Genomic DNA, 55,548 nt, shown 5'->3' with positions numbered 1-55,548 from the left:
TGGGGACTCTACCGCTACGGTGTGCCGGCCCTGGCGGCGCACACCGCCCAGGCCCTGCCCGCCGACCTGCTGGATGAGGCCTCGGCCCAGGCGCTGCGCTCCCTGCCGTTCGAGCAGACCGAACTGCCCCTGGCCCAGCAGCAGCGCATTCGCACCGCCTTTGGCGAGCTGCTGCGGGCCAATGACCTGCCCCCCGGCGACTTCCGCTTGCACCTGCGCAGCGCCCCGGACATCGGGCCCAACGCCTTTGCCCTGCCCAGCGGCGACATCGTGCTGTTGGACCAGCTGGTGGCCCTGACCGAGCGGGACGACGAGTGGCTGGGGGTGCTGGCCCACGAGGTGGTGCACGTGCAGGGGCGCCATGGCTTGCGCGGGGCCTTGCAGGGTGCTTTCGGGGTGCTGATCATGACGGTGCTGACCGGGGATGCCAGCGCCGCCACCGGGGCGGTGATGGAGTTGCCCCGACTGCTGCTGGAGCGCGGTTACAGCCGGGACCTGGAGCTGGAGGCGGACGCCGAGGGGGCGGTGATGATGCGCCGGGCCGGGCGCGATCCCCTGGCCCTGGGCACCCTGCTGCAGAAGCTTGAGGGGGCCGACAATGGCCAGATGCCCGGTTGGCTGCGCACCCATCCGGTGAGCGACGAGCGGGTCCGGGCGCTGCGGGCCGAGCCCTAGCGGGGCTGGGCCTCCAGGTAGGCGAAGGGCTCGGTGTCGCTGGTCACCGGCAGCTGACGCTTGCCGGCGTAGTAACGTTGGGAGAACACCTGGAAGAAGGCGTCCAGCACCTGGGCGTTGCGCTGATCGCCGGCGATGGCCAGCACCTGGGCCGCCACCTCGGCGGTGGCCAGCTGATGTTCGTGGGCGGCGCTGCGCAGCTTGTAGCGGCTGAGCGCTTCCGGGGTGATGGAGAGCACCGGCAACCCCGTCAGCAGATCGCTTTGAAACATTCGCCGCGCCTGTTTCCAGGTGCCATCCAGCAGGATCAGCAGCGGCCGTTTGGCCGAACTCACCTCAATCGATTCCACCACCCGCTCCGGCTCGGCGTATTGGCCGGGAAACACCACCATCGGCTGGTAGGCCGGATCACTCAGCAGCGCCACCAGAGCCGGGTCCGGCTCGGTGCGGTCCCAGCAATAGGCCAGGGTGTCCGGCAGCGTCTCGGCGATGAGCCGCCCGGTATTGGTGGGCTTCATCGGCTCTTTGTGGTGCATCAGCAGGCAGAAGCGCAGCGGGCTCTGTCCGGGCCGCGCCCAGGCGCAGCAGCAGTGACTTTCGGCGATCTGGCAGCGGGGACAGCGGGGCACGGTGGCGCCCCGGGCCCGGAAGGGCCGCTGGGCCAGGGCCAGGCGCTGGTGTCGCAGGGTCAGGACGGCGTTGTGGTGTGTCATGTCGGCTCAATGAAAAAGGGCGGGATGACCCGCCCTTGTGCTTAAGGTGCCCCGTCAGTCCCGATGCAGGATGCTGTTCTGAATGGTAGCGGGGATGAGCGCCAGGGTGGTTTCGGCCAGGGCCGCCACCTTGGCCCGATCTGCGTCCTCCCCCAGGTAGCCCTGATCCTTGAGCCGGGTGGTGAGGGTGGTGAACACCTTCTTGTCGAAAAACTCCGGGGCGCTGATCCCGTGCAGCTTGGACAGCCGCTCGGCCAGGGCCTGGCTCTCCTTCTCCAGGGTGCCTCGCTCGATCTCCGGCTCCTGCTGCAGGCGCGACAGCACGATGGCGTAGCGTTGCAGGGTCTCCTGCACCTGGTTGGCCAGGTTGTGCAGTTCGGCCCGGCGGCTCTGGCGCGGCACCAGCCCCTCCTGGCAATCCTCCAGGATCTCCAGGCGGATGAACTCGTTGAGTAGGGCGTTGAGGTAGCTGTCCAGCTCCTCGCCCTCCAGACCCATAAAGAGCTCCGCTTCCAGCAGCGGGTAGAGCGCCTTGGTTTCGGCCAGCAGGGTGTCCCGCTCGATGCAGCCCTTGCGCAGCAACAGGCTGGCCATCAGGGCCGGCAGCACCAGCAGGTGCAGGGTGTTGTTGCGGTAGTAGGTCAGGCTGACGGCGTTGCCCTCATGGACGGAGATGATCTCCCCCATGGCGTCCTGGCTGACGTGGAACTTGTTGAGATCCAGCACCTGCTTGAGCACCGCCTCGCCGTCCCCCTCCGGCGCCGTGGCCAGCGGGGTGTAGGGCACCGCCCGCAGCAGATCCAGGTAGAGATCCAGCTGCTTTTCCAGTGCCTTGCGGGGCATGGCGTGCTGCTCGGTGGCCAGCAGGATGCTGGCGGTCAGGGTCATGGCGGAGGCGGCGGCCGCATCGTTGATGTGGGTCATCACCTGGTTGGCCAGCTTGTTCACCGTCGGGGTCATCCAGGTGTGCTTGAGATCCCCGTCGGCGGTGTCCTCTCGCCAGCTGGGAGCGTGCTCATTGAGGAAGTGGTGCAGGGTGATGGGGGCGCCGAAGTTGACGTAGCCCTGGCCGTAATCCCGAAGCTTGCGGATGGCGGAGAACACCTGCCAGGCGCTCTCTTTCTCCTTCTTCTTGCCCGCCAGCTCCTTGTGGTAGGTGGAGACCTCCATCACGTGGTCGTAGCCCAGGTAGACCGGCACCAGGGTGACCGGACGCTCCAGGCCCCGCAGCACGCTGTTGACCGTCATGGCGATCATGCCGGTCTTGGGCGGCAGCAGACGACCGGTGCGTGAGCGTCCCCCTTCGCAGAAGTACTCCACCGAGTAGCCGCGCTTGAACAGCTGGTCCAGGTACTCGCGGAACACCGCGGAGTAGAGCTTGTTGCCCTTGAAGGAGCGGCGGATGAAGAAGGCGCCGCCGCGGCGGAAGATGGGGCCGGCGGGCCAGAAGTTGAGGTTCACCCCGGCGGCGATGTGCGGGGGCACCATGCCCTGGCGGTAGATCACGTAGGAGAGCAGCAGGTAGTCCATGTGGCTGCGGTGGCAGGGCACAAAGACGATCTCGTGGCCGTCCTGGGACAGCTGCCGCACCTGCTCGGCGCCGCGCACGTTCAACCCGCTGTACAGCTTGTTCCACAGCCAGGAGAGGATGCGGTCCCCGATGCGGGTCAGGCTGTCGGAGTAGTCGGCGGCGATCTCCTCCAGGTACTCCCGGGCCCGCGCCCGGGCTTTCTGTTCGGAGATCTTCTTGCTCTTGGCCTCGTCGGCGATCGCCTCCTTGATGGCCGGGGAGGCCAGCAGGCTGTGGAACAGGGCCTGACGGTCCGGCAGGCGCGGGCCGGTGGCCACGGTGCGCTGACGACCGAAGTGCACCCGGGCAACCCGGGCCAGCTTGTTGGCGATGGTGCCGTCGGTGCCGTGTTGGTCCGCCATATGGCGCAGGGAGACGGCGCGGGAGAAGCGGATGAAGTTGTCCCGCCCCAGCATCGCCAGGATGACGGTCTTGCGCAGCCAGGTGGGGTTTTTCTTGTTCAGCAGGGTGGCGCTGACGCTCTCCTCCCCTTTGCCGGGGTTGCGGCCCCACAGCAGGCTGACCGGCACCACCTGGACATCGAGGTCTTCGTGCTCGCGGTGCATTGCCAGCAGGCGCTCGAAGCGGGCCTTGAAGTCGGTGGTGCGCCCCTGGCCGAACAGCAGTTGCGCCGGTTCCAGGGCGATGATACGGCTGACGTTTTCGCCCTTGATCACCAAAGGCTCGAAGGGGCTCGGCAGGCCCAGCTTCTGGCAGCACTCGTGCAGCGCCAGACGGTCGGAGAAAGACTCGTGGGGCAGGACGTACACCAGGGGGCGTTGGGGGTCGAGATCCAGTTCAGCGATGGGATCTTCCGGGACCGCCTTACTGGTGACCAGGGCCTTCTGGGCCCATCGGAGTGGCTGCTGCCACGCCGCAATAGTGTTGTGATTCACGCAGTGTGCTTCTTATTTTGGGCTGACGGAATTGGGGCAGAGTTTACACCGAAAGGCGACCCGGGGGCAGGGGCGACACAATCGAAGGTGAGAAAAGCTCCGCTCCAGGAGGCTGGTCGGATCTGCTGTAGGGTCGGGCCTTAGGGTGTGGCCCCCCGAAAGGGGTGACTCCTGCTGGCAGAACAACAACATATGTTTTGGTCTTCCCTGTTGAAATAATCATCATGCTGTATATACTCACAGTATCTACTGTATGAATAAACAGGGATTTCGGCCCAATCCCCAGGAGCGAGACCGCATGAAGCCACTCACCCCCCGCCAGAATCAGGTGTTCGATCTGGTGCGACAGCACATGCAGGACACCGGCATGCCGCCGACCCGGGCCGAGATCGCCCGCCAGTTGGGTTTCAAGAGCGCCAACGCCGCCGAAGAACACTTGAAGGCCCTGGCCCGCAAAGGCTTTATCGAGATTGTCCCCGGGACTTCCCGGGGGATCCGCCTGCTCTACAACGAGCCGGATCCGGAGCAGCTGGGCCTGCCGCTCATCGGTCGGGTGGCCGCCGGTGAGCCCATCCTGGCCCAGGAGCACGTCGAGTCCCACTACAAGATGGACGCCAGCCTGTTCAGCCCCGCCGCCGATTACCTGCTGCGGGTGCGGGGGGATTCGATGAAGGAGATCGGCATCCTCGACGGCGATCTGCTGGCGGTCCACCAGACCCGGGAGGCCCGCAACGGCCAGGTGATCGTCGCCCGGGTGGGGGAGGAGGAGGTCACGGTGAAGCGCTTCGAGCGCAAGGGCAATGTCGTCTATCTGCACGCCGAGAACAGCGACTATCAGCCCATCGTGGTGGATTTGGAACAGACGCCCCTGGCCATCGAAGGCTTGGCGGTGGGCGTGGTGCGCAACGGAGATTGGCAATAATGACCATGCAGCAGGGAACGCGACGTCGACACCCCGGCCTGTGGCAGCAAAGCGGGCTGGACTGGCAACAGGTGCAGCATCTCAGTCAGGGGGATGACGCCGGTCGTCACGCCCTGGCGACGCTGGCGCCCCAGCTGGCGGATCTCAGTCGAGCGCCCCGTTGGCTGCTGCTGATCAATCCCCCCGCCTTTGACTGGAAATCCGTCCTGGCCGACGCCGGGGTGGATCTCAACCGGGTGCTGCAGGTGCGCTGCGACGATGATGTCGCCGCCCAATGGGCGCTGGAACAGGCGGTCTCCGGCCACACCTGCGCCGTGGCCCTGGCCTGGGTGCCCCAGCTGGACAGCCGGGATCGCCGCCGTCTGGAGCTGGTCTCCCGCCGGGCTCACTGCCCCGCCTTTCTGTTCGAATCCGGCCAGTCCCACCCCCTGGAGCTGGCGAACCCGGTTCACTGAGCCTCGGGGGTCTAACACGCCCCTGACGGCCAAGTTGTGATCTTGATCAACCTTGCCTCAGCTTGTAGCTTAGGGTTCGTCGATACCGCCAAAATTCCAATAACGTGAGTAAAGACGGCCGTAAGGCAGCAGTTACGTAAGCAGTGAAGCGTATGCCCGAGCCCTTTTGGGGAGGGGAGCTGACATGGAGCCAAGTCGTGCTGTGAACGCTCTTCTCTGGACGTTGCGAAAGCAATAGTCAGAGGAGAACATCTGTGAAGTCCAAGCTGTTGGGTGGCTTGTCCGCCCTGGTGGCCGCGCCATCGATGGCTGAATCGATGAGCTGGAACATGAGTCCCGGCGTCACCGAGATCAGTCAGCAGGTCTACGGCCTGCACATGACCATTTTCTACATCTGTTGCGTGATTGCCGCTGTGGTGTTCGGGGTGATGATCTATGCCCTGATCCGGCACCGCAAATCCAAAGGCGCAGTCCCTGCGCATTTCCATGAAAGCACCAAGGTGGAGATCCTCTGGACGGTGATCCCGTTCCTGATCCTCATCGGCATGGCGGTGCCCGCCACCAGTACCCTGATCGCCATGGAGGATCCCTCCGATGCGGATCTCACCATCCAGGTCACCGGGTCCCAGTGGAAGTGGCACTACAAGTACTTCGACCATGAGGTCGAGTTCTACAGCCTGATGTCCACCCCGGCGGAGCAGATCGCCAACGCCGAGGCCAAGGGGGAGAACTACCTCCTGGAGGTGGACAAGCCGCTGGTGATCCCCGCCAACCGCAAGGTGCGTTTCCTGCTGACCTCCGACGACGTCATCCACTCCTGGTGGGTGCCGGCCTTCGCCGTGAAAAAGGACGCCAATCCCGGCTTCATCAACGAGGCCTGGACCAAGGTGGACAAACCCGGCACCTACCGGGGCCAGTGCGCCGAGCTGTGCGGCAAGGACCATGGCTTTATGCCGGTGGTGGTCGAAGTGCTGCCGGAGTCGGAGTTCGATGCCTGGCTGGCCGAGCAGGAGCAGGCCACCCTGGTTGCCGCCGAGGCGGAGCAGGCCTCCCTGGCGCAAACCCTGACCCTGGATGAGTCCATGGCCCTGGGCGAGCAGGTCTACACCGGCCGCTGTGCCGCCTGCCATCAGCCCAACGGCATGGGCCTGCAGGGGGTCTTCCCCGCCATCAGCGGCAGCCCCATCGCCGTCGGTGCCATCGGTGAACACATCGACATCGTGGTCAACGGCAAGGCGGGCACCGCCATGCAGGCCTTCGGCAGTCAGCTGACCCTCAAGGAGCTGGCCGCGGTGATCACCTTCCAGCGCAACGCGTGGGATAACCAGACCGGCGACGTGGTTCAGACCGCCGAGGTGGCCGAGGCCCTGGGCCAGTAGCAGGAGACAAGGGAATGAATACTGTCGTACATGAAAATCCAGTCGAAGAGCTGGATCGTCCCGGCGCGGTCGAGGAGCACCACGGGCATGATGAGCATCATGCCACCGGCCTCAAGCGCTGGCTGTTTACCACCAATCACAAAGACATCGGCTCGCTCTACCTCTGGTTCAGCTTCATCATGTTCCTGACCGGTGGGGCCATGGCCATGGTGATCCGCGCCGAGCTGTTCCAACCCGGGATGCAGCTGGTGGATCCCCACTTCTTTAATCAGATGACCACGGTGCACGGCCTGATCATGGTGTTCGGCGCCGTGATGCCGGCCTTTACCGGCCTGGCCAACTGGATGATCCCCATGATGATCGGGGCGCCCGACATGGCCTTGCCGCGGATGAACAACTGGAGCTTCTGGATCCTGCCGTTCGCCTTCGCCTTGCTGATTGGCAGCCTCTTTATGGAGGGGGGCGGCCCGGCCTTCGGCTGGACCTTCTACGCACCGCTGTCCACCACCTTCAGTGGCGACTCCACCGCGCTGTTCGTCTTCTCGGTGCACATCATGGGGATCAGCTCCATCATGGGCGCCATCAACGTCGTCGTCACCATCGTCAACCTGCGGGCCCCTGGGATGACCTGGATGAAGCTGCCGCTGTTCGTCTGGACCTGGCTCATCACCGCCTTTTTGCTGATTGCGGTGATGCCGGTGCTGGCGGGGGTGGTGACTATGGTGCTGACCGACAAGTACTTCGGCACCAGCTTCTTTGATGCCGCCGGGGGCGGGGATCCGGTGATGTTCCAGCACATCTTCTGGTTCTTCGGCCACCCCGAGGTGTACATCATGATCCTGCCGGCCTTCGGGGTGATCTCCGCCATCGTGCCGGCGTTCTCCCGCAAGAAGCTGTTTGGCTACGCCTCCATGGTGTACGCCACCGCCTCCATCGCCGGACTGTCGTTCATCGTCTGGGCCCACCACATGTTCACCACGGGGATGCCGGTGGCGGCGGAGCTGTTCTTCATGTACTGCACCATGCTGATCTCGGTGCCCACCGGGGTGAAGGTGTTCAACTGGGTGGCCACCATGTGGCGCGGCGCCATCAGTTTCGAAGCGCCTATGCTGTTCGCCCTGGCCTTTATCGTGCTGTTCACCATCGGGGGCCTCTCCGGCTTGATGCTGGCGATCACCCCGGTGGACTTCCAGTACCACGACACCTACTTCGTGGTGGCCCACTTCCACTACGTGCTGGTGACCGGGGCGGTGTTCTCCATCATGGCCGGAGCCTACTACTGGCTGCCCAAATGGACCGGCCACATGTACTCCGAGCGCCTGGCCCGCTGGCACTTCTGGACCTCCATCATCTCGGTGAACGTGCTGTTCTTCCCCATGCACTTCCTGGGGCTGGCGGGGATGCCGCGACGGATCCCGGACTACGCCCTGCAGTTCGCCGACATCAACCAGGTGGTCTCTATCGGTGGCTTCGCCTTCGGTTTGTCCCAGCTCATCTTCCTGGCGGTGGTGCTCAAGTGCATCCGCGGCGGGGAGAAGGCCAAGGCCAAGCCCTGGGAGGGGGCCGAGGGGCTGGAGTGGACGGTGCCCTCACCGGCGCCGCTGCACACCTTTGACACCCCGCCCCAGGTGAAGTGAGCAACGCCATGGCAAAACGTCCTAACAATGCGCGCCTCATCACCACCCTGGTAGCGGTGGTGGTGGGGATGTTCGGCTTCGGCTTTGCCCTGGTGCCGCTGTACGACGTGTTCTGCGAGATCACCGGCATCAACGGCAAGACTTCCGGCGAGGTGGCGGCCCAGAGCAGCCAGGTGGACCCGGACCGGGTGGTGACCGTGGAGTTCATCGCCCGGGTCCAGGGTGACATGCCCTGGGAGTTCAAGCCGGTGGTCAACCGCCTCAAGGTGCACCCCGGTGAGAGCCGCCAGGTGGCCTTCTACGCCAAGAACCTGTCCGGCGCCGACACCGTCGGTCAGGCCATCCCCTCGGTCAGCCCCGGTACCGGAGCGCTCTACTTCTCCAAGGTTGAGTGCTTCTGCTTTAACCAGCAGCCGCTGGCGGCGGGGGAGGACGCGGAGTTGGGATTGCTGTTCTATCTGGATCCGGCGCTGCCGCCGGAGATCCAAACCGTGACCCTGTCTTACACGCTCTACAACATCACCGACAAGGTCAGTGAGCGTGGGTAAGGAGACCAACATGAGTCAACACGAAAGATACTATGTGCCCGCCCAGAGCCCCTGGCCCATTGTCGGCGCCATCGGCCTGTTTCTGATCGCCCTGGGGGCGGCCAACTACGTTTCTGGCCTCTCCAAGGGCGGCGGCATCGGCGGCTACATCCTGCTGGCCGGCATCGCCGTCATCCTCTTTATGGTGGTGGGCTGGTTCCGCAACGTCATCGACGAGTCCATGGGCGGACTCTACTCGGCGCAGATGGATCGCTCTTTCCGCCAGGGGATGAGCTGGTTCATCTTCTCCGAGGTGATGTTCTTCGCCGCCTTCTTCGGCGCCCTGTTCTACGCCCGCATGGTGGCCATCCCCTGGCTGGGGGGCGCCAGCAACAACGCCATGACCAGCGAAGTGCTCTGGCCCGCCTTCGAGGCGGTGTGGCCGCTGGAGACCACGCCGGACGGCACCCAGACCCAGGCCATGGGTTGGGGCGGCCTGCCGCTCTACAACACCATCATCCTGGTGATCTCCTCGGTCACCCTGCACGTGGCGCACGTGGCGCTGGAGAACAACAAACGCCGCGTGCTCACCGCCTGGCTGGGGATCACCATCCTGCTGGGGGCGGCGTTTCTGTTTCTGCAGGTGGAGGAGTACGTCCACGCCTACACCGAGATGGGGCTGACCCTGGACTCGGGGATCTACGGCAACACCTTCTTCCTGCTGACCGGCTTCCACGGCATGCACGTGACCCTGGGCACCATCATGCTGATCGTGATGTTCTTCCGGGTGCTCAAGGGCCACTTCACCCCGGAGAGCCACTTCGGCTTCCAGGCCACCAGCTGGTACTGGCACTTCGTGGATGTGGTGTGGATCTGCCTGTTCGTCTTCGTCTACGTACTCTGAGGCGACAGGCTGAAAGAGCGGGTGCGCCCTGGCGCACCCGTTTTGCTCAGTAGGGGCGGGGATTGACCGGCAGCCAGCCGGCGGCCAGGGCGATCACCAGCAGAACCAGTACCAGGGCGGAGAGACCAACCCGGCGACCCAGATAGTGGGTCATGGAGGTCTCGCCCCCCCGGATCATGGCCAAGCCCGCTCGGGCCAGGCTGAACAGGATATAGAGCAGCAGCAGTACGATGAGTGTCTTGAACGCAGTAATCACAAAGGCTCCTTTTCGTGACCAAAGGGGGTGGGCATGACCTTTCGCGTCGGCCTGGCCCTGTCTCTCACTGTGCTGGCCTTCGCCGTGCTGGTCAAGCTGGGGCTGTGGCAGCTGGACCGGGCCGCGGAGAAGCGGACCTTGATGGCCCAGCTCGAGGCCCGGGCACACCAGAGCCTGAGCTGGCCTCCTACGCACAACGACCTGGCCGGTTACCGGCTGAGCCTCAGCGGCCAGACCCACCCCCAGAACAGTCTACTGCTGGACAATCAGACCCTGGATGGGCAGGTGGGGTACCGCTGGTTGCTGCCGTTTGAGGCGGATAAGGGCGGCCCCTGGCTGCTGTTGGATCTGGGCTTTGTTCCCGTACCCCGGGGCAGCCGCGCCTTGCCCGAGCTGCCAGCGGTTCCCGACCGACTGACGGTGACCGGCCGGCTCTACCGGGTGGGGCACAACCCCCTGAACCACCGCCTGCAGGCGGAGCCGGGGCCGGTCACCCGCATCCAGGCCCTGGCGTTTGATGCCCTCTCCCAGCAATGGAGCCAGTCGGTGCTGGACGCGGTGCTGCTGGTGGAGCAGCCATCCGAACTGGGGTTTGCCCGTCCCTGGCGACCGATCAACCTCAGCCCGGAGAAACATCAGGGCTATGCCCTGCAATGGTTCGGCCTGGCGGTGGGTTTGGTGCTGGTGGTTCTGGCGGTGCTGCGGCGCGGGCGCTTGCAAGGGCCGGTGAAGGCCGATAGGTTGGAAACATAAGGTTTTGGCCACCCGCGGTACCGGTGGTCGCAGTGGAAGTGGATAAGAGGAGCCTCCATGAACTCCCACGCATCAGGTACCGCGAAGCGCACGCTCATCGTGCTGTTGGCGGCGTTCGTTCTCCCGGTGGCCCTGGCCTACCTGTTCCTGACCCAGGGCTGGTACCAGGGCGGCACCACCAATCGGGGCCAACTGCTCGACGGCCTCTCCTACCAGACCCTGTCGGTGGCCAACCCGGCTGAACGGCAGTGGCAGATCATCACCCTGCTTCCCGACCAGTGCCGGGCGGCCTGCCAGGATCGCCTGGCGGCGGTGCGCCAGGCCCACATCGCCCTGGGCCGTGAGCAGGACCGCGTGGTGCCCCTGGTCTACCTGACTGAACACAGTGATCCCACCCTGCAGGCGCAACTGACCGAGCATCAGCTCGCCGCCGCGCCGGCCAGCCCGGCGCTGCAGGCGGCCCTGGCCGGACACGCCCTGGTGGTGGTGGATCCCCTGGGGCAGTGGGTGATGGCCTACCCGGCCGTGGCCGACCAGCCGGCGCAAATTCAGCAGGGACGCGACCTGCTGGCGGACCTGCGCAAGCTGCTCAAACTGTCCCGCATCGGCTAAGGGGAGACTGGCATGAAACGACTGACCCTGATCACCCTGGTGCTGGCCTTTGTGGTGATCCAGCTGGGGGCCTTCACCCGACTGACCGACGCCGGCCTGGGCTGCCCCGACTGGCCCGGTTGCTACGGCTTTTTGACCGTGCCCTCCGCCGAACACGTGGCGGTGGCCGAGGCCCGTTACCCGGAGCGACCGGTGGAAGCGGCCAAGGCCTGGGCCGAGATGGTGCACCGCTACGTGGCCGGCGCCCTGGGTCTGATGATCCTGGCTTTGGCCCTGCTGGCGTTGAAAACCCCGGGCCCCAAGCGCTTGCCCTGGGCCCTGGTGGGCCTGGTGGTGTTCCAGGCGGCGCTGGGGATGTGGACGGTGACCCTCAACCTGCTGCCCGTGGTGGTGATGGGCCACCTGCTGGGCGGCTTCGCCATCTTCAGCCTGCTGTTCTTGCTGTGGCTGCGTCAGAAACCCAACGAGCTCGACCTCAATCCCCTGAAAGTCCTGGCGTTAACCGCGCTGGTGGTGCTGGTGGGGCAGATCATGCTGGGCGGCTGGACCTCCGCCAACTACGCCGCTTTGGTGTGCACCCAGCTGCCCATCTGCGAAGGGGAGTGGTTGCAGAATCTGGCCCCGGCCCAGGCGTTCCAGCCCCTGCCGCCGCCGGCAGACAGCTACGAGTTCGGCGTGCTGGATTACCCGGCACGGATGACCATCCACGTCAGCCACCGCATCGGTGCGGTACTGACTACGGTGGTTCTGGCCCTGCTCTGGTGGCGTTTGCGCGGCTCCGGTGCCCAGCGTCCCGCGGCCGTACTGGGGGCTCTGCTGTTGCTGCAACTGGCCCTGGGCATCGCCAACGTGGTGGGCTCCCTGCCCCTGCCTGTGGCCGTGGCGCATAACGGCGGTGCCGCACTTCTGCTGCTGGCGCTGGTTTGGATCAACTACCTGGCCTGGCGTACGCCCCGGCTGGCCTAGGACCTTTGGAGGATAGGATGTCAAAAGCGCACCTGGCACAGCTCGACTCCCTGGCCTTTCCCTGGCGGGACTACCTGGAGATGACCAAGCCCAAGGTGGTGGCCCTGATGCTGGTCACCGCCCTGGTGGGCATGGCCCTGGCCAGCCCGGGCTGGATCCCGCTGCCGGCACTGGTGTTCGGCCTGACCGGCATCGGCCTGATGGCCGGCGCCGCTGCGGCCATCAACCACCTGGTGGACCGGCGCATCGATACCATCATGGCCCGCACCCACAACCGGCCCCTGCCCAAGGGGCGGGTGGCGCCGCTGCAGGCGGCGGTGTTCGCCGCCGTGCTGGCGCTGGTGGGTTTCGTGATGCTCTACGCCCTGGTCAACCCGCTGACCGCCTGGCTCACCTTCGCCAGCCTGATCGGCTACGCCGGGATCTACACCGGTTTTCTTAAGCGGGCCACCCCCCAGAACATCGTCATCGGTGGCCTGGCCGGCGCCATGCCGCCGCTGCTGGGCTGGACCGCGGTGACCGGTGACTTCCACGGCCACGGCATGCTGTTGGTGATCATCATCTTCGCCTGGACCCCGCCCCATTTCTGGGCCCTGGCGATCCACCGCAAGGCGGATTACGCCAAGGCCGGCCTGCCGATGCTGCCGGTCACCCACGGGGTGGAGTACACCAAGACCCACATCCTGCTCTACAGCTTCCTGCTGGCCCTGGCCTGCCTGTTGCCGGTGCTGGTGGGAATGAGTGGCGCCCTTTACCTGTTGGGCTCCTCGGTGCTCAGCGCCTGGTTCCTGTGGCGGGCCTGGCAGCTTAAATTCCAACCCGAGCGCTACGAGCCCATCAAACTGTTCCTGTTCTCCATCTGGCAGTTGCTGGCGCTGTTCGTGCTGCTGCTGGTGGACCACTACCTGGGGGTGTGGTTATGAAGGCGGCGACCCAATGGATCGTGCTGTTCGGCATCGTCGCCCTGGTGGCGGGCCTCTCCCTGGGGCTGCAGGGCCCCGCACCCCGGCCCCAGGTCTCGGCATTGTGGCTGGAGCACCCCCGGCCGCTGCCAGAGTTCACCCTGACCGACCACCGGGGCGAGCGGTTCGACCGCAGCCGACTGGAGGGGCAGTGGAGCCTGATCTTCGTCGGCTACACCTCCTGCCCGGACGTCTGCCCCACCACCATGGCGGATCTGGCCCGGGTCTACCCCAAGCTGGAGGCCAGTCTGGAGGCGGATGCAGTGCAGGTGGTGCTGCTGTCGGTGGACCCGGGCCGCGACAGTCCCGAGAAGCTGGGCCAGTACGTGGAGTTTTTCCGCCCCGGCTTCCAGGCGGTGACCGGCGAGCACGCCCAGCTCTACCCCTTCACCCAGGCCCTGGGCCTGGTGTACGCCCTGGTGGACAACCCCAATGGCGGTGAGTACCTGGTGGATCACTCCGCCGATCTGGTGCTGATCAACCCCCAGGGGCAGGTGGAGGCCTTCTTCCGCCCCGCCGGTGAGCTGGGCACCATCCGCAAGGTGTCCATGGCCCAGGTGGCGGCGGACTTGCCGGTGATTGTCGATGCCTATAAGGGCAGCTGAGCCGTTGTGATGGTCGGACTTAAGGGTTCAGTGGTTGGAGTGGTGATGCTTTTGGGCTTGTCCTTTCAGGCCACTGCAGAGCGCTGGGAAGTCGATTATGGCGAGTACGCCTGTTTCGCGAGCTGGGAAAGTGTTACGGAAACGCAGCGCTTCCCATTTCGCCTTGTCTCCGGGGTGCTTTTCTCAGAGCGGCAAGATTTTCCTTCCTGGTTCCGTGGACAGTCGCGCTTTTTTGCCGTTCAACTCATCGAAAGGGAAGGCGTTAATACCCCCGAGTCTTTGGAGCTAATCGCGGGTACAAAGCAGCTCTCAGCACAGATGCGGGTTGAAATGGGGGAAAATTGGTATCTGCTCGTTGACCAGTCTGCGGCGAAGGTCTGGAAATCCATTCTGTCTGGTGAGGATTTAAAACTTCGCTATCGGGGCGCGTCATACCAGTATGTGGGCAATATCGATAGTGCTCGTGTGGTAAGCACGATGATTGAAGCCTGTGGCAAATGAGGTTGAGCGCTAACAAGCGCGACAAAAAAGGCACCCCTAGGGGTGCCTTTTTTGGTGTTCTGTCTGGGCGTTACTCCGCCGGCCAGCTGCCGTCGGAGTTGGCCTGGATCCAGGGTTGGGAGTACCAGTAGTAGCCCCCCTGGGTGCGGCTGGGGGCGGTGCAGTTGTAGCGGCTGCGCCCCGCCGGCATCGGCAGGTCCGCCTGGATGGTGAAGGTGTTGTCGTCCAGCCAGGTGGGGGCCTTGGCGCCCTGGCCCTGGATGTAGCACATCAGTTCCTTGGTGCGCACGTCGTTCCCCGCCAGGGTGACGGTGAGGGTGGGGCGGTTGCGTCCCACCAGCTCCGACTCCTCGCCGTCCACCGCCGCCACCGGCATGTTGAGGCTGTGCAGCTTCACCTTAAGGGTGGCCATGTCGGCGTAGGGGCCGGCCACCGGGTAGCGGGGGATGGCGGTCAGGCTGGAGTAGGGGCCGGCGGCCCCGGAGTGCTGACCGATGCCCACAAAGCCCATCTGCTCCAGCAGGCGGCGCAGCGCCTGGTTGTACTCCCCGTAGGGGTAGGCCAAAGCCTTGAGATTGTGGCCGGTCTCCCGCTGGATGATCGCCTCGGTCTGCTCAATGTCGCTGCGGATTCGACTCTCCCACTCCTGGCGACTCTCCCCCGGCAGCAGCCGGATCAGGTGGTCGTGGCGCAGGCTGTGGTTGGCGATGGTGGCGCCCTCCTCGGTCAGCTGGCGCAGGGTGTCCCAGCTCATCATCCGCGGCCGGCCCACCGGCTCCGGGTTGATGAACAGGGTGTAGGGAAAGCCGTAGCGTTTGAGCACCGGGTGGCCGTTGTCGGCGATGTTCTGAAAGCCGTCGTCGAAGGTGATGGCGACGGTCTTGGGGGGCAGGGTCTCTTTGGCCCGGATGGCGTCCAGCACCGTCTCCAGGGACACCACATTGAACTCCTGCTCCGCCAGGTAGGCCATCTGTTCTTCAAATTGCGCCGGGGTCACCGAGGTGATGGCCGGCGTGTTCTCGCTGACGTGGTGATACTGTAGGATCACCGCAGCCTGGCTGGGCAGAGCCCACCACAACAGCGGCAGACACCCCATCAGCCGAATTACCTGTTTAATCATTAAGGGATCCCAAATCCGGTTATGACGATCACCGCCATTTTGCGCCAGCGGGCGGGGCACAAACGCACCTTTGCCCTGGCGATGCCGATGATACTGTCCAACGTCACTATCCCCTTGCTGGGGTTGGTGGATACGGCCGTGATCGGCCATCTGAGCGACGCCTATTTCCTCGGAGGCGTGGCCGTTGGCGCCATGATTATAACCTTTTTGTTCTGGATGCTGGGATTTTTGCGCATGGCCACCACCGGCCTGGTGGCCCAGGGCTACGGGGCCGGCGACGCCCTGGGCCAGCTTCGGGTGCTCTACCAGGCCGCTGTGATGGCGCTGATCCTGGCTGCCGGGCTGCTGCTGTTGCAGGGGCCGCTGCTCCAGTTGGCCCTGGCTTTAGTGGGGGGCAGCGACGCGGTGCAGCACTACGCCGCCCTCTACTTCTCCATCCGGATCTGGAGCGCGCCGGCGGCGCTGTTGAACCTGGCGATGCTGGGCTACCTGCTGGGTCGGCAGAGCCCCCGCTCCGCCATGTGGCTGCTGATCGTCACCAACAGCATCAACATCCTGCTGGATCTCTACTTCGTGGTGGGACTGGAGTGGGGCGTGGCGGGGGCCGCCTGGGCCAGCGTGCTGGCGGATTACGGCGCCCTGGCGCTGGCTTTGGTGCTGGTATGGCAGCAACTCACGCCTGAGCTGCGCCGCCGGGAGACCCTGGCTCAGTTGACCCTGGCCGGCAGCGGGCGCCTGCTGGCTCTGAACCGGGACATCTTTATCCGCACCCTCTGCCTGCAGCTGTGCATGGCCTTTGTCACCGCCCAGGGGGCGCGGCTCGGCGACGCCGTGGTGGCCGCCAACTCGGTGCTGATGAATTTCACCCTGTTGATGGCCTACGCCCTGGACGGTTTTGCCTACTCGGCAGAGGCCGAAGTGGGCCGCGCCAGTGGCGCTCGGGAGCGGGCGGGGATCAAATCCGCGGTGGTGCTCGGCGGCTTCTGGTCGGCCCTGACGGCACTGGCCTTCACCCTGGTGTTTGCCGTCGGAGGGGAGGGACTCATTGCCCTGCTCACCGACATCGATGCCGTACGGGACACCGCCCAGACCTACCTGCCCTGGGTGGTGATCTACCCACTGCTGGCCTTCACCTGCTTCCTGCTGGATGGGGTCTACATCGGTGCAGCTAAGGGGGCGGCGATGCGCAACACCATGCTGATCTCCGCCCTGGGATTTTTTGCCCTGTGGTGGCTGGCCAGCCCCTGGATGGGGGGTAACCATGCCCTCTGGCTCGCCTTTTGCGGCTTTATTGCCCTGCGCAGCCTGACCCTGTCCGGCCACTTCGTCTGGTCCTGGCGTCGGGGTCACTGGGCGGGTTAGCCAGGTGGCCCAGCAGCGCTTGGCGGGCCGCGAAAAAGCGGGCGAAGGATTGCGCCAGCCGCGGTGTCAGGGGCCGTTCCTGGGGGCCTTGCTCATCCAGATAGAAGCAGCGGATCCACTGATGCTCCAGGTCCACCAGGCAGTAGTGATGTCCTGGGACGCATTGGCGCAGGCACTCCGAGGGGGCTTGACCATGCCAGGGGATCAGGGGGCTTTGACAGGGGGCCTTGGCCAGGGCAAGGCTGCGAGCCAGTGAAGGGCGCATGGGCGATGTCCAACGAAGGTTGAGACCGCAGTTGTAGCCCAAGGGATGGCGGGTGTGTCTTAGGGACGGAGTGAGCGGGGAGAAGCACACCGCCGGCGCAAGGCCGGCGGTGTGAGCGATCAGAAGTAGGAGTGTTCGCCGTGCTCGTGCTCGGTGACGTCCTTGACGGCGGACAGCTCACCGGAGAACTCCTCCAGCAGCTGCTTCTCGATGCCGTCTTTGAGGGTCACATCCACCATGGAGCAGCCGTTGCAACCGCCGCCGAACTGGATCACCGCCACGCCATTGTCGGTCAGCTCCATCAGGGTGATGTAACCGCCGTGACTGGCCAGCTGGGGGTTCACCTGAGACTGGATCACGTATTCGACGCGGTCCCGCAGCGGGGCATCGTCGGCCACTTTACGCATCTTGGCGTTGGGGGCCTTGAGGGTCAGCTGGCTGCCCAGCTGATCGGTGACGTAGTCGATCAGGGCCTCTTCCAGGAAGGGGGCGCTCTTCTCATCCACCATGGCGTTGAAGCCATTGAAGGTCAGCTCGATGTCGTCCTCTTCCACCGCATCCGGCGGGCAGTAGGAGACGCCGCATTCCGCCTGCGGAGTTCCCGGATTGATGACGAAGACTCGAATGTGGGTGCCTTCCGACTGGGAAGACAGGAGCTTGGCGAAATGGGCCTGAGCGGCATCGGTAATGGTGATCATACGGGCTCTCTTAAAACCTGAGCGGAAGACTCGGATATCCCATGATACTCCGAATGGGCTGCCGATTATAGGGCCAGAGGGTGAACCCCGTCACGCTTTGCTGGCCCCAAGGACACCGCCGTTGTTACACTGACAAGTCATAACGATAACAACCGGTTCATGGACGATGCGTATTTTGCTTTCTTTCGGAGCGGCACTGCTGACTCTGCTGTCAGCCCTCTCCCCCCTCCAGGCTTCCCCGCTGTCGCTGTTGGCCCCCGAGGCGGCCCATCAGGCCGAGATCACTACGCCGGAGGCCCATTTTGATGGCGCCGTGGGCAGCCGTCACCTGCGTCACGACGAAGTGAGTGGTTACTTGCAGGTGTTGGCTGAGCAGAGTCCGCGGGTGACGCTGGAGAGCATTGGCCGCAGCTACCAGGGCCGAACCCAATTGGCGGCCATCATCACCAGTGAGGCCAACCAGGCCCGCCTGCCCCAGCTCCTGGCCGAGCGCCAGGCGGTGGGTCGTGGTGAGCGCAGCGACGGGCCCCTGGTGATCTGGCTGGCCTACTCCATCCACGGCGACGAAGCCAGCGGCCTGCACAGCAGCGCGCTGTTTGCCTACCACCTGGCGGCCAGCCAGTCCGAGGAGGTGCGGCGTTGGCTGGCGGAGGCGATCATCGTCATCACCCCCAGCCAGAACCCCGACGGCAACGACCGTTTCGCCAACTGGGCCAACGGCTACCGGGGCCGGGTGGCCAGCGGCCACAACTGGCACCGGGAGCACTACCAGGGCTGGCCCTCCGGACGGGTAAACCACTACTGGGCGGATCTCAACCGCGACTGGCTCTACCAGGCGCACCCGGAGAGCCGGGGCCGGGTTGCCTTCTTCCAGCGCTGGTTGCCCCACGTGGTCAGTGACTACCACGAGATGGGCCATCAGAGCAGCTACTTCTTCCAGCCCGGGGTACCCGAGCGCACCCACCCCCTGACGCCGGAGCAGAACCAGGAACTCACCGCTCGCATCGGTCGCCACCACGCCGAGGCCCTGGACGCCCTCTATCAGCCCTATTTCGCCCGGGAAGCCTTCGACGACTTCTATTACGGCAAGGGTTCCACCTACCCGGACATCAATGGCGCCGTGGGGATCCTGTTCGAGCAGGCCACCGCACGGGGCCTGGAGCGGGACAACGATCGGGGCGGTGTCACCCTGACCACCGGGGTGCGCAACCACCTGGCCACCTCCTTCTCCACCGTCCGCGGTGCCCTGGCCGAGGCCGAGGCGCTCAAAGGCTACCAGTCGCAGTTCTTTGCCGAGGCGATGAAGCAGGGCAAAGGGCGTCGGGGGGCCGGCTACCTGGTGTCCGCCCGGGGCGACGCCAACCGGCTCAAGGCCTTCGCCGAGATCCTCGCCAGCCATCGCATCGAGTTCCAGTGGCTGACCGAAGCGGTGGAGCAGAACGACCAGCGCTTCGATACCGGGGATCTCTTCGTGCCCTTTGCCCAGCACCAGTATCGACTGCTGGAGGCGCTCTTTGATCGCCGGACCGAGTTTGCCGACAACACCTTCTACGATGTCTCCGCCTTCTCCGCCGAACTGGCCTTCGATCTGACCCTGGCCGAGACCCGGCGGGCTCCGCCGCGCTCCACCAAGGCCCCGGAGCCGGCGGCCGTGGATTACGCGGCACCGGCCCTGCAATGGTTGATCCCCTGGCAGGATCGTCTGGCTCCGGCGGCCCTGAACCGCTTGCTGGAAGCCGGGATCCGGGTGCGTTTTGCCGAAGCACCGGGCCGCTTGAGCGGACGGGACGGAGCCCTGGATTACCAGCGCGGCGCCTTGACGGTGTTGGGGGATCAGCCGGGGCTGGCCAATGCCCTGGTGTCCATCGAGCGGGAGCTGGGGATCCAGGCTCAGCCGGTGATCTCCGGTCAGGCCCTGGCCGGCTCGGATCTGGGCAGCCGCCGTTTCCATGCGGTCAAGGCGGTGAAGCCGGCGATCCTGATCGGCCGCGACGTGAGCCAGTACGAGGCGGGGATGCTCTGGTACTACCTGGATCGGGTGCTGGGTATCGAGACGGTGCTGCTGGATGGGGAGTACTTCAACCGCGCGCCCCTGTCGGAGTTCACCCACCTGTTCCTGGTGGACGGCGGCTACACCAAGCTGCGCAGCGGGGCGGACCGGATCCGCCGCTTTGTGGATGGCGGGGGCACCCTGGTGGCCTGGAAGCGCGCCGTGGCCCGTCTGGCTGACTGGGACCTGGTGGCCATGGAGGTGAAGCAGCGGGACTTCTTCGAGCCGGAATTCGTCCACGCCGGTGACGCCCTGCAGTTCGCCCACCGGGATCACCAGGACGCCCGTCGCACCATCGGGGGCGCCATCGTCAACTGGAAGCTGGACAACACTCATCCCCTGGGCTTTGGCCTGGGCGCCAGCCTGCCGATGATGAAAGATCGGGAGATCTCCCTGGTGGCCAAGGAGCGCGCCGGGCGGACCGTGGCCCATTATGATGAAGGGTTGCTGCTGTCCGGCTTTATGGCGCCGGAGTACCAGAAGGCGCTGGCCGGAGAGGTGGCGGCCCAGGTGCAGTCCCAGGGTCGCGGCCAGTACGTGCTGCTGGCGGACAACCCGCTGTTCCGCAACTTCTGGCTGGGGGCCGAATACCTGGTGGCCAACAGCCTCTTTATGGTGCCGGCACTCAACTGAACCGGGCTGGGCTCATGGCGCTGGCCAGGGCCCAGTATTGACTGACCCCATGGCCCTCCCGGCGCAAGCTGGCGGCCAGAGCGGCGAAGGTGGCCCCGGTGGTCACCACGTCGTCCACCAGCGCTAGCTGGGCCCGGGCCGCCCCGGGCACCACCTCGAAACACCCCACCAGATTGCGCCGTCGCTCGGCGCCGCTGAGACCATGCTGGTCCCGGGTCCGGCGTACCTTGCGCACCAGCTCCGGGGCCACCGGCAGGCTCAGCCGTTGCCCCAGGGCGTTGGCGATCAGCAGTGCGTGGTTGAAGCCCCGCTGGGGCAGCTTGCTCGGGTGCATGGGCACCGGCACCAGGAGGTCGGGGCGGGGCAGAGCGCCCAGGGCCCACAAATCGGTGATCCGCTGGGCCAGGGCGTCGCACAGTGGGGGCAGCAGGGCCAGTTGGCCGTGGATCTTGATGGCACCGGTCAGGTAGCCCGGGGGACTGTGGTAGGGGAAGGCGGTCACCAGCGGGCGCCAGCGCTTTCGGGCCAGGCAGGGGCCGCAGCGCCAGGGCACCGGGGCCGGCAGCGGGCCGGTGCAGCCGAGGCAGAGATCCCCGGGGTCGTGGTCCGACAGGCACACGTCGCACAGCCCCTGTCCCTGCGACAGGGGCTGCTGACAGAGCAGGCAGCGGTTGGGTAAACTGCGCTCCAACTGACGCAGCAAGCGTCCCAGCAGTAAGGAAACGTCCATGTCCATAGCCTCCAGCCTAGCCAAGCCCGGCCTGCACATCCAATGGCAGGGAAGTGGTGAGCCACTGCTCCTGCTCCATGGCTGGGGGATGAACGGCGCCGTCTGGCAGGGCCTGGCGCCGCAATTGGCGGACTTGGGGTTTCGCGTCGGTGCGGTGGATCTGCCGGGCTTTGGCGCCTCTCCCGCCCTGGGCAGTGGCGATCGCCTCGAGCCTTGGGTGGACGCCCTGCTGGCAAGCTGTGACGGGCCGGTGCACCTGCTGGGCTGGTCCTTGGGGGGACTGGTGGCGCAAAAGGCGGCCCTGTTGGCGCCGCAACGGGTCCGCAGCCTGGTGACCCTGGCCAGCTCGCCCTGTTTCCAGGCTCGAGACGGCTGGCGGGGGATCCCCCCCGAGGTCCTCAGCCAGTTTGCCGAGCAGCTGGCGACGGATCTGCCCCGCACCCTGGAGCGCTTTTTCGCCCTGCAGGCGATGGGCTCCCCCAGCGCCAAGGCGGACGTGCGGGCCCTGCGTCAGGCGGTCTCCGGGCGGCCGGCGCCGGATCCTCGGGCCCTGGCCGGGGGATTGACCCTGCTGGCCGAGGTGGACCTGCGTGTCGAGCTGGCGGAGATCGCCTGCCCCTGGCTGCGCCTCTATGGCCGACTGGATGGCCTGGTGCCGGCCCGAGGGGTCACTGCAGTAGATCGGCTGGCTCCCCAGTCCCGGTCTCTGGTGCTGACCAAGGCGGCTCATGCCCCCTTCATCTCCCACCCCGCCGAAACCGGCGAAGTGCTCAAAGCGTTTTACCTAAGCCTCTGATTGGTTGATAATTAACCAGGGAGGTGTCGCCACCGTGTTCCTGGTTTCCAATTTTCCCAATGTTCCCATTGCCACCACCAATCCGGCCACCGAGAGTGCGCAGCTGGAGGCGGCGGCGCGGGTGCCCATCAGCCGTCCCGAAGCGCTGAGCAAGAGTGCGGCGGAGCGGGCGCTGGATCCCGAGCGGGAGCGACCGGTGGTGGAGCGGCAAGAGGAGCACGCTTCCGAGGAGCAGGCGCAGGAAGAGGGGCAATCCAACCCGGAGCAGGAGGCCCAGGCCCCCCTGAGTTGGCGCGAGGCCCTGGCCCAGGCCCGGCCGGTGATGGAGCGGCCCGGCAGTCGGCGCCGCAGCAGTGAGACGCTCCCCGCCCCCCATCCGGCCTCGGCGCTGGACCCCTCCGCTTACCAGCGCTTTGCCGCCATTGTGCAGCGTCACTACGCCCGGGCGGCCGAGCCGGCCAGCCCTCCGGGATTCGAAGCCCGCACCTAGGGGCGGTTAGAAGGTGTAGCGCAGACCGATGCGACCCCCGGCCAGGCTCTGAACGTAGTCCCGCTTGCCACTGGCCACCAGAAAGCTGTGATGCTCGTAATCCAGGGTCAGCGCCAGCTTGGGGTGGAAGCGCCAGGCGGTGCCCAGCCCGGCGTGAATGTCTGCGCCGCCGCTGGCCAGATCCATCCCCTGTCCCCCCTCCCAGATGATCGCCTTCTGCTTGAGGTACACCGCCCCCAGGCCTAATCGACCGGAGATCTCCCAGCTCGCCCCCAGGGCGCGGTGAAAACGGGCGGTGGTGGTGAAGCTGTGGAAGGTGTCGCGCCAGTAGTGGAACGCAGAATCCTGGATCTCGTAGCTGCCCAGGTGGTTGTAATGCACCTCCATGTCCAGCCAGGGGGCGAGCGGCGCCGCCGCGTAGAAGCCCCAGCTCAGGTCACGCTGCTCGAAGCGGTAATGGTCGTACAGGCCGTCGGTATCGTAGCGCACCTGGCCAAAGTGCAGGCCGAGACGTTTGCCCTCGGTATCAAACAGGGCCTGGGCCGGCAGCGCCGTCAGGACGATAAGCAGGGTCAGTAGAGCACGCATCTGGACGCCAAAGTCGATGGATGGGGCGTCGCAGGGTAGGGCGTTGCCGAGCGGTTGACCAATGACCGCTACTGAACAGCGTGATTAGACTGGTTTATCAGACCTCGCCAAACGTCAGACAGCCTGTCGTCAGGGGTGGGTCGTCAAATGTTGGCGTGCGCTGTGGCGCAGCATCTGTGCCAGGGTCTGGACCAGCCATAAGGTGACGGCCGGGTGGCTGTGGCCCCGGTGGTAGTAGGCGAGCATGCTGTGCTCCAGGTAATGCCGCGCCACATCCAGCTCCAGCAGGCGAAACTCCGGGTCTTGTTTGGGCATCACCAGGCGGCTCATGGGATAGCAGTAGGGCTGTTGCCTGAGCACGTTGAGGATGGCTTGGGGCGAGGTGGAGCGAAACCGCACCTGGGCGCTTTCGCCGTGGGCTTCCAGCACCTTGGAGATCAGTGGCACCCGATCGTTGACACCGGGGTTGATAAGGCAGGCCAGGCCATATGGGGCCAGTTGGGCCGGGGTGATCCGCTCGCCCTGGAAAGGATGGCTGTGGTGCACCAGCAGCGCCCCGGTTTCGGTGATGAGGGGGGCCGACACCAGCTCCTTGGAGAGCCCGGTAACATTGATATTGACCGCCAGGTCGAGCTCACCATTGAGCAGCTGTACCTGGGTGTTTACCCCCCAGTCCACCAGCTCCAGTGACGCCTTGGGGGCGACTCGGTGGATGGCCCGAAACAGCTCGGCGCCGAAGTAGTAGGCCAGGTGGGGTGCCAGGGCGATGCGCAGGCGGCTGTCCAGTTGGGCCGGATCAAACGCTTCGGCGTCGTTGACCGCCTCGGCTAACCCCTCCAGGGCCGGCTTGAGGCGCTCAAGCAAGGCCTGGGCGACCTGGGTGGGGGCCATGCCGCCGCGCACCTTGATGAACAGCTCATCCTCGAAGTGGTGGCGCAAACGCTGCAGGGCGTGACTGACGGCGGGCTGGGTGACGTGCAGCCGCTCGGCGGCTCGGCGCATGTTGCCCTCCTGGGCCAGCACTTGCAGGGTTTTGAGCAGGTTGAGGTCCAGGTTCTGGAAGCGATCTTTGGCCATGGGGTCAGAAGCTCGTTGGTGATAAACACAGCTTATCAGCTTTATCAGCCCTGAGAAGCGTTTCAGCGATATAAGGTAAGTTGCTGTAAATAATGAAGTAAGTGAGGTTTGTGGCGGCATTGCGCGTCCGTTGGGTAAGCCCAGGGTTCACAACTTGGTCGCTCAGAATTGCGGCAAGGGGGGAGGAGGGCAGAATGGCCCCGAAAAAACCGGACACCGATGGGATGGGGTGTCAGACCGGGCAACGGCGGCGCGAGGAGTGCAACAGCCGTCCCCTTAGGAGCCGATAATGATTCAACGTGTTTCCCTGGCCGCGGCCCTTTTCCTCAGCACCGCCGCTGCCGCCCAAGTGCCCCACCAGTTCGAAGCCGGTACCGCCGCCAAGGCCAGCGAAGTGAACGCCAATTTCGACTACCTGGCCCAGGCTCAGGCCGCCAGTGATGACCAGGTCAGCGCCCTCTCCACCGAGGTGAGCGACCTGCAAAGCCACCTTGGCGAATTGCAGGAGCGGGTTGACCAGCTGTTCCCGGAGTACGACGGCCACCTGTGCGCCAGCATCGACATCGGTGCCCAGGACACCTACGCCGGCGTGCGCTTTATCAGCAGCGCCTTCACTCTGATGGACATCGATGGCACCCAGAATCGCCTGCAGCTGATGGTGCCCCTGGCCCCGCAACCCCAGCCGGAGGTTTCCCAGGGGGTGATCAGCGCTGATTTTGCCGGCAGCAGCAAGCACCTCAAGTTCTGTCAGCACACCGCTCGCCTGGACAACGTCTTCCGGGTGGCGTACGACCTCAGCGATGCCGAGCAGGTGACCGCCCACTTCTACACCGAGGCCCGCCTGACCGTCACCCACCCGGAGCACGGCAACATCTGGTTCAGCAACGAGGTGCGTTTCGACCTGGGCCAGGTAAGCTTTTCGCGGGACGACAGCGGCGACTACCAGCTGCAGCCGGAGCAGTTGCCCAGCCTGGAAGCGATCGAAGCCGCCCTGTTGGGGGGCTACCAGGTTTACTTCCACTCCAGCCTGAGGTGAGGTGCCCATGAAGCCTGTGGTGATCCTGGCCGGTGCGCTGCTACTGGCCGCCTGCGGCAGTGACCGCGAGTCGAACGACGGGGGGATGACGCCGGTCAACCCCATCGAACCGCCCGCCAGCACCGAGGTGGTGCTGATCTGGGACAGCGAACACTGGGACCAGGCCGACTGGCAGTGAACGCACAAAAAAGCCGCCCCAAGGGGCGGCTTTTTGATCTCGAGCGCGTTGCTCAGCGACGCTTCTTGGCGTTGGCAAAGGCGTCGGCGAAGGCGCCGGAGAGGGCCCCGCCAGAGGAACCTGCCCCCTGGCCTTTCTGGGGCCGCCGGGCTGGGCGCTCGCTGCGGGCCTGGCCTGTGCCGCGCTGACTGCGCTGTTCGCCGGGCTGATCGTCCAGGCGCATGGACAGACCGATCCGTTTGCGCTCGATCTCCACCTCCATCACCTTCACCTTGACCACGTCGCCGGCTTTGACCACGGTGCGCGGATCCTCCACGAACTTGTTGGACAGGGCACTGATGTGCACCAGGCCGTCCTGGTGGACGCCGATGTCGACAAAGGCGCCGAAGTTGGCCACGTTGGTCACCACCCCCTCCAGCACCATGCCGGGCTCCAGATCGGAGATCTTCTCCACCCCGTCGGCGAAGGCGGCGGTCTCGAACTGGCCCCGGGGATCCCGGCCCGGCTTGTCCAGCTCCTTGAGGATGTCGGTGACCGTGGGCAGGCCGAAGCGCTCGTCGATGAAATCCGCGGCCCGCACGCTTTTGAGCACCCCAGAGTTGCCCACCAGCGCCTCGACGGCGACCCCGGTGTGGGCGCTGATCCGGGCCACCACCGGGTAGGCCTCCGGGTGCACCCCGGAGCCGTCCAGCGGGTTCTTCCCCTGGGCGATGCGCAAGAAGCCGGCGCACTGCTCGAACGCCTTGGGCCCCAGCCGGGCCACCTTGAGCAGCTGTTTGCGATCGGTAAAGCGGCCATGCTCGTCGCGGAACTGGACGATGTTCTGGGCCAGGGTGCGGGTCAGGCCGGCTACCCGGGTGAGCAGGGGCACCGAGGCGGTATTGAGATCCACTCCCACCCCGTTTACGCAATCCTCCACCACGGCATCCAGGGAGCGGGCCAGCTGAGTCTGGCTGACGTCGTGCTGGTATTGGCCGACGCCGATGGACTTGGGCTCGATCTTCACCAGCTCCGCCAGGGGGTCCTGCAGCCGGCGGCCGATGGAGACAGCACCGCGCAAGGCCACGTCCAGCTCGGGAAACTCCTTGGCCGCCACTTCCGAGGCGGAGTAGACGGACGCCCCCGCTTCGCTGACCATCACCTTGGTCAGGCCGGGGCGCTTGAGCGCCTTGATGAGCTCGCCGGCCAGTTTGTCGGTCTCCCGGGAGGCAGTGCCGTTGCCCACGGCAATCAGCTCAACCCCGTGGGCGGTCACCAGCTTGGCCAGCACCGCCAGGGCGGCGTCCCAGCGGTTCTGTGGGGCGTGGGGGTAGATGGTGTCGGTGGCCACCAGCTTGCCGGTGCCGTCCACCACCGCCACCTTGCAGCCGGTCCGCAGGCCGGGATCCAGCGCCAGGGTGGGGCGCATCCCCGCCGGAGCGGCCATCAGCAGGTCCGAGAGGTTCTCGGCGAACACCTTGATGGCGTCGGTTTCGGCCCGCTCCCGCAGATCCCCCACCAGCTCGGTCTCCATCGCGAGGCTGACCTTGACCCGCCAGGTCCATTGGCACACCTGCTGCAGCCAGCGCTCGCCGGCGCCGTTGCCGGTAGGCACCTGGAAATGGTTGGCGATGATCTGTTCGCAGTAGGAGGAGCGATCCCCTTCCTCTTTGCCCGGATCCGCGTCCAGCGACAGCGCCAGCACCCCCTCGTTGCGGCCCCGCAGCATCGCCAGGGCCCGGTGGGAGGGCACCTTGCTCAGGGGCTCCGCGTGGTCGAAGTAGTCGCGGAACTTGGCGCCGGATTGCTCCATGCCCGCCACCAGCTGGCTTTTGAGCAGGGCGTTCTGCTTGAGGTGGGTCCGGATCGTTGCCAGTAGGGTGGCGTCTTCGGCGAAGCGCTCCATCAGGATGGCCCGGGCACCGTCCAACACCGCCTTGGTGCTGTCGAAGCCGGCCTCGGCGTTGAGGTGCTGGGCGGCCAGGGCTTCCGGATCCTGGTTCGGGTTGTCGAACAGGCCGTCGGCCACCGGCCCCAGTCCCGCCTCCAGTGCGATCTGCCCTTTGGTGCGGCGCTTGGGCTTGTAGGGCAGGTAGAGATCTTCCAGGGCGGTCTTGGTGTCGGCCCCCTCGATGGCGGCGCGCAGCGCGTCGGTCAGTTTGCCCTGCTCCTCGATGGACTTGAGGATGGCGCCGCGGCGCTCACTCAGCTCCCGCAGGTAGCCCAGTCGGGTTTCCAGGGTTCGCAGCTGGGTGTCGTCCAGGGTGCCGGTAACCTCTTTACGGTAGCGGGCGATAAAGGGCACCGTGGCCCCCTCGTCCAGCAGGGTAACGGCGGCGTGCACCTGCTGGGGACGCACTCCCAGCTCCTGGGCAATGGTGTGTGAAATCTGGTCCATGTTGACAATACTTGCTTTGACCCGCCGCAGCGGGATACAAACGGAAAAATGACGGTCACCTTAGCACAGGTGACCTCGGAGTTTTTTAACGGATCTCGATTGGATGAAAAAGGCGAATCTCATCACTAAAGACGGCTGGAACGCCCTGGAAGCGGAATTGAAGTACCTGTGGAAAGAGGAGCGTCCCCGGGTCACCCAGGCGGTGTCTGACGCGGCTGCCCTGGGGGATCGCAGTGAGAACGCCGAGTACATCTACGGCAAGAAGCGACTGCGGGAGATTGACCGGCGGGTGCGCTTCCTCTCCAAGCGGATGGAGGTGTTGCGGGTGGTGGAGCCGGACCCCCGCCAGGAGGGCAAGGTGTTCTTCGGCGCCTGGGTGGAGCTGGAGAACGACGACGGCGACACGCAGCGCTACCGCCTGGTGGGGCCGGACGAGTTCAACGTCAGCGAGGGCAAGCTCAGCATCGACGCGCCCCTGGCCCGGGCCCTGTTGGGCAAGGCGGTGGACGACGACGTGGTGGTGCGCACCCCAAATGGGGAGCAGACTTTTTACATCAATGAGATACGATATAAGCCATTCGTGGATTAGGGGAGAGACGGGATGAATCAGGAGACCACCAAAGTCCTGGTTGTGGATGACGACATGCGACTGCGCAGCCTGCTGGAACGCTACCTGGTGGAGCAGGGGTTCCAGGTGCGCTCGGCGGCGGACTCGGAGCAGATGGATCGCCAGCTGGAGCGGGAGAACTTCCACCTGCTGGTGCTGGACCTGATGCTGCCCGGCGAGGACGGCCTCTCCATCTGCCGCCGCCTGCGTCAGAAGGGCAACGAGATCCCCATCGTGATGCTCACCGCCAAGGGGGACGAGGTGGACCGCATCATCGGCCTGGAACTGGGTGCCGACGATTACCTGCCCAAGCCCTTCAATCCCCGCGAGCTGCTGGCCCGCATCAAGGCGGTGCTGCGCCGCCGTCCCAGCGAAGTGCCCGGCGCCCCGGCCCAGGAGGAGACCGAGGTGGTGTTCGGCGACTATCGGCTGAACCTGGCCACCCGGGAGATGTTCAAGGGCGACGAACCGGTCTCCCTCACCTCCGGCGAGTTTGCCGTGCTCAAGGTGCTGGTGAGCCATCCCCGGGAGCCCATGAGCCGGGATAAGCTGATGAACCAGGCCCGGGGCCGGGATTACAGCGCCCTGGAACGCTCCATCGACGTGCAGGTCTCCCGTTTGCGGCGGCTGATCGAGGAGGATCCCTCCAACCCCCGCTACATCCAGACCGTGTGGGGCCTGGGCTACGTCTTTGTGCCGGACGGCAGCGCCCGCTAGTGCACTGGCGCATCCTGCCCCGCAGTAACTTTGGTCAGACGGTGCTGCTGATCGGCTGCTTGCTGCTGATCAACCAGCTGGTCTCCTACGTCTCGGTGGCGGTCTACGTTATCAAGCCCTCTACCCAGCAGATCAACCAGCTGCTGGCCCGCCAGGTGGAGCTGGTGTTCAAGGATCTTCAGCTGGACCTGGACACCCTCACTCCCCTGGACGCCATCCGGGAGAAGCTGTCGGAAGATCAGCACATGGAGGCCTTCTCCATCCCCGAGGCGCGCAAACAGGGGCTGAACGAGGCCACCTACTATCGGGTGCTGTCGGATCAGATGAGCCAGTACCTGGGCGGCGACGCCGAAGTGCGGATCACCGGCGGTGATCGCTACCTGATCTGGATCCGCCCGCCTCAGGCGCCGCAGATTTGGCTGCGGGTGCCCCTCTCCGGGTTCGACGAGTCCCACATCAGTCCATTGACCATCTACCTGATGGTGATCGGCCTGCTCTCGGTGCTTGGCGGCTGGTGGTTCGCCCGTCTGCAGAGCCGGCCCCTGCGTCGCTTGCAGCGGGCCGCGCTGCAGGTCTCCCGGGGCCACTTTCCCAAGCCCCTGCCCCTGTCCGGGTCGGCGGAGGTGATGGAGGTGACCAAGGCGTTCAACCAGATGGCCCGCTCCATGGCGGAGCTGGAAGCGGACCGCAACCTGCTGCTGGCCGGGGTGTCCCACGACTTGCGCACCCCGCTGACCCGCATCCGCCTTTCTACCGAGATGATGAGTGAGCAGGACGCCTTCCTCAAAGAGGGGATCGAGGCGGACATCGATGACATGAACGCCATCATCGACCAGTTCATCGCCTTTATCCGTGGCCACCAGGACGAGGAGATCCGGGCCCAGAGCCTGGACGAGTTGCTTCAGGACGTGGCCCAGCAGGAGGAGGTGCGCAGCCAGGACATCGAGCTGTTGCTGGGCGACACTCCGGCCATCAAGCTGCAGCCGGTGGCCATCAAGCGGGTGATCGCCAACCTGGTGGAGAACGGCCTGCGTTACGGCAACGGCTGGCTGCGACTGAGCTCCGGCACCGAGCGAGGCTGGGTCTGGTTCAAGGTGGAGGACAACGGCAGCGGCATTCCCCTGGCGCGGCTGGATGAGCTGTTCGAGCCCTTCAAGCAGGGGGACACCGCCCGGGGCGGCGCCGGTTCCGGCCTGGGGCTGGCCATCGTCAAACGGATCGTCGACCGCCACGGCGGCGAGATCCACGTGGCCAACCGCCGCCAGGGGGGGCTGGAGGCCAAGGTTCGCCTGCCCCGGGATACCGGGGAGTAGGAACAAAAAAAGCCGCTCAATCGAGCGGCTTTTTTCTGGCTGGGGCTCAGGCCTTGGGGCCAGCCTGGACGATGGTCTCGGAGACGTCGTACTTGGCGAAGTTCTGCTGGAACTCGCCGGCCAGCTGGCGGGCGTATTGGTCGTACTTGTCGCCGTCGGCCCAGGTCTGCTTGGGATTGAGCAGGGCCGGGTCCACACCGGGGATCGCCTTGGGCACCGCCAGGTTGAGGATCGGCAGCTGCTCGGTCTCCACCTCGGCCAGGGCGCCAGAGACGATGGCATCGACGATGGCTCGGGTAGTGGGGATGTCGAACCGCTGGCCCTCACCGTAGGGGCCGCCGGTCCACCCGGTGTTCACCAGGTAGACCTGGCTGCCGAACGCCTGGATCCGCTCCATCAGCAGCTCGGCGTAGACGCCGGCAGGACGGGGGAAGAAGGGGGCGCCGAAGCAGGTGGAGAAGGTGGACTCGATGGCGGCACTGGAGCCGATCTCGGTGGACCCCACCTTGGCGGTGTAGCCGGAGAGGAAGTGGTAGGCGGCGGCCTCCTTGGACAGCTTGGCCACCGGCGGCAGTACCCCGGAGACGTCGCAGGTCAGGAACACCACGGCGCTGGGCTCCGCCCCACGGTTGACCTCGATGCGCTGGCCGATGTGCTCCAACGGATAGGCGGCGCGGCTGTTCTGGGTCAGGGAGCTGTCACCGTAGTCGGGCTGGCGCGCGTCATTGAGCACCACGTTCTCCAGCACGCTGCCAAAGCGGATGGCGTCCCAGATCACCGGCTCGTTCTTCTGTGACAGGTCGATGCACTTGGCGTAGCAGCCGCCCTCGATGTTGAACACCCCGCCCGGGGCCCAGCCGTGCTCGTCGTCGCCGATCAAAAAGCGCTTGGGATCGGCGGAGAGGGTGGTCTTGCCAGTGCCGGAGAGGCCGAAGAACAGGGTGGTGTCGCCCTGCTCACCCACGTTGGCGGAGCAGTGCATCGGCAGCACGCCCTTGGCGGGCAGCAGGAAGTTTTGCACCGAGAACATCGATTTTTTCATCTCGCCGGCGTAGCGCATGCCCGCCAGCAGGACCTTGCGCTGGGCGAAGTTGATGATCACCGTGCCATCGGAGTGGGTGCCATCGCGCTCGGGATCGCACTGGAAGCTGGGGACGTTCAGGATCTGCCACACCGGCTTGTTGGCCCGGTTGTAGTGCTCGGGCACGATAAAGAGGTTGCGGGCAAACAGCTGGTGCCAGGCGGTTTCGGTGCGCACCGACAGGGGCAGGTAGTGCGCATCGTCGGCCCCCACCTCCAGTTCACCCAGGAAGTGGTCCCGGCCATCCAGGTGGGCTTCCACCCGTTGCCACAGGGCGTCGAAGCGGTCCGCGTCGAAGGGACGGTTGACCGCGCCCCACTCGATGTCGGCGGCGGTGCTCGCCTCCTGTACGATGAATCGGTCCTTGGGGGAACGGCCGGTACGGTGGCCGGTTTCGACAACCAGGGCGCCGTTATCTGCAAGGCTGCCTTCCTTGCGCGCCAGGGCGGCCTCTACCAGCTGTGCGCTGGAGAGGTTTTGCCAGATCACTGACATAGGTGAACTCCTCGGTCCATTTAGTGAGTTATGCGGGCGGCTTCAAACCGCCTCTTTATTGGCCGGAAAGTGTATATCAGGCAGGCGGTAATGGCGACATGCGTGACCGCTATCACATTATATGCGGTGTAAAAAAAGCAGGGCATGGCCCTGCTTTTTGGTCGACGTCAACGCCTCAGTGCTGGGCACTGGAACCGCCGGTCTGCCCCTCCTGGGCCGCGGCGATGTCGATGGCATCGAAGCGGTACTGGGCGCCGCAATAGTCGCACTGCATCTCGATCGCGTCCTGCTCTGCCAGGATGGCCTGCAGTTCGGTGGGATCCAGGGTGACGATGGCGGACAGGCTGCGCTCCCGTGAGCAGCTGCAACGGAACACCACCGGGCCGGGCTCGAACACCTGCACCGACTCCTGGTGGTAGAGGCGACGCAGCACCTCCTCCGCCGGCAGGTCAAACAGTTCTTCGGCCTTAACGGTGTCGGTCAGCTGCTCCAGGTGCTCGAACTCCACGTCGCTGTCGACGTTGCTGGCGGGCATCTCCTGCAGCAGCATGCCGGCGGCGTGCTGGTCGTTGGCGTGCAGCCACAGCCGGGTACGCAGCTGCTCGGACTGGGCAAAGTACTGCTCCAGACAACCGGCCAGGGTGGGCTCGGTCAGCCCCACCACGCCCTGGTAGCGCTCGCCCTCTTTGGGGGTAATGGTGATCACCAGGTGGCCCTTGCCCACCATCTCCTGCAGGGTGCCGGAGGGCACCTCGTCCTGGCACCGGGCCACGCCCCGCAGGGCCTGCTGGTGGGTGCCGTTGATCACCATCAGGCGCAGGGGGCCGTCCCCCTGGATCTGCACCGCGATCTCCCCTTCGAACTTGAGGATGGCGGTCAATAGGGAGGTGGCTGCCAGCATCTGCCCCAACAACTGACGCACCGGAGCCGGGTAGTCGTGGCCGGCGATCATCTGCTGGTAGCTTTCGTTCAGTTGCACCAGTTCGCCTCGGACATCGGCCTGATCGAACAGGTAGCGATACAACTTGTCGGTCATCGTCTTACTCATCCTGGTTTTTGAAACGCATCAGCGCTCGGCGCTGCTTCTTGTCTGGCCGGCTGGCCCGGGGATCCGCGTCCGCCATCAGGCGGCGCTGCTCGGCCCGTTCGGCCCGGCGTTCGGCACTGGCCTGTGTCTCATCATAGAGGGCCTGGGCCAGGGGGGCGCTCAGGCGCTTCTCGGACAATCCGGTCACCACCACTTCCTTCTCATCCAGCCCCTGCCAGAGTCGAATGACGGCGCCGACCTCGATTTTACGCCCGGGCTTGCATCGCTGCCCGTTCACCTGCACCTTGCCTCCGGCGATCATCTCCTGGGCCAGGGGGCGGGTTTTGTAAAAGCGCGCGGCCCACAGCCACTTGTCGAGACGCACGGCGTCGATGGAATTTTGGTCGCTTCGTGGTTGTTTTGACACACTAAACCCCTACGCTTAAGAAAAAGGGGAACGCTTCACAGCAAATAAGGGGCGCACAAACTAGCATAATCGCTCTTTTTGTGCCATTTCCCCTGTAATGGGGCCCCTTGGCTTGTTGGGGGGTATGGCGTAAGTTAGCATGATGCAAGCATATTTATTGGATGTTACCGGCCCTCAGGGCCGATGACACGGACACCGTTTCCACCGCATGGACTATTCAATTCCGATCCAACGGATGCTGGCCAAAGTGCCTCAGGCATCCCTCGCCAAGGGGCTGACCCTGGTACTGGCCCTCTGTGCCCTGTACCTGGCGGCCCTGATCACCTGGCAACTGATCCCGCTGTCGGATCAGGGCGGTGCCACCTGGCGGCCCACCCCTCAGGGACAGGTCTCTGGCGGGGGCAATGCCTCTCTGGATGGCCTGATGGCGCTGGAGCTGTTTGGCCAGCCCGATCGGGAAGCGGAGCAGACCGAAACCGCCGCCCCGGTGCAGCGTGACCTCATCACCGACGCCCCCAAGACCACCCTGCGCATCCTGTTGACCGGCCTGGTGGCCAGCAGCGTCGAGGAGCGGGGCATCGCCATCATTGAAAGCAGTGGCAGCCAGGAAACCTACGGCATCGGTGACAAGATCAAGGGCACCAACGCCAGCCTCCACGAGGTGTACGCCGACCGTGCCATCATCCTCAACCAGGGCCGCTACGAGACCTTGATGCTCGACGGGGTGGAGTACACCCGGGAGCTCACCTCGGAAACCCAGCGCCTGCGAGAGCAACCCCAGGCCGCGGTGGACAAGCGCGACGACGCCGAAACCGCCCAGGCCCTGCAGGAGGCCCGGGACGCCATGCTCGACGATCCGGGCAAACTCACCGATTACCTCTCCATCTCCCCCGTCCGTGACCGTGAAACCGGCGGATTGCGGGGATATCGAATCAACCCAGGCAAGAACCGGGAGCTGTTTTTGCAGTCCGGTTTGCAGCCCAATGATCTCGCGGTGTCCATTAATGGCTATGATCTCACCAACATGAGTGAGGCCATGCAGGTGATGGCGCAACTGGCTGAATTAGACGAAATGTCCGTGATGGTGGAGCGGGAGGGTCAACTGACCGAAGTCCTGTTCGCCCTGCCCACGCAATAAAAGAATCAAGGCGAAGGAAGCACAATGAGCAACAAGCAGCGTCGACTGCCCCGGGTGCGTAACGGCATTGCCGCTGGCCTGCTGGCCGGCCTGGCCCTGTTGGGGGGGAACGTGGTGGCCGCGGACGCCCAATACGCCGCCAACTTCAAAGGCACCGACATTCAGGAGTTCATCAACATCGTTGGTAAGAACCTGAATCGGACCATCATCGTGGACCCCACCGTGCGCGGAAAGATCAACGTCCGCAGCTACGATCTGCTCAGCGAGGAACAGTACTACCAGTTCTTCCTCAGCGTGCTGCAGGTGTATGGCTATGCCGTGGTGGAGATGCCGGGCACCAACATCATCAAGGTGGTGAAGGACAAGGACGCCAAGGATTCCAACATCCGCGTGGCGGACGACGCCTACCCCGGTGAGGGGGACGAGATGGTCACCCGCATCGTGCCCCTGTACAACGTGGAAGCCAAACAGCTCGCGCCGCTGCTGCGCCAGCTCAACAACAACGCCGGTGGCGGTAACGTGGTGAACTACGACCCCTCCAACGTGCTGATGATCACCGGCCGCGCCGCGGTGGTGAACAAGCTGGTGGAGATCGTCAAACGGGTCGACCTGCAGGGGGACACCCGGGTTGAAGTGGTGCGTCTGGCCTACGCCTCCGCCGGCGAGATGGTGCGGATCATCGATGCCTTGTATCGCGGTGGCGGCCAGCAGCCGGCCACCGGCACCGGCTCCGTCCCCAAAGTGGTGGCGGATGAGCGGACCAACTCCGTGGTGATCTCCGGTGATGAGCGGGCCCGTCAGCGGGCCGCGGCCCTGGTGCGCGAGCTGGACCAGGACATGAAGAGCGCCGGCAACACCAAGGTGATCTACCTCAAGTACGCCAAGGCGGAAGACTTGCAGCAGGTGCTGTCCGGCTTTGCCGAGAGCCTGCAGCAGGACGAACAGGCCGGGGGCAGCCAGGGCCAGCGCCGTCGCAACAATGAAATCACCATCATGGCCCACGTGGACTCCAACGCCCTGGTGATCAACGCCCAGCCGGACCAGATCCAGACCCTGGAGAGCGTCATCCGTCAGCTGGACATCCGCCGTGCCCAGGTGCTGGTGGAAGCGATCATCGTGGAGATCGCCGAGGGCGACGACGTCGGCTTCGGGGTGCAGTGGGCCTCCGCCGACGGCGGCCTCATTCAGTACAACACCTTCGGCACCACCATCGGTGAGATCGGCGCCGGGATCTGGGATGCCCGGGAGATCCCCGGCAGCACCGTCTGTACCGAGAACGGCACCTGTACCGAGAACGAACCCACCCAGGGTGACATCACCGCCCTGGCCTCCGCCCTGTCCAAGGTGAACGGCATGGCCTGGGGTGTGGCGATGGGCGACTTTGGCGCCCTGATCCAGGCGGTGGCCTCGGACTCCAACTCCAACGTGCTGGCGACGCCCTCCATCACCACCCTGGACAACCAGGAAGCCAGTTTCGTGGTGGGTGACGAGGTGCCGGTGATCACCGGCTCCACCTCCGGCTCCAACAACGACAACCCCTTCACCACCGTTGAGCGGAAAGAGGTGGGGATCAAGCTGACCGTGACCCCGCAGATCAACGAGGGCAATGCGGTGCAGCTGGAGATCGAACAGGAGGTCTCCAACGTCAACGGCCGTACCGCGGTGGACGTGACCTTCGGTAAGCGTACCCTGACGACGACTGTGCTGGCGGACTCCGGCCAGACCGTGGTGCTGGGCGGCCTGCTCAATGAAGATGTGCAGGAGAGCACCTCCAAGGTGCCGATCCTCGGCGACATCCCGGTCATCGGCCACCTGTTCAGCTCCACCAGTTCGCGTAAGACCAAGCGCAACCTGATGATCTTCATCAAGCCGACCATCATCCGCGACGGCCCCAGCATGGCGGGGATCGCCGGTCGCAAGTACAACTACTTCCGCGCCGAGCAGCTCGAGCAGCAGGAGCGCGGCATCAAGCTGATGCCCAACACCGACGTGCCGGTGCTTGAGGAGTGGGTAACCCCGGACGGCATGAGCCCGGAGATCCACGAGATCCTGATGCGTCACCAGAGCGGTGAGTCCATGGCCACCCCGCTGCGTGACGAGAACGCCTGGATGCAGAAAGCCCTGGGCGAAGAGCCGGAAGCGGGCGCCGAGGCGACCCCGGAGACGCCGGTTCAGGAGACCGAGAATGAGTGACCTCGATCATCAGCCTGAGCTGGATCCGGCGATGAGCGATGAGACGGTGGCGCCCGAGGAGGCCGCCACCCACCCCAAACTGCCCTTTGCCTTTGCCCGTCGCTTCGCGGTGATGCTGGCCAAGGAGGGGGAGGAGCTGGTGCTGTTTCACGGCCCTTCGGCACAGCCCAAGGCGCTGCTGGAGGCCCGGCGCCTGGCGGGCCGGCCGCTGCCACTGCGGCCGCTGGAAGCCAATGCTTTCGACATCAAACTGACCGAGCAGTACCAGCAGGACTCCTCCGAGGCCCAGCAGCTGATGGAGGACATCGGCAAGGACGATGACCTGGCCTCCCTGGCGGACGAACTGCCGGAGACCGAAGACCTGCTGGACGCCGACGACGATGCGCCCATCATCCGCCTGATCAACGCCCTGCTGTCGGAGTCGATCAAGCTGGGGGCGTCGGACATCCACGTCGAGACCTACGAAAAAGAGCTGGTGGTGCGCTTTCGCATCGACGGCGTGCTGCAGGAGGTCCTCAAGCAGCAGCGCAAGATCGCGCCGCTGCTGGTCTCCCGCATCAAGGTGATGGCCAAGCTGGACATCGCCGAGAAGCGGGTGCCCCAGGATGGCCGCATCTCCCTTCGCATCGGCGGCCGTGCCGTGGACGTGCGGGTCTCCACCATGCCCAGCTCCCGCGGTGAGCGGGTGGTGATGCGTCTGCTGGACAAGAACCAGTCGGTGCTCAACCTCGAGCAGCTGGGGATGGCCGGCTCCATTCGCGACCAGTTCAATACCCTGATCCGCCGTCCCCACGGCATCCTGCTGGTGACCGGGCCTACCGGTTCCGGTAAGTCCACCACCCTGTACGCCGGCCTGACCGAGATCAACTCCCGGGATCGCAACATCCTGACGGTGGAAGACCCCATCGAATACGAGCTGGAGGGGATCGGTCAGACCCAGGTGAACGCCAAGGTGGACATGACCTTCGCCCGTGGCCTGCGGGCCATCCTCCGTCAGGACCCGGACGTGGTGATGGTGGGGGAGATCCGGGACCTGGAAACCGGCCAGATCGCCGTCCAGGCCTCCCTGACCGGCCACCTGGTGATGTCCACCCTGCACACCAACACCGCTTCCGGTGCCATCACCCGTCTGCAGGACATGGGCATCGAACCCTTCCTCATCTCCTCCTCGCTGTTGGGCGTACTGGCCCAACGCCTGGTGCGGACCCTCTGCTCGGAGTGCAAGGCCCCCTACACCCCCAACGCCCGTGAACGGGCGATGCTGGAACTGGGCCCCGGGGAGAACCCCACCATCTTCAAGGCCGCCGGCTGTGACCATTGCAACTACAGTGGCTACAAGGGCCGGACCGGGATCCACGAGCTGCTGGTGGTGGACGACACCATCCGCGAGCTGGTGCACGGCGGTCGGGGCGAGCTGGCCATCGAGAAGCACCTGCGTGAAACCACGCCCTCCATTCGTCAGGATGGTTGCCGCAAGGTCCTCGCCGGGGTCACCACCTTGGAGGAAGTGCTGCGGGTGACTCGGGAGGAGTAAGCCATGGCGGCATTTGAATATCAGGCCCTGGACACCCGGGGCCGTCAGGTCAAAGGGATCATCGAAGCGGACACCGCGCGCCAGGCGCGCAGTCAGCTGCGCGAGAAGCAGATGATGCCCCTGGAAGTGGTGCCGGCGGCGCAGAAGGAACAGCGCAGCGCCCGGCCTGGTTTCACCCTGTTCAAACCCAAGATCGGTGCCACGGCACTGGCCCTCATCACCCGCCAGCTGGCGACCCTGGTGGCCGGTGGTCTGCCCCTGGAGGAGTGCATCAAGGCGGTGGCGGAGCAGAGCGAACAGCCACGCCTGAAGGGCATGCTGATGGCGGTGCGGGCCAAGGTGGTCGAGGGCTACGGTTTGGCCGAGTCCATGGCCGACTACCCCCAGGTGTTCGACGAGCTCTACGTCGCCATGGTGGCGTCCGGGGAGAAGTCCGGTCACCTGGAGGTGGTGCTGGAGCGTTTGGCGGATTACACCGAGCGTCGCCAGGAGCTCAACGCCAAGCTGACCCAGGCCCTGGTCTACCCGGTGATCCTCACCCTGGTGGCGGTCTCCGTGGTGGTGTTCCTGCTCACTTCGGTGGTGCCCGACGTGGTATCCCAGTTCGAGCACATGGGCCAGGCTCTGCCGGCCACCACCCAGTTTCTGATCGACGTCTCGGAATTTCTCCAGCAATACGGGTTCTATATCTTGTTGGCCATGGTGCTGGCCTTCGTCGGCTTCAAGCAGGCCCAGCGCAATCCGGCGTTCAAGCTGCGCTGGCACGAGACCATACTGTCACTGCCCATCGTGGGCAAGGTGTCCAAGGGGCTCAATACCGCCCGCTTTGCCCGCACGCTCAGCACCCTGTCCTCCTCCGGCGTGCCCATGCTGGAGGCGATGAAGATCGCCTCCGACGTGCTGCTCAATCTCAAGGTGAAGAACGCCGTCGCCGAGGCCACCGGCAAGGTGCGCGAGGGCGCCTCGTTGCGGGCTTCGCTGCAGCAGACCAAGCTGTTCCCACCGATGATGCTGCACATGATCGCCTCGGGGGAGAAGTCCGGTGAGCTGGACGACATGCTGGCCCGGGCGGCGGACAACCAGGACCGGGAGTTCGAGTCCCAGGTCACGGTGGCGCTGGCGGTGCTGCAACCGCTGATCGTGGTCGTGATGGCGGGCATCGTGCTCTTTATCGTGATCTCCATTCTCCAGCCGATGCTGGCGATGAACCAGATGATTTAACTCTAAGAGGCATACATAGAATGAAACGTCGTACCCCTAGCCGGACCGCTCAGCGTGGTTTCACCCTGCTGGAAGTGATGGTGGTGCTGGTGATCATCGGGATCCTGGCGTCCATCGTGGCGCCTAACCTGATCGGCTCGCGCGACACCGCCAACGTACAAAAGGCGGTGACCGACATCTCCGGTCTGGAGAGCGCCCTGGGGATGTTCTACATCCACAACAACCGCTTCCCCACCACGGATCAGGGCCTCGAAGCCCTGGTGACCCGCCCCAACAGCGGGCCGGAGCCGCGCAACTACCAGGAGGGTGGCTACATCCAGCGTCTGCCCACCGATCCCTGGGGCAACGCCTACTCCCTGGTCAGCCCGGGTGAGCGCAGCCGTTACGACCTCTGCTCCGCCGGTCCCGACATGCAGCTGGGCACCGAGGACGACATCTGCAACTACAACCTGGGTGACTTCCAGTAATGAGCCCCCGCGGCCCTCGCCAGCAAGCCTCGCGTCAGCGGGGCTTTACCTTGTTGGAGATCCTGCTGGTGCTGGTGGTGATGGGCCTGGCGGCCATGTCCGTGACCCTGGTGATGGGCGGTGACCCGCGCCAGGAGGCGATGCAGAAGGCCGGCGACGAGTTTCGGGTGGTGGTCAACATGGCCCTGGAGGAGGCGGCCCTGTCCGGCGAACAGCTGGGCATCGTGCTGGACGACCCCAGCTACTACTTCGTGCGCTGGAACCTGGACTCCGAGAAGTGGGAGCCGGTCAGCGGCGATCGCCTCTACCGGGAGCGTCAGTGGCCCGAAGGGGTGGAAACCTCCCTGGAGCTCGAGGGACTGCCCCTGATCCAGGAGGACGAGGACACCGGCTCCGACTTCGGCCTCGACGAGTCGCTGTTCGAGCAGACCGAGGAGGAGAAGCGCGCCAACCCGGATCCCCAGTTGCTGCTACTGCCCTCCGGTGAGATGACCGGCTTCTCGCTGTGGCTCATTGCCGACATCCCCGGCCAGCCGGATCTCGAGATGGAGCTCATTGGCGACCAGCTCGGTCGGGTCGAGTGGGCCTACGTGCTGGAAGAGGAGGAGTGGCCATGAGGGCACAGCGGGGCTTCACCCTGCTGGAGGTGCTGATCGCCATGACGGTGTTCGCCACCGCGGCCATCGCCGTGATCAACGCCGCCAACATCCAGCTCTCGGCACTGCCGACCCTGCGGGAGACCACCCTGGCCAACTACGTGGCCCACAATCGGCTGGTGGAGGCCCGGCTGGAGAGCGATTTTCCCGATCTGGGCACCCGTTCCGGCCGCAGCGAGATGGCCGAGCGCGAGTGGCACTGGCGCCAACAGGTGATCAAGGCGTCGGACGAGAACCTGCGCCTGATCCGGGTCCAGATCAGCCTGGACGACCGTTTCGACGGCGTATTGGCCGAGGCAGAGACCTATGTGGCCAAACCGGATTAAGCCCACGCAGGGGTTCACCCTGCTGGAGATGCTGCTGGCCATCGCCATCTTCGCGGTGATCGGCGTGGCCTCTGCCACCGTGTTGCAGCAGGTGACCAAGGTCAACAGCGTCAGCGAGGAGGCGCAGCAGGAGCTGCGCGGCCTGCAGCAGGCGATGTCGATGATGGAGCGGGATTTTGGCCAGATGGTGCCCCGCACCAGCCGCGGTGTGAACTCCGATGAGGGGGGCGCCCTGTTCGAGGTGGGGGAGAACCGTTTCGGCTCCGACGCCGAGGGGATGCGCTTCTACCGCCTGGGCTGGCTCAACCCCGAGGGCCGCCTGCCCCGGGGATCCATTCAGCAGGTGATCTACCGGATCCAGGAGGAGAAGCTTCAGCGTCTCTACACCCTGTACCCGGATCCGGTGGAGGGGGAGGAGCCCCTGGTGCTGGACCTGCTCGAGGGGGTGATCAGCCTCAAGTTCGCCTTCTACCTGGAAGACAAGTGGCAGACCCAGGAGGTGGACGGCAGCGTTTTCCCCCGGGCGGTCAGTGTGGAGATCGAAACCGAGGACTACGGCATCATCCAGCGTCGCTTCTTGCTGGCCGAAGGCTTCGGCGCCCAAAGCGGCGAAGAGGGCGGTGACGACAATGGCGGCTCCGGCAACAACAGCGGCGAGTCCAACACCGGCAGTGGTTCCGGCAACGGCGGCACCACCCCGGGCGGGGCCAGTGAAGGGGAGGAGCCGGGCTCATGAGACGTCAACAATCGGGCATGGCCCTGCTGACGGTGCTGCTGGTGCTGGCGGTGATCACCACCCTGGCCGCCGGCATGACCCAGCGCAGCCAGCTGTCGGTGCGCCGCACCACCAATATGGCCGCCTTCGATCAGGCCTACTGGTACGCCCTGTCCAGTGAAGCCCTGGCCAAGCGGGTGCTGAAGCAGGACTTCGAGGACGCCGACGGCACCACCCACATGCAGCAATACTGGGCCACCGCCAACGTGGTGTATCCGGTGGAGCGCGGGCAGATCGCCGGTCAGATCGACGACATGCGTTCTTGCTTTAATCTCAATGCCTTGTCCCGGGGATTGACCCAGGAAGAGCAGAACAAGGATCCTTACCAAAAGCCCTTGGCGGGCCGCCAATTTATGGCCATGCTGGAGGCTATGGAGATCGACAACTACTGGGCGGAGCTGCTGGCGGACCGGGTGCGGGATTTCACCGACGCCGACGATCGCCAGGACGGCAGCTTCGGTGCGGAGGACGCGGAGTACGCCTCGCGTCCCATCCCTTACATGACCCCGAACCAGCTGATGATCCACCACAGCGAACTGCGGGCGGTGTTGGGCACCAACCAGCAGCTGTACCGGGCCCTGCGCGACTACGTGTGCGCCATCCCCGGTGACGACAGCCAGCAACTCAACGTCAACACCCTGCCGGTGGAGCGCGCGGCGCTGCTGGTGGGGATGCTGGAGGGCAAGCTTAGCCTCAGTGAGGCGGAGAGCCTGATCCAGGCCCGGCCCGGTGACGGCTGGGAGGACACGCAATCTTTCTGGGAGGAACCCACCATGCAGCGTTTGCAGGTGGATGCCCAGACCAAGTCCACCCTGGTGGTGGACAGTCAGTATTTTCGGCTCCGCGGAGCCGCCAAAGTAGACAACGCGGTATTTCGATTGGAAAGCGTAATGCGACGCGGCGGGAACGATAGCCTCACCGTTCTGACCCGCCAGTATGGAGGCCAACAGTGAGCGAACGATTGGTGATCCGCCTGGGCAGCGATGCCGGGCAGTCGATCCCCTGGATTACCTGGTCCGAAGAGCAGCAAACGGTGATCAGTTCCGGGGTGTTACCCGGGGCCGACGGCCTGTCCAGCCTCAGTGAGCGGGCCGGCGGCCGCCCGGTGGAGGTGCTGGTGGACAGCAGCGCCCTGACCCTGACCGAAGTGACCCTGCCGGCCAAGGCCCAGCGCCAGGCCCTCAAGGCCCTGCCCTTCATGCTGGAGGACGAGCTGGCCCAGGACGTGGACCAGCTCCACTTCGTCACCGGCCCCCGCGAGGGGGATCAGCTGTCGGTGGTGGCGGTGCCCCACGGTCAGTTGCAGCGCTGGCTGGGTTGGCTGGAGCAGGCCGAGCTGCCGGTGAAGAAGATCGTCCCCGACGTGCTGGCCCTGGCCCTGGTGGAGGAGACCGAACTGTCGGTCCTGCAGCTGGAGCAACAGCTGCTGGTGCGCAGCGGGGCGGGAAGCGGCATGGTGCTGGAGCCGGACTGGTTGGCCCTGATGGCCGACAACCTGCAGGGGGAGGGGCGTCCCTGGGCGCTGTTTACCCCCCTGGAGCTGCCCGAAGGCATCGAGGCGGCGCCTCAGCCCCTGGAGTTGCCGATGCAGGCCCTGGCCGAGGGCTTTGTCCGTACGCCGGTCAATCTGCTCACCGGCGCCTATGCCCCGGCCAAGGAGTTGTCCAAGCTGGTGTCCACCTGGACCCGAGTTGGGATCGCCGCTGCCGTGGTGCTGGTGCTGGTGCTGGCCCATCGTGGCCTCTCCTGGTATCAGCTGGAGCAGGAGCGTACCGCCTTGCGGGCCGAAGGGGAGCGGATCTACAAGCAGCTGTTTCCCCAGGAGCGCCGGGTGCCCAATCCCCGCAGCCAGCTGGAAGCCAAGGTACGCGCCCTGGGCGGTGCCGGCGCCAGCGGTCAGCTGTTGCCGATGATGGCGGACCTGGAAAGCGCCTTTGCCCAGTTGCCGGAGGTGCGCCCCACCGGCATTCGTTTCGATGGCAACCGTTCCGAGATCCGGCTGCAACTGACCGGCAAGGACTTTGCCCAGTTTGAGCGCTTCAAGGAGCTGGCCAGTGCCCACTTCAACGTGGAGTCCGGGGCCATCAACAACGACCAGGATGGCGTCAGTGGCGTCATGACCTTGAGGGCGAAAGGATGAACAAGTATTGGCAACAGGCCCAGCAGTGGTGGAGCGACCGCACGGACCAGGAGCAGCGCCTGCTGACCCTGCTGGCACCGGTGCTGGTGATCGGGTTGTTCTACTGGGCGGTCTGGTCGCCCATCGCCAACGGCCTGGATCAGGCCGAGCGGGCGGTGCAGGCGGAGCGGGTGGCCCTGGGGCAGATCAAGGACAACGCCAACCGCTACGTCAGCCTGCAGCGGGACAGCGGCCCGCGGCCCGGAGGCGGCAACCTCAGCCAGGTGGCTAGCCGAACCGCGGCCACCAAGGGGCTGACCATTGCCCGGATGCAGCCCCAAGGGGATAAACTGCAGCTGTGGCTGGACGACACCCGCTTTGAGACCCTGATGGGGTGGCTGGCGGAGCTGCAACAGCAGCAGGGCGTGACCGTTGAGGCGCTGGACATCACCGCCGCCAACGATCCGGGTTTGATCCAAGTACGACGGCTGCTGCTGGCGCGGCCGTAACGGAGGACGAGTGCGAGTGTTGAAATACACCCTGCTTGGGGTGGTGCTGTATTTGATGTTTTTGTTGGTCAACGTGCCGGCCGCGCTGGTCTGGCAGTTGGCCCCCCTGCCCAAGGGGGTAAATGCCGCCGGGTTGAGCGGCACCCTGTGGCAGGGCCAGGCGGACCAGCTGACCGTGGCTGGCCGGCAGTTGGAGCAGGTCAGCTGGGAGCTGCACCCCAGCCAGCTGCTGATGGGCCAGGCCGGGCTCAGCTTCCGTCTCGGCGGCGGCGTGGCCCGGGGCGAAGGCACCCTGAGCTACGGCTTCGGTGGCCTGGAGGTGGACAGCCTGCGCTTCAGTGCGCCCCTGCCCTGGCTGCTGGGCAACACCCGCCTGCCGTTTCGCACTCAGCTCAATGGGGCCGCCACCCTGAGCCTCAATGACAGTGCCCAGGGCAGCCCCTGGTGCGACCGCCTCAGCGGTCGAGTGCTGGTGGACACCCTGGATGTGCGCAACCAGTTTGGCCAGTTTCCCCTGGGTAACCTGGCGGGCACCCTCAGCTGTGAGCAGGGCAACCTCAAGCTGCTGATGGATGAGGCGGAGAACGAGATCGGTGTCCAGGGCCAGGCGATGCTGCTGGCGGACAACCAGGTGCAGGTGGCGGCCAGCATCCGGCCCACCGACGCCCAGCCGGAAGACCTGCGCAAGGCGCTGGCCTTCCTCGGGCAGCCCGATGGCGAGGGCGCCTATCCCTTCAACTACAACGGCCCCATTCCTGGCCTGTAAGTCCCGAGGCGAGGCATGAGCAAATCGGACAAACCGAAGATCCTCGCCGCCGAAGTGGTGGCCCAGAGCCGGCTGTTCACCGTCGAACAGCTGGATCTGCGGTTCTCCAATGGCGCCCACCGCCGCTACGAGCGGATGAAGGGGGCCAACCGGGGGGCAGTGATGGTGGTGCCCATGCTGGACGCCGAAACCATGTTGCTGGTGCGGGAGTACGCCGCTGGCACCCACAGCTACGAGCTGGGCTTCCCCAAGGGGTTGATCGATCCCGGTGAAGAGATGCTGATGGCCGCCAACCGGGAGCTGCAGGAGGAGATCGGTTACGCCGCACGGGAGCTGACGCACCTGATGCAGGTTTCCCTGGCGCCGGGTTATTTCGCCAGCCGGATGGAGATCCTGCTGGCCCGGGATCTGTTCCCCAGCCGGCTGGAGGGGGACGAGCCAGAGCCGCTGGAACTGGTGCCATGGTCCATTCACGAAGTGGATAAACTGCTACAACAGCAGGATTTTTCTGAGTCCCGGTCGATCAGTGCCTTGTTTTTGGCCTTGAAGCAGTTGAAACTTACACCTTAACAGCGTTCGTCCAAGATAAGGTGGTGGAGCCGTGACTCACCTGCAATCCTTGCTTGAACCGGTGATGACCATCGCACGGGAAGCGGGACAACAGATCCGGGGCATCTACGAGGCGGGGGAATACCAGTCCCTCACCAAGTCCGACAATACTCCGGTCACCTCGGCGGATTTGGCCGCCCACGAATCGATCCTCTCTGCTTTGCGGGCCCTGACCCCGAACATCCCCATCCTGTCCGAGGAGGACGCCGAGGTGCCCCTGGCCGAGCGGCGCACCTGGCAGGAGTACTGGCTGATCGATCCCCTCGATGGCACCCAGGAGTTCATTGCCCGCAGCGGCGAGTTCGCCGTCAATATCGCCCTGGTGCGGGATCACCGGCCGGTGCTTGGGGTGATCTATGCCCCCATGAGTGAAACCTGGTACTACGCCTGCCAGGGCGGTGGTGCCTTTAAGCGCCAGGGTGAAACGCGCCAGGCGATCCACGCCCGCGTGGTGAAGCCCGGTGACGAACTGCGCATCGCCGTCAGCCGGCGCCAACGCAAGGAGGCGGTGATGGAGCGGCTGGATGAGCAGCGCCGTTACTTGCTGCTGCCCTTTGGCAGCGCCTCCTTGAAATCCTGCATGGTGGCGGAGGGGGAAGCGGACTGCTATCTGCGCCTGGGCCCCACCGGTGAGTGGGACACCGGCGCCTCGCAATGCATCGTCGAGGAGGCGGGCGGGCGCATTGTCGATACCTGCTACCAGGCACTGAGCTACAACAAGCGGGAGACGCTGGAGAACCCCAACTACATGGTGCTGGGCTCCCAGGCGCTGCCCTGGCCGGAGATCCTGCCACCGGGGCCGGAGTGCTTCTTCGATTGATCAAAAAAGGCGGGGACTCCCCGCCTTTTTCAGTTCTGCGTTGCCCGTTCGTCGAGAAACTGATGCACCGCGTCCGGTGCGCCCTGGAAGAGCACCGGGGCACTCTGCTTCTCCAGCTGATAGCGATACATGGGATCGTAATACTGGGTCAGCATCCGGGCGATCCAGCCCCGATGCCCGGAGACGTCACCGCTGCGCCGCTGCAGCGCCAGGGCGTCGGTCATCCGCTGGCGCAGGTCCTGATGCAGGGCGCCGCCTAAGCGTCGCCGAACCCGGTCCAGGCTGCCCAGCAGGTAGGTCTCAAAGTCCTCAAAGCCGCATTCAGAGTCCTGAGCCTGGTAGTCCTGGGCCATGGTGACCACGTAATCCTTGGTGATCTGGTCGATGCGCACCTCGTCGTCCACCTCCAGCAGCACCCGCGGCGCCGCCACCATGGCGTTGAACAGCTCAAGGGGGATCGACTCCCGACCGATCAGCCGGCTCTCATCTTCCAGCAGCAGCTGACGGTGGCCGTCCTCCTGATGGTGCATCAGGGCGATGGCCAAGGTGTTTTCGAAGTCGATTTGGCTGGGCTGACCGCCCAGGCGGCGACCGAAACTGGAGCCACGGTGGTTGGCCAGCCCCTCGAGATCCACGCTGTCGCGCCGCTCATTGAGAAAGTCGGTTTTGCCGCAGCCGGTCATGCCACCGAGGATCACCAGATCCCCGTGCTGCGCCACCTGTTCGGTCTGAGCGATCAAGTAGCCGCGCATCCCCTTGTAGCCCCCCTCGATGTAGGGGCGGGTGATCCCCGCTTCCGTCAGCCACTGCTGGCTGAGCTGGGAGCGCAGGCCACCGCGGAAGCAGTAGAGCAGGGTCTCGGGTTGGGCGCTGACCTGGCTGAGCCAGGCGTCGATGCGGGCCTGTTTTACCGGGCCCTGTACCAGCTGGTGACCCAGGGTGATGGCTGCCTGCTGGCCCGCCTCCTTGTAGCGGGTGCCCACCTGCTCCCGCTCGCTGTCGGTCATCAGCGGCAGGTTGATGGCGCTGGGGAAGGCGCCCTTGGCAAACTCTACCGGCGCGCGCAGATCAATCAGTGGCACCCCACTCAGCAGCAGCGGGCGATATTCGCTGGCGGGTAACCGGGTCATGCCCGCAGCTCCACCCGGGGGCCGTCGCTGGGGGCGGACAGCCGGCCAATGCAGCCGTGGGGCAGCCCGGCGGCGGCCAGGCAGGCCTCCAGCTCCGGGGCAGCGTGCTCGCTGACGGCCACCAGCAGGCCTCCGGAGGTTTGCGGGTCGCAGAGGATGGCCCGCTGCTCGTCGCTGAGGGGGCCCAGGTGCTCGCCGTAGCTGTCGAAGTTGCGGCCGGTGCCCCCGGGGACGCAGCCCTGGGCCAGGTAGTGGGCCACCTGATCGAGCAGGGGCAGGGCAGCAAAGTCGAGCTCGGCGTGCAGGTCTGCGCCCTGGCACACCTCAATAAGGTGGCCCGCCAGACCAAAACCGGTGACGTCGGTCAGCGCTGAGACGCCGTCGATGCGGGCCAGGGCGGTGGCGATGGTGTTGAGTTGACACATCGCCTCGATGGCGATCCCCTCGTGCTCCGGCGCCAGTTTCTTCTGTTTCTGCGCCGTGGTGAGGATCCCCACCCCCAGAGGTTTGGTCAGGTAGAGGCGATCCCCGGCCCGGGCCGTGTCGTTGCGCTTGAGCCGGTCCAGGGCCACCTGGCCGGTGACCGCCAGGCCAAAAATGGGCTCCGGGGCGTCGATGCTGTGGCCTCCAGCCAGGGGGATCCCGGCGTCGCGGCAGGCGGCTCGGCCGCCGTCCACCACCTGCTGGGCGATCTCCGGGGCCAGGGTATTGACCGGCCAGCCGAGGATGGCGATGGCCATCATGGGGTTGCCGCCCATGGCGTAGATGTCGCTGATGGCATTGGTGGCTGCGATGCGGCCGAAGGTAAAGGGATCATCGACGATGGGCATAAAGAAGTCGGTGGTGCTGATGATGCCGGTGTGCTCATCCAGCGCGTACACCGCGGCGTCGTCCCGGGAGGCGTTGCCCACCACCAGCCGGGGCTCCGGCACCTGGGGCAACTGGCTGGCCAGGATGGTGTCCAGCACCTTGGGGCTGATCTTGCAGCCGCAACCGGCGCCGTGGCTGTACTCGGTGAGTTTGATGGGGCTCATGGGCAATCTCGTTACGTCGGGGAAGGGGCATCATACCCCATGGGCATTCAGGGCGTCTCCTGTCTGGATCCCGGCCACAAAATTGGGCAAAATTTCCCCTCAAATCAACTTGGTGGCTTGAGCCCCCTCAGACGGGGCGCTAGATTGTCGCCCATACCGGCCCCTCCGGTTTTCGCAGTACGGAGTTCCCATGCAGTTCAAAACCCTCGGACTGGCCCTGTGTGCGCTGTTGCTCAGCGCCTGCAGCGATTCCAGCTCCACCAAGAATTTTACCGGCACCCTGCGTTTCGCCACCTTCCACGTGGACATGGCCTACGACAACAGCCAGGGCTACAACCAGCTGCTGGGTGAGCTCAGTGCCCCCGCAGCGCAGCAGCCGGAGCGACTGCGTAACCTGGCGGCGGTGATCCAGCAGCGCTACCAGGAGCGCCAACCCGATGTCCTGCTGCTGACCGGCTTCTCCACCGACATGCTCGGTGAGGTGGCGGACGACACCGCCATCCGCCTGTTCCAGGAGAACTACCTGGCCGTGGCCCAGGGGCCGGATCTTGACCCCATCAGCTACTCCCACTACCTGGTGGCCACCACCAACTCCGGATTCCGGATGTCCGGTCATGACGTCAACGGCGACGGCCGCGAAGGGCAGCTGCCCGAGGACGCCCAGGGACGTGGCCATTTCCACGGCCAGGACGCCTTCGTCCTGTTGTCCAAATACCCCCTGGACGCCGGCAATGCCCGCACCTTCCGTGACTTCAAGTGGCAGGACGTCAACCAGGCGGTCAAGCCCAACCACGCCGATGGCAGCGCCATGGACCAGAACACCTGGGAAGCGATGAGCGTCATGTCCACCAACTTTGTCGACGTGGCCATGCGCCTGCCGGACGGTCGCCAGATCAGCCTGCTGGCCACCCAGCTCGAGTCCCAGTGGCCCCGGGACGGCTCGGACTACTCCGACTTCCACCACAAGCGTAACGGCGCCCAGCTGCGGTTTATCACCGACTACATCAGCTCCAAGTCCTCCGATGCCGATTACCTGGTGGACGACGAAGGGCGTCGCGGCGGAGTGAACCTGAGCCGCCCCTTCGTGTTGATGGGCAACCTCAACAACGACGAGGACCACTACGCCAAGACGGTGACCGTGGGCGAACGCCAGAGCCACCGCTTGAACAACGGGGCCATGGCCCAGATGCTGACCTACAGCGAACTGCTGCGCTACAACGGCAACGTCAACTACGACCCCAACACCCCGGGCAGCACCGCCGGCGATCTCTACGCCGGTCAGACCGATTCCAACCACTACCACCCGCTGGTGTGGACCGGTCTGTACGGCGCACGGATGGACTACGTGTTGGCCCACAATGACCTGAGCATCGCCGGCAGCGGGATCTTCTGGCCCCTGGACGGGGAAGACGGCTTCCAGTGGTTCTACGACGCCGAAGGACAACCCGACCCGGCGCTGAGCTCCCACCAGCGGCTGGTCTGGGTGGACATCGATTTCGGTCGTTCGAAGTAACCCAATTGCATTGAAAAAGGCGCCGTCAGGCGCCTTTTTTCGTTTGATGGCTACCCGGACTCAGAGCCAAACTCAGCCAACAGGGCATCCAGCACCCGCTGTGGGGCTTCCAGTTGGGGGTAGTGACCCACACCGGGCAAGGTGACCAACCGATGCTGAGGGCAAAGCTCGGCAAAGCGCTGAACCAGGGAGGCCCCTGAGATGGGGTCCGCCAGGCCATCGATCAGGGTGACCGGCACCTCGGTGCGTTGCAGGGCGCCCACCCAGCGGTCGCGATGGGCTTTGCGCTCCGCCATGTAGTGCAGCAGGGCCGGCAGCACTTGCCGACCGCTGCACTGGTTCAGCAACTGCCACAGCACCTCAAGTTCCGCCTCGGCCGGCGGGGTTTCACCCCAGATCCGTTTGAGGCTCTTTTCGAATCGGTTCTGGCCCAAGAGCTTGCTCAGCAGGGGGCCGAGCGGACCGGCCATCAGCCGCTGCACCGGCAGGGGCTGATGGGCCTCGGGAAACAGCCCACCGTTGAGCAGGGTTACCTCGGTCCAGTGGACCGGGCTGTGCCCTTCAAGCTGGCGGGCCAGCAGTTCCTGGGCCACGGTGTCCCCGTAGTCGTGGGCCAGCAGGGCTGCTGACTCGATCTGCAGATGGGTCATCAGTTCCAGAAGCAGCTGGGTCTGCTCGCCGATGCGATAGGCGTGAGGGTGAGGCTTGTCGCTGAGGCCAAAACCCAGCAGGTCCGGCGCAACCAGGGTGAAGCGCTCGGACAGGGCGGGCCACAGGGCCCACCAGTCCCAACTGGCGGAGGGGAAGCCGTGGATCAGCAGCAGTGTGGGTTTGCCCGGCCGGCTGTGGTGGCGATAGAAGAGCCGATGCCCCTGCCAATGCCAGTACTCGCCCTGGGCCTGCCACTGCTGAACGCTGGGAACCATGCGGCCTCCTTGGGATGAAAAGCACTCACCCGGCCAGGGGCCGGGTGAGGTTTGGGGTCAGGCGAGCTGGGCGTGGGCCTGGGCCCTTAAGCTCTGCCACTGTCGCTTTTGCTGCTCAAACGCCTGGTGCAGTTCGGTCAGTTGCTGGCGGGCACTGCGGTCCAGCTCGTGTTTGTGCAGCTTGAGCTGGCGCTGCTTCTCACCGTAATAGGCTTGCAGGCGCGACAGCAGATGATCGTACTCCGCTTCCAGCTTGGCCAGCCACTCCTGGGCGGTATGGTGATCGGCTAACAGACGTTGGCTGGACTTCAGTTGCATCGCCAGTCGAGCGGACTCGATGCGATCGGCCGGCACCCGGCGCAGCCCCTTGGCCAAGCCAAGCTTCTCCAGGCCGCGAATGAGCCATTTTGTGGGGTCGAAGTGCCACCAGCGGATCCCGTTGCGGTAGTCGTACTCGAAGGTGTGGTGGAAGTTGTGGTAGCCCTCGCCAAAGGTCACCAGTGCCAGCACGCCGTTGTCCCGGGAGCTGTGCTGATCGCTGAAGGGCTGGGTGCCCCAGATGTGGGCCAGGGAGTTGATAAAGAAGGTGCCGTGGTGCACCAGTACCAGGCGCAGTACCCCGGCCAGCAACAGCATGCCAAGCACGTCTCCGGTGAACCAGCCCACCAAAGCCGGCAGGCCAACGTTGGTGGCGAGCACCCACTTGCCGTAGTGGTTGTGCTGGTTCATCACCACCGCATTCTTCTGCAGATCCCGGACGTTGTTGTAGGTGGACTCGGTCAGCGGTTGGTACTCCCGCAGCATCCAGCCAATGTGGCTGAACCAGAAGCCGCGACCGGCGGAGTAGGGGTCGCGCTGGTTGTCGTCCACGTGTTTGTGGTGGCGACGGTGATCGGAGCTCCAGTGCAGGATGCTGTTCTGCAACGCCATGGCGCCGCCAATGGCCAGCAGCCACTGGACCACCGGGTGGGCCTGCCAGGCTTTGTGGGACCAAAGCCGATGGTAACCGGCGGTGATGGAGATGCCACTCCAGAGCCAGAACAGCAGGGCGACCCAGAGGGCTTCGGCCTGGTAACCCACCAGGAAACCGTAAAGGGGTACCAGCACCAGGGCACCCAGCAGGGTGAGCGCGAACAGCAGATTGTTAACCAGGATCAGACGGGGCTTGTTATCGGACATGTTGGAATAATGTTTTCAGCTTACAACTGTTAGCCATTTTCTTCAGAAACGCCGAAAAAGCAAGCGCGACGGAGGTCGGGATGCGAAAAGGCAGGGAACAGGTTACTATCTTGCTGATTTGCCGAACGGGAACGACATCATGGGGATCCGAGCCCAGCAGAAAGAAAAGACGCGCCGTGCGCTGGTGGAGGCCTCCTTCAACCAGCTCAGCGCCGAACGCAGTTTCTCCAGCCTGAGCCTGCGGGAAGTGGCCCGAGAAGCGGGCATCGCGCCAACCTCTTTCTATCGCCACTTCAAAGACATGGAAGAGCTGGGGTTGACCATGGTGGACGAAGGGGGGCTGACCCTGCGCCAGTTGATGCGTAAAGGCCGGCAACGGGCGGCCCAGGGGGGCAGCATCATCCGGGTGTCCATCGAGACCTTCCTGGAGTTCATCGATTCCAACCCCAATGTGTTTCGCCTGTTGCTGCGTGAGCGCTCCGGCACCTCGGCGGCGTTCCGCTCCGCGGTGCAGCGGGAGATCGAACACTTCATTGCCGAGCTGATGGAATACCTGCAGGCCAACGCCGGGCTGACCGTCGAGGTGGCGCACGCTCAGGCCGAAGCCATGGTGATCCTGGTGTTCAGTGCCGGCGCCGAAGCCTTGGACATGACACCGAAGAAGCGCAAGGTGCTGGCGGAGCGCCTGGTCCTGCAGCTGCGGATGATCGTCAAAGGGGGCGCGGCACTCTGACCGGCCGCGCCATCCAAAAGGGGAGCCTGAGGCTCCCCTTTTTCGTAATGGCTTAGCGGCGCTCCAGCAGCACACCCGCTTCCATATGGTGGGTGTAGGGGAACTGGTCGAACAGCGCCAATCGGGTGATCTTGTGGGTCTGCCCAAGGGTGTTCAGGTTCTCCAGCAGGGTATCCGGGTTGCAGGAGATGTAGAGGATGCGGTCGTACCCCTGCACCATCTTCTCGGTAGCCGGGTCCAGCCCGGAGCGGGGCGGATCGACAAAGATGGTATTGCAGTCGTAGTCGCCCAGCTCAATCCCCTTGAGGCGTCGGAAGGCGCGGACACCGTTGATGGCGTCGGTAAAGTCCTCGGCGGACATGCGCAGGATGGTCAGGTTGTCGACGCCGTTCTTGGCGATGTTGTACTGGGCGGCTTCCACCGAGGGTTTGGCCAGTTCGGTGGCCAGCACCTTGCGGAAGTTCTGGGCCAGAGCAACGGAGAAGTTGCCGTTGCCGCAGTACAGCTCCAGCAGGTCGCCGCTGCTGTCGCGGGTGACGTCCACCGCCCACTCCAGCATCTGCTCCGCCACCTTGCCGTTGGGCTGGGTAAAGGAGTTCTCAATTTGACGGTAGTGGTAGGGTCGGCCATGGACCGTCAGTACCTCTTCGACGTGGTCCTGTTCGAGGGTCAGCTTCTGCTTGCGGGCGCGACCGATAAAGTGCACCCGATGGCCCCACTGGGCCCGCAGTTCATTGATGGCCGCCGCCCATTCGTCGTCCAACTGACGATGGTAGAGCAGGCTGATCACCAGCTCGCCGCTCAGGGTGGAGAGAAAGTCCACCTGAAACAGTCTGCGGCGCAGGATGGGGTTGGGCCGCAGCGCCGCCATCAGCTTGGGCATGTACTCGTTGATGAGTGGGCTGGCGGGCAGGTACTGCTCGACTTTCACCTTGGCCTGCTGGACTTGATCGAACATGATGTAGTCCAGATCGTCGCCATCGTGCCAAACCCGGAACTCTGCCCGCATACGGTAGTGCGCCGGCTCGGAGCGGAACACCTCCAGCTCAGGGGCAGCAAAGGGGGCGAACATGGCGCGCATGCGCTCACACTTGGCCTCAAGCTGTTGGTCATACTGTCGGGGATCGAGGGCAGCCAGATCCATGAGGGTCTCCACAGGGCAACGTCAAAGGGGGCAAATTCTAATCAGCCCCGCCGCCAAGTCCAGTACCAATGACGCTCTGGGTTTCAGTATGACTGCTTTGGCCACTTCCGGGCAGGCCGCGACAACGGCCTGTGCTTTCAGTAGGATCAGGGCCAGCCAATTGCAATGAATACTGAACACCCCATGGGCGCCATCTTAATCTTTGACTCTGGACTGGGGGGCCTGACCATCCATGAGCACATCCGTCAGGCGCTTCCCGACCGTCCGGTACGCTACCTGGCGGACAACGCTCGCTTTCCCTATGGCGAGCTGGCTCCGACCGAACTGATTGATGGCTGTGTTGCGCTGATTCGACAACAGGTCGAGGCCCACCCCATCGATCTGGTAGTGATCGCCTGTAACAGCGCCAGCACCCTTGTGCTGGAGGCCCTGCGCGCGGCCATCCCCTGCCCGGTGGTGGGCGTCGTGCCCGCCATCAAGCCGGCGGCGGCACTGAGCTACCAGAAGGTCATCGGTTTGTTGGCCACCCCGGGCACCGTCCAGCGCCCCTATACCGATCAGCTGGCGGCGGACTTTGCCGCGGATTGCCAGTTGCTGCGTCTGGGCAGCAGCGAGCTGGTGCGCCTGGCGGAGGCCAAACTCAATGGGCAGAGCGTTGCCACCGGCGAGGTGGCCCGGATCCTCACCCCTTTTACTCAAGGCGATCTCCGTCCGGATGTGGTGGTGCTGGGTTGCACCCACTTCCCGCTTCTTAAGGAGGAGATCGCCCAGGCCCTGGGGCCCCAGGTACGTCTGGTGGACTCCGGGGCGGCCATCGCCCGTCGCGTGAGTCAGTTGCTGGCCACGGATAAGCCGCTAACGGGCGATAAGCCTCAAGGCGTCTTTATCCATACCGGCACGGCGCCCGGGGCGGCATTAAATGCTTATTTGGCGAAGCAAGGGCTCTCCACCCACGAAAAAGCGCTGTTTTGAACACCACATTGACCGTGAAACACCCATCCTGATGGATGTTTGGTCACTCAGTAAGAAATTCGACAAATCCCCCTTGCCGGCGCCGAATCCCGCCCTATAATGCGCTCCCTGTCGACGGGGCACAGCGGGAAACAAAGCGCTGCGCTGCCAGAGGGCCCCAAGGGGTGCTGGTTAAAATGTCGACGGTCGGATGGGAAAGTTCAAAGCGGCCCTTGACGACGACGGAGGAAAGCGTAGAATGCGCCTCCTGCCTTGAGAGAGGCAACGCTCTTTAACAATTAGTCAGACAATCTGTGTGGGCACTCACGCGGGATTGAGATTTCATCATTTATCTCAATGCTAACTGAGTGACACCAAGTTAATTCAGTATTCATTGAGTAGGTC

55 protein-coding genes and 1 pseudogene (1 of these 56 only partly in view) are annotated in these 55,548 nt (G+C 64.9%); 39 read left to right on the top strand and 17 right to left on the bottom strand.

Annotation, left to right across the window (positions count from 1 at the left end; genetic code table 11):
• A protein-coding gene (locus KUV81_RS18265) for a M48 family metallopeptidase (protein ID WP_222545334.1) crosses the window boundary here: on the top strand, positions 1-675 show its 3' portion. It extends 324 nt beyond the left edge of the window; 675 of the gene's 999 nt are visible here — the last part of the coding sequence; its start codon lies beyond the left edge, outside the window; it ends in the stop codon at positions 673-675.
• Here KUV81_RS18265 and KUV81_RS18260 read toward each other — a convergent pair.
• Together KUV81_RS18260 and plsB are read right to left on the bottom strand one after the other, a co-directional pair.
• Positions 672-1,388, bottom strand: a complete 717-nt coding sequence (locus tag KUV81_RS18260; RefSeq protein WP_222545333.1) for a tRNA-uridine aminocarboxypropyltransferase — start codon at positions 1,386-1,388, stop codon at positions 672-674. The genes KUV81_RS18265 and KUV81_RS18260 overlap by 4 nt on opposite strands.
• 54 nt (positions 1,389-1,442) lie before the next feature.
• Positions 1,443-3,854, bottom strand: coding sequence for a glycerol-3-phosphate 1-O-acyltransferase PlsB (gene plsB, locus KUV81_RS18255; RefSeq protein WP_222545332.1), 2,412 nt, complete (start codon positions 3,852-3,854; stop codon positions 1,443-1,445).
• A 298-nt stretch (positions 3,855-4,152) separates the two neighbouring features.
• Here plsB and lexA point away from each other — a divergent pair, with 298 nt between their 5' ends.
• From lexA to KUV81_RS18225, 6 genes and pseudogenes are all read left to right on the top strand, one after another.
• Positions 4,153-4,776, top strand: coding sequence for a transcriptional repressor LexA (lexA, locus tag KUV81_RS18250; protein WP_222545331.1), 624 nt, complete (start codon positions 4,153-4,155; stop codon positions 4,774-4,776).
• Entirely contained in the window at positions 4,776-5,231 is a 456-nt protein-coding gene (locus KUV81_RS18245; RefSeq protein ID WP_222545330.1) for a SulA-like leucine-rich domain-containing protein, read from the top strand. The genes lexA and KUV81_RS18245 overlap by 1 nt, the downstream gene beginning before the upstream one ends.
• 254 nt (positions 5,232-5,485) lie before the next feature.
• Positions 5,486-6,595, top strand: a pseudogene (gene coxB / locus KUV81_RS18240) (cytochrome c oxidase subunit II); the annotation flags it as partial.
• A gap of 29 nt (positions 6,596-6,624) precedes the next feature.
• On the top strand, positions 6,625-8,247 hold the full coding sequence (ctaD, locus tag KUV81_RS18235) for a cytochrome c oxidase subunit I (protein ID WP_261389496.1): 1,623 nt from the start codon (positions 6,625-6,627) through the stop codon (positions 8,245-8,247).
• Between the two features lie 8 nt (positions 8,248-8,255).
• Positions 8,256-8,795 (top strand): cytochrome c oxidase assembly protein, encoded by a 540-nt coding sequence (locus KUV81_RS18230; protein WP_222545328.1) that lies wholly within the window; start codon positions 8,256-8,258, stop codon positions 8,793-8,795.
• Between the two features lie 10 nt (positions 8,796-8,805).
• Complete coding sequence (locus KUV81_RS18225) at positions 8,806-9,678, top strand: cytochrome c oxidase subunit 3 (RefSeq protein WP_222545327.1); 873 nt, start codon at positions 8,806-8,808, stop codon at positions 9,676-9,678.
• Between the two features lie 46 nt (positions 9,679-9,724).
• Here KUV81_RS18225 and KUV81_RS18220 read toward each other — a convergent pair whose 3' ends face one another.
• Complete coding sequence (locus tag KUV81_RS18220; protein ID WP_222545326.1) at positions 9,725-9,934, bottom strand: DUF2909 family protein; 210 nt, start codon at positions 9,932-9,934, stop codon at positions 9,725-9,727.
• Positions 9,935-9,967: 33 nt separating this feature from the next.
• Between KUV81_RS18220 and KUV81_RS18215 the strand changes: the two genes are divergently transcribed.
• Genes KUV81_RS18215 through KUV81_RS18190 form a run of 6 tightly spaced genes read left to right on the top strand, consistent with a single transcriptional unit; the run spans position 9,968 to position 14,333 of the window.
• Positions 9,968-10,687 (top strand): SURF1 family protein, encoded by a 720-nt coding sequence (locus KUV81_RS18215; RefSeq protein ID WP_222545325.1) that lies wholly within the window; start codon positions 9,968-9,970, stop codon positions 10,685-10,687.
• A 57-nt stretch (positions 10,688-10,744) separates the two neighbouring features.
• On the top strand, positions 10,745-11,299 hold the full coding sequence (locus KUV81_RS18210) for a hypothetical protein (RefSeq protein WP_222545324.1): 555 nt from the start codon (positions 10,745-10,747) through the stop codon (positions 11,297-11,299).
• A 12-nt stretch (positions 11,300-11,311) separates the two neighbouring features.
• Positions 11,312-12,265: a COX15/CtaA family protein gene (locus KUV81_RS18205; RefSeq protein ID WP_222545323.1), complete on the top strand. Its 954-nt coding sequence runs from the start codon at positions 11,312-11,314 to the stop codon at positions 12,263-12,265.
• A 17-nt stretch (positions 12,266-12,282) separates the two neighbouring features.
• Complete coding sequence (cyoE, locus tag KUV81_RS18200) at positions 12,283-13,188, top strand: heme o synthase (protein WP_222545322.1); 906 nt, start codon at positions 12,283-12,285, stop codon at positions 13,186-13,188.
• Complete coding sequence (locus tag KUV81_RS18195; protein WP_222545321.1) at positions 13,185-13,832, top strand: SCO family protein; 648 nt, start codon at positions 13,185-13,187, stop codon at positions 13,830-13,832. The genes cyoE and KUV81_RS18195 overlap by 4 nt, the downstream gene beginning before the upstream one ends.
• Before the next feature lie 6 nt (positions 13,833-13,838).
• Entirely contained in the window at positions 13,839-14,333 is a 495-nt protein-coding gene (locus tag KUV81_RS18190) for a hypothetical protein (RefSeq protein WP_222545320.1), read from the top strand.
• Between the two features lie 70 nt (positions 14,334-14,403).
• Here the strand turns inward: KUV81_RS18190 and KUV81_RS18185 are convergent, their stop codons facing one another.
• On the bottom strand, positions 14,404-15,453 hold the full coding sequence (locus KUV81_RS18185; RefSeq protein ID WP_222545319.1) for a polysaccharide deacetylase family protein: 1,050 nt from the start codon (positions 15,451-15,453) through the stop codon (positions 14,404-14,406).
• Between the two features lie 21 nt (positions 15,454-15,474).
• On the opposite strand from KUV81_RS18185, the gene dinF reads away from it, so the two are divergent.
• The gene (gene dinF, locus KUV81_RS18180; RefSeq protein WP_222545318.1) at positions 15,475-16,815 is read left to right on the top strand and encodes an MATE family efflux transporter DinF; all 1,341 of its coding nucleotides are present in this window, start codon (positions 15,475-15,477) and stop codon (positions 16,813-16,815) included.
• 384 nt (positions 16,816-17,199) lie between these two features.
• On the opposite strand, the gene nfuA is transcribed toward dinF, so the two are convergent.
• On the bottom strand, positions 17,200-17,778 hold the full coding sequence (nfuA, locus tag KUV81_RS18175; RefSeq protein ID WP_222545317.1) for a Fe-S biogenesis protein NfuA: 579 nt from the start codon (positions 17,776-17,778) through the stop codon (positions 17,200-17,202).
• 166 nt (positions 17,779-17,944) lie between these two features.
• Here nfuA and KUV81_RS18170 point away from each other — a divergent pair, with 166 nt between their 5' ends.
• Entirely contained in the window at positions 17,945-20,461 is a 2,517-nt protein-coding gene (locus tag KUV81_RS18170; RefSeq protein WP_222545316.1) for a M14 family zinc carboxypeptidase, read from the top strand.
• On the opposite strand, the gene KUV81_RS18165 is transcribed toward KUV81_RS18170, so the two are convergent.
• Entirely contained in the window at positions 20,454-21,191 is a 738-nt protein-coding gene (locus KUV81_RS18165; protein WP_222545315.1) for a ComF family protein, read from the bottom strand. The two genes, KUV81_RS18170 and KUV81_RS18165, sit on opposite strands and share 8 nt — an antisense overlap.
• On the opposite strand from KUV81_RS18165, the gene bioH reads away from it, so the two are divergent.
• Both bioH and KUV81_RS18155 read left to right on the top strand, forming a co-directional pair.
• Positions 21,190-21,987, top strand: a complete 798-nt coding sequence (gene bioH / locus KUV81_RS18160; RefSeq protein WP_222545314.1) for a pimeloyl-ACP methyl ester esterase BioH — start codon at positions 21,190-21,192, stop codon at positions 21,985-21,987. The two genes, KUV81_RS18165 and bioH, sit on opposite strands and share 2 nt — an antisense overlap.
• A 34-nt stretch (positions 21,988-22,021) precedes the next feature.
• A complete protein-coding gene (locus KUV81_RS18155) occupies positions 22,022-22,477 on the top strand; it encodes a hypothetical protein (protein ID WP_222545313.1) in 456 nt (151 codons plus the stop codon).
• Positions 22,478-22,483: 6 nt separating this feature from the next.
• Here KUV81_RS18155 and KUV81_RS18150 read toward each other — a convergent pair whose 3' ends face one another.
• Both KUV81_RS18150 and KUV81_RS18145 read right to left on the bottom strand, forming a co-directional pair.
• Positions 22,484-23,065: an outer membrane beta-barrel protein gene (locus KUV81_RS18150; protein ID WP_222545312.1), complete on the bottom strand. Its 582-nt coding sequence runs from the start codon at positions 23,063-23,065 to the stop codon at positions 22,484-22,486.
• A 129-nt stretch (positions 23,066-23,194) separates the two neighbouring features.
• Positions 23,195-24,142 carry a LysR family transcriptional regulator gene (locus KUV81_RS18145; protein WP_222545311.1) on the bottom strand — a complete coding sequence of 316 codons (948 nt, stop codon included), beginning with the start codon at positions 24,140-24,142 and terminating at the stop codon, positions 23,195-23,197.
• 289 nt (positions 24,143-24,431) lie between these two features.
• Here KUV81_RS18145 and KUV81_RS18140 point away from each other — a divergent pair, with 289 nt between their 5' ends.
• Both KUV81_RS18140 and KUV81_RS18135 read left to right on the top strand, forming a co-directional pair.
• Complete coding sequence (locus tag KUV81_RS18140; RefSeq protein ID WP_222545310.1) at positions 24,432-25,178, top strand: hypothetical protein; 747 nt, start codon at positions 24,432-24,434, stop codon at positions 25,176-25,178.
• 7 nt (positions 25,179-25,185) lie between these two features.
• Positions 25,186-25,356, top strand: a complete 171-nt coding sequence (locus KUV81_RS18135) for a hypothetical protein (RefSeq protein WP_222545309.1) — start codon at positions 25,186-25,188, stop codon at positions 25,354-25,356.
• Between the two features lie 52 nt (positions 25,357-25,408).
• Here the strand turns inward: KUV81_RS18135 and KUV81_RS18130 are convergent, their stop codons facing one another.
• Positions 25,409-27,733 (bottom strand): Tex family protein, encoded by a 2,325-nt coding sequence (locus KUV81_RS18130; protein WP_222545308.1) that lies wholly within the window; start codon positions 27,731-27,733, stop codon positions 25,409-25,411.
• Between the two features lie 103 nt (positions 27,734-27,836).
• Between KUV81_RS18130 and greB the strand changes: the two genes are divergently transcribed.
• Genes greB through envZ form a run of 3 tightly spaced genes read left to right on the top strand, consistent with a single transcriptional unit; the run spans position 27,837 to position 30,370 of the window.
• The gene (gene greB / locus KUV81_RS18125; RefSeq protein WP_222545307.1) at positions 27,837-28,322 is read left to right on the top strand and encodes a transcription elongation factor GreB; all 486 of its coding nucleotides are present in this window, start codon (positions 27,837-27,839) and stop codon (positions 28,320-28,322) included.
• A 12-nt stretch (positions 28,323-28,334) separates the two neighbouring features.
• On the top strand, positions 28,335-29,057 hold the full coding sequence (ompR, locus tag KUV81_RS18120) for a two-component system response regulator OmpR (RefSeq protein ID WP_222545306.1): 723 nt from the start codon (positions 28,335-28,337) through the stop codon (positions 29,055-29,057).
• Positions 29,057-30,370 (top strand): two-component system sensor histidine kinase EnvZ, encoded by a 1,314-nt coding sequence (envZ, locus tag KUV81_RS18115; protein ID WP_222545305.1) that lies wholly within the window; start codon positions 29,057-29,059, stop codon positions 30,368-30,370. The genes ompR and envZ overlap by 1 nt, the downstream gene beginning before the upstream one ends.
• A gap of 46 nt (positions 30,371-30,416) precedes the next feature.
• Here the strand turns inward: envZ and KUV81_RS18110 are convergent, their stop codons facing one another.
• The 3 genes from KUV81_RS18110 to KUV81_RS18100 form a co-directional block, all read right to left on the bottom strand.
• A complete protein-coding gene (locus KUV81_RS18110; RefSeq protein ID WP_222545304.1) occupies positions 30,417-31,946 on the bottom strand; it encodes a phosphoenolpyruvate carboxykinase in 1,530 nt (509 codons plus the stop codon).
• Between the two features lie 175 nt (positions 31,947-32,121).
• Positions 32,122-32,982, bottom strand: coding sequence for an Hsp33 family molecular chaperone HslO (hslO, locus tag KUV81_RS18105; RefSeq protein ID WP_409995577.1), 861 nt, complete (start codon positions 32,980-32,982; stop codon positions 32,122-32,124).
• A gap of 4 nt (positions 32,983-32,986) precedes the next feature.
• Positions 32,987-33,400 (bottom strand): RNA-binding S4 domain-containing protein, encoded by a 414-nt coding sequence (locus KUV81_RS18100; RefSeq protein WP_222545302.1) that lies wholly within the window; start codon positions 33,398-33,400, stop codon positions 32,987-32,989.
• Positions 33,401-33,608: 208 nt separating this feature from the next.
• On the opposite strand from KUV81_RS18100, the gene gspC reads away from it, so the two are divergent.
• From gspC to cysQ, 14 genes are read left to right on the top strand one after another with little or no spacing between them, the layout of a single operon-like run.
• Positions 33,609-34,538 (top strand): type II secretion system protein GspC, encoded by a 930-nt coding sequence (gspC, locus tag KUV81_RS18095; protein ID WP_222545301.1) that lies wholly within the window; start codon positions 33,609-33,611, stop codon positions 34,536-34,538.
• A gap of 24 nt (positions 34,539-34,562) precedes the next feature.
• A complete protein-coding gene (gene gspD, locus KUV81_RS18090; protein WP_222545300.1) occupies positions 34,563-36,731 on the top strand; it encodes a type II secretion system secretin GspD in 2,169 nt (722 codons plus the stop codon).
• A 31-nt stretch (positions 36,732-36,762) separates the two neighbouring features.
• Entirely contained in the window at positions 36,763-38,265 is a 1,503-nt protein-coding gene (gene gspE, locus KUV81_RS18085; protein ID WP_222545466.1) for a type II secretion system ATPase GspE, read from the top strand.
• A 3-nt stretch (positions 38,266-38,268) separates the two neighbouring features.
• On the top strand, positions 38,269-39,486 hold the full coding sequence (gspF, locus tag KUV81_RS18080; protein WP_222545299.1) for a type II secretion system inner membrane protein GspF: 1,218 nt from the start codon (positions 38,269-38,271) through the stop codon (positions 39,484-39,486).
• A 20-nt stretch (positions 39,487-39,506) separates the two neighbouring features.
• Entirely contained in the window at positions 39,507-39,953 is a 447-nt protein-coding gene (gspG, locus tag KUV81_RS18075) for a type II secretion system major pseudopilin GspG (RefSeq protein WP_222545298.1), read from the top strand.
• On the top strand, positions 39,953-40,570 hold the full coding sequence (gene gspH / locus KUV81_RS18070; protein WP_222545297.1) for a type II secretion system minor pseudopilin GspH: 618 nt from the start codon (positions 39,953-39,955) through the stop codon (positions 40,568-40,570). Before gspG ends, gspH begins: the two co-directional genes overlap by 1 nt.
• Positions 40,567-40,935: a type II secretion system minor pseudopilin GspI gene (gene gspI / locus KUV81_RS18065; RefSeq protein WP_222545296.1), complete on the top strand. Its 369-nt coding sequence runs from the start codon at positions 40,567-40,569 to the stop codon at positions 40,933-40,935. Before gspH ends, gspI begins: the two co-directional genes overlap by 4 nt.
• Complete coding sequence (gene gspJ / locus KUV81_RS18060) at positions 40,916-41,671, top strand: type II secretion system minor pseudopilin GspJ (protein WP_222545295.1); 756 nt, start codon at positions 40,916-40,918, stop codon at positions 41,669-41,671. The genes gspI and gspJ overlap by 20 nt, the downstream gene beginning before the upstream one ends.
• Complete coding sequence (gene gspK, locus KUV81_RS18055) at positions 41,668-42,663, top strand: type II secretion system minor pseudopilin GspK (protein WP_222545294.1); 996 nt, start codon at positions 41,668-41,670, stop codon at positions 42,661-42,663. The genes gspJ and gspK overlap by 4 nt, the downstream gene beginning before the upstream one ends.
• Positions 42,660-43,850 carry a type II secretion system protein GspL gene (gene gspL / locus KUV81_RS18050; RefSeq protein WP_222545293.1) on the top strand — a complete coding sequence of 397 codons (1,191 nt, stop codon included), beginning with the start codon at positions 42,660-42,662 and terminating at the stop codon, positions 43,848-43,850. The genes gspK and gspL overlap by 4 nt, the downstream gene beginning before the upstream one ends.
• Positions 43,847-44,338: a type II secretion system protein GspM gene (gene gspM / locus KUV81_RS18045; protein ID WP_222545292.1), complete on the top strand. Its 492-nt coding sequence runs from the start codon at positions 43,847-43,849 to the stop codon at positions 44,336-44,338. The genes gspL and gspM overlap by 4 nt, the downstream gene beginning before the upstream one ends.
• A gap of 10 nt (positions 44,339-44,348) precedes the next feature.
• Positions 44,349-45,104: a type II secretion system protein N gene (locus KUV81_RS18040; protein WP_222545291.1), complete on the top strand. Its 756-nt coding sequence runs from the start codon at positions 44,349-44,351 to the stop codon at positions 45,102-45,104.
• A gap of 15 nt (positions 45,105-45,119) precedes the next feature.
• Positions 45,120-45,674 (top strand): ADP compounds hydrolase NudE, encoded by a 555-nt coding sequence (gene nudE, locus KUV81_RS18035; RefSeq protein WP_222545290.1) that lies wholly within the window; start codon positions 45,120-45,122, stop codon positions 45,672-45,674.
• Positions 45,675-45,705: 31 nt separating this feature from the next.
• Complete coding sequence (cysQ, locus tag KUV81_RS18030; RefSeq protein WP_315900101.1) at positions 45,706-46,533, top strand: 3'(2'),5'-bisphosphate nucleotidase CysQ; 828 nt, start codon at positions 45,706-45,708, stop codon at positions 46,531-46,533.
• 29 nt (positions 46,534-46,562) lie between these two features.
• Here cysQ and mnmH read toward each other — a convergent pair whose 3' ends face one another.
• Together mnmH and selD are read right to left on the bottom strand one after the other, a co-directional pair.
• Positions 46,563-47,663, bottom strand: coding sequence for a tRNA 2-selenouridine(34) synthase MnmH (mnmH, locus tag KUV81_RS18025; protein WP_222545289.1), 1,101 nt, complete (start codon positions 47,661-47,663; stop codon positions 46,563-46,565).
• Entirely contained in the window at positions 47,660-48,697 is a 1,038-nt protein-coding gene (selD, locus tag KUV81_RS18020) for a selenide, water dikinase SelD (protein WP_222545288.1), read from the bottom strand. Before selD ends, mnmH begins: the two co-directional genes overlap by 4 nt.
• Before the next feature lie 190 nt (positions 48,698-48,887).
• Between selD and KUV81_RS18015 the strand changes: the two genes are divergently transcribed.
• The gene (locus KUV81_RS18015; protein ID WP_222545287.1) at positions 48,888-50,210 is read left to right on the top strand and encodes an endonuclease/exonuclease/phosphatase family protein; all 1,323 of its coding nucleotides are present in this window, start codon (positions 48,888-48,890) and stop codon (positions 50,208-50,210) included.
• A gap of 50 nt (positions 50,211-50,260) precedes the next feature.
• Here KUV81_RS18015 and KUV81_RS18010 read toward each other — a convergent pair whose 3' ends face one another.
• Together KUV81_RS18010 and KUV81_RS18005 are read right to left on the bottom strand one after the other, a co-directional pair.
• Positions 50,261-51,136, bottom strand: a complete 876-nt coding sequence (locus KUV81_RS18010; protein ID WP_222545286.1) for an alpha/beta fold hydrolase — start codon at positions 51,134-51,136, stop codon at positions 50,261-50,263.
• A 57-nt stretch (positions 51,137-51,193) separates the two neighbouring features.
• The gene (locus KUV81_RS18005) at positions 51,194-52,315 is read right to left on the bottom strand and encodes an acyl-CoA desaturase (protein ID WP_222545285.1); all 1,122 of its coding nucleotides are present in this window, start codon (positions 52,313-52,315) and stop codon (positions 51,194-51,196) included.
• A gap of 139 nt (positions 52,316-52,454) precedes the next feature.
• Between KUV81_RS18005 and fabR the strand changes: the two genes are divergently transcribed.
• Positions 52,455-53,048: an HTH-type transcriptional repressor FabR gene (gene fabR / locus KUV81_RS18000; RefSeq protein ID WP_222545284.1), complete on the top strand. Its 594-nt coding sequence runs from the start codon at positions 52,455-52,457 to the stop codon at positions 53,046-53,048.
• A gap of 52 nt (positions 53,049-53,100) precedes the next feature.
• On the opposite strand, the gene trmA is transcribed toward fabR, so the two are convergent.
• Positions 53,101-54,192, bottom strand: coding sequence for a tRNA (uridine(54)-C5)-methyltransferase TrmA (trmA, locus tag KUV81_RS17995; RefSeq protein ID WP_222545283.1), 1,092 nt, complete (start codon positions 54,190-54,192; stop codon positions 53,101-53,103).
• Between the two features lie 183 nt (positions 54,193-54,375).
• Here trmA and murI point away from each other — a divergent pair, with 183 nt between their 5' ends.
• Entirely contained in the window at positions 54,376-55,164 is a 789-nt protein-coding gene (murI, locus tag KUV81_RS17990; RefSeq protein WP_222545282.1) for a glutamate racemase, read from the top strand.
• The last annotated feature ends 384 nt before the right edge of the window (positions 55,165-55,548 follow it).

It is taken from the genome of Ferrimonas balearica, from assembly GCF_019802085.1.
Lineage (GTDB): Bacteria > Pseudomonadota > Gammaproteobacteria > Enterobacterales > Shewanellaceae > Ferrimonas > Ferrimonas balearica_B.
The sequence above is the reverse complement of the archived record's forward strand: the minus strand, read 5'-3'. Positions and strand labels throughout refer to the sequence as shown.

Coding starts and splice junctions, on each gene's coding strand:
- KUV81_RS18260 (WP_222545333.1), bottom strand. CDS start 1,388: ATGACACACCACAACGCCGTCCTGACCCTGCGACACCAGCGCCTGGCC.
- lexA (WP_222545331.1), top strand. CDS start 4,153: ATGAAGCCACTCACCCCCCGCCAGAATCAGGTGTTCGATCTGGTGCGA.
- KUV81_RS18245 (WP_222545330.1), top strand. CDS start 4,776: ATGACCATGCAGCAGGGAACGCGACGTCGACACCCCGGCCTGTGGCAG.
- ctaD (WP_261389496.1), top strand. CDS start 6,625: ATGAATACTGTCGTACATGAAAATCCAGTCGAAGAGCTGGATCGTCCC.
- KUV81_RS18230 (WP_222545328.1), top strand. CDS start 8,256: ATGGCAAAACGTCCTAACAATGCGCGCCTCATCACCACCCTGGTAGCG.
- KUV81_RS18225 (WP_222545327.1), top strand. CDS start 8,806: ATGAGTCAACACGAAAGATACTATGTGCCCGCCCAGAGCCCCTGGCCC.
- KUV81_RS18215 (WP_222545325.1), top strand. CDS start 9,968: ATGACCTTTCGCGTCGGCCTGGCCCTGTCTCTCACTGTGCTGGCCTTC.
- KUV81_RS18210 (WP_222545324.1), top strand. CDS start 10,745: ATGAACTCCCACGCATCAGGTACCGCGAAGCGCACGCTCATCGTGCTG.
- KUV81_RS18205 (WP_222545323.1), top strand. CDS start 11,312: ATGAAACGACTGACCCTGATCACCCTGGTGCTGGCCTTTGTGGTGATC.
- cyoE (WP_222545322.1), top strand. CDS start 12,283: ATGTCAAAAGCGCACCTGGCACAGCTCGACTCCCTGGCCTTTCCCTGG.
- KUV81_RS18195 (WP_222545321.1), top strand. CDS start 13,185: ATGAAGGCGGCGACCCAATGGATCGTGCTGTTCGGCATCGTCGCCCTG.
- KUV81_RS18185 (WP_222545319.1), bottom strand. CDS start 15,453: ATGATTAAACAGGTAATTCGGCTGATGGGGTGTCTGCCGCTGTTGTGG.
- dinF (WP_222545318.1), top strand. CDS start 15,475: ATGACGATCACCGCCATTTTGCGCCAGCGGGCGGGGCACAAACGCACC.
- nfuA (WP_222545317.1), bottom strand. CDS start 17,778: ATGATCACCATTACCGATGCCGCTCAGGCCCATTTCGCCAAGCTCCTG.
- KUV81_RS18170 (WP_222545316.1), top strand. CDS start 17,945: ATGCGTATTTTGCTTTCTTTCGGAGCGGCACTGCTGACTCTGCTGTCA.
- bioH (WP_222545314.1), top strand. CDS start 21,190: ATGTCCATAGCCTCCAGCCTAGCCAAGCCCGGCCTGCACATCCAATGG.
- KUV81_RS18165 (WP_222545315.1), bottom strand. CDS start 21,191: ATGGACGTTTCCTTACTGCTGGGACGCTTGCTGCGTCAGTTGGAGCGC.
- KUV81_RS18150 (WP_222545312.1), bottom strand. CDS start 23,065: ATGCGTGCTCTACTGACCCTGCTTATCGTCCTGACGGCGCTGCCGGCC.
- KUV81_RS18145 (WP_222545311.1), bottom strand. CDS start 24,142: ATGGCCAAAGATCGCTTCCAGAACCTGGACCTCAACCTGCTCAAAACC.
- KUV81_RS18140 (WP_222545310.1), top strand. CDS start 24,432: ATGATTCAACGTGTTTCCCTGGCCGCGGCCCTTTTCCTCAGCACCGCC.
- KUV81_RS18135 (WP_222545309.1), top strand. CDS start 25,186: ATGAAGCCTGTGGTGATCCTGGCCGGTGCGCTGCTACTGGCCGCCTGC.
- KUV81_RS18130 (WP_222545308.1), bottom strand. CDS start 27,733: ATGGACCAGATTTCACACACCATTGCCCAGGAGCTGGGAGTGCGTCCC.
- greB (WP_222545307.1), top strand. CDS start 27,837: ATGAAAAAGGCGAATCTCATCACTAAAGACGGCTGGAACGCCCTGGAA.
- ompR (WP_222545306.1), top strand. CDS start 28,335: ATGAATCAGGAGACCACCAAAGTCCTGGTTGTGGATGACGACATGCGA.
- KUV81_RS18110 (WP_222545304.1), bottom strand. CDS start 31,946: ATGTCAGTGATCTGGCAAAACCTCTCCAGCGCACAGCTGGTAGAGGCC.
- hslO (WP_409995577.1), bottom strand. CDS start 32,982: ATGACCGACAAGTTGTATCGCTACCTGTTCGATCAGGCCGATGTCCGA.
- gspC (WP_222545301.1), top strand. CDS start 33,609: ATGGACTATTCAATTCCGATCCAACGGATGCTGGCCAAAGTGCCTCAG.
- gspD (WP_222545300.1), top strand. CDS start 34,563: ATGAGCAACAAGCAGCGTCGACTGCCCCGGGTGCGTAACGGCATTGCC.
- gspE (WP_222545466.1), top strand. CDS start 36,763: ATGAGCGATGAGACGGTGGCGCCCGAGGAGGCCGCCACCCACCCCAAA.
- gspF (WP_222545299.1), top strand. CDS start 38,269: ATGGCGGCATTTGAATATCAGGCCCTGGACACCCGGGGCCGTCAGGTC.
- gspG (WP_222545298.1), top strand. CDS start 39,507: ATGAAACGTCGTACCCCTAGCCGGACCGCTCAGCGTGGTTTCACCCTG.
- gspH (WP_222545297.1), top strand. CDS start 39,953: ATGAGCCCCCGCGGCCCTCGCCAGCAAGCCTCGCGTCAGCGGGGCTTT.
- gspI (WP_222545296.1), top strand. CDS start 40,567: ATGAGGGCACAGCGGGGCTTCACCCTGCTGGAGGTGCTGATCGCCATG.
- gspJ (WP_222545295.1), top strand. CDS start 40,916: ATGTGGCCAAACCGGATTAAGCCCACGCAGGGGTTCACCCTGCTGGAG.
- gspK (WP_222545294.1), top strand. CDS start 41,668: ATGAGACGTCAACAATCGGGCATGGCCCTGCTGACGGTGCTGCTGGTG.
- gspM (WP_222545292.1), top strand. CDS start 43,847: ATGAACAAGTATTGGCAACAGGCCCAGCAGTGGTGGAGCGACCGCACG.
- nudE (WP_222545290.1), top strand. CDS start 45,120: ATGAGCAAATCGGACAAACCGAAGATCCTCGCCGCCGAAGTGGTGGCC.
- mnmH (WP_222545289.1), bottom strand. CDS start 47,663: ATGACCCGGTTACCCGCCAGCGAATATCGCCCGCTGCTGCTGAGTGGG.
- selD (WP_222545288.1), bottom strand. CDS start 48,697: ATGAGCCCCATCAAACTCACCGAGTACAGCCACGGCGCCGGTTGCGGC.
- KUV81_RS18015 (WP_222545287.1), top strand. CDS start 48,888: ATGCAGTTCAAAACCCTCGGACTGGCCCTGTGTGCGCTGTTGCTCAGC.
- KUV81_RS18010 (WP_222545286.1), bottom strand. CDS start 51,136: ATGGTTCCCAGCGTTCAGCAGTGGCAGGCCCAGGGCGAGTACTGGCAT.
- KUV81_RS18005 (WP_222545285.1), bottom strand. CDS start 52,315: ATGTCCGATAACAAGCCCCGTCTGATCCTGGTTAACAATCTGCTGTTC.
- fabR (WP_222545284.1), top strand. CDS start 52,455: ATGGGGATCCGAGCCCAGCAGAAAGAAAAGACGCGCCGTGCGCTGGTG.
- trmA (WP_222545283.1), bottom strand. CDS start 54,192: ATGGATCTGGCTGCCCTCGATCCCCGACAGTATGACCAACAGCTTGAG.
- murI (WP_222545282.1), top strand. CDS start 54,376: ATGGGCGCCATCTTAATCTTTGACTCTGGACTGGGGGGCCTGACCATC.